50 protein-coding genes (1 of these 50 running past the window's edge) are annotated in these 57,671 nt (G+C 32.2%); 25 read left to right on the top strand and 25 right to left on the bottom strand.

From position 1 onward, the window contains the following. Both recJ and V8G69_RS13070 read right to left on the bottom strand, forming a co-directional pair. A protein-coding gene (gene recJ, locus V8G69_RS13075) for a single-stranded-DNA-specific exonuclease RecJ (RefSeq protein WP_394882470.1) crosses the window boundary here: on the bottom strand, window positions 1–1,638 show its 5' portion. It extends 69 nt beyond the left edge of the window; 1,638 of the gene's 1,707 nt are visible here — the first part of the coding sequence; its start codon is at window positions 1,636–1,638; its stop codon lies beyond the left edge, outside the window. A 33-nt stretch (window positions 1,639–1,671) separates the two neighbouring features. Beyond that, complete coding sequence (locus V8G69_RS13070) at window positions 1,672–2,094, bottom strand: OsmC family protein (protein ID WP_394882469.1); 423 nt, start codon at window positions 2,092–2,094, stop codon at window positions 1,672–1,674. A 175-nt stretch (window positions 2,095–2,269) separates the two neighbouring features. Here V8G69_RS13070 and V8G69_RS13065 point away from each other — a divergent pair, with 175 nt between their 5' ends. Both V8G69_RS13065 and V8G69_RS13060 read left to right on the top strand, forming a co-directional pair. Next, window positions 2,270–2,935 carry a peptidoglycan recognition family protein gene (locus V8G69_RS13065; protein ID WP_394882468.1) on the top strand — a complete coding sequence of 222 codons (666 nt, stop codon included), beginning with the start codon at window positions 2,270–2,272 and terminating at the stop codon, window positions 2,933–2,935. A 1-nt stretch (window position 2,936) separates the two neighbouring features. Next, complete coding sequence (locus tag V8G69_RS13060; RefSeq protein ID WP_394882466.1) at window positions 2,937–4,400, top strand: M14 metallopeptidase family protein; 1,464 nt, start codon at window positions 2,937–2,939, stop codon at window positions 4,398–4,400. Between the two features lie 6 nt (window positions 4,401–4,406). On the opposite strand, the gene V8G69_RS13055 is transcribed toward V8G69_RS13060, so the two are convergent. Both V8G69_RS13055 and V8G69_RS13050 read right to left on the bottom strand, forming a co-directional pair. Next, window positions 4,407–5,672 carry a D-alanyl-D-alanine carboxypeptidase gene (locus V8G69_RS13055; protein WP_394882465.1) on the bottom strand — a complete coding sequence of 422 codons (1,266 nt, stop codon included), beginning with the start codon at window positions 5,670–5,672 and terminating at the stop codon, window positions 4,407–4,409. Between the two features lie 9 nt (window positions 5,673–5,681). Beyond that, window positions 5,682–6,431 carry a DeoR/GlpR family DNA-binding transcription regulator gene (locus V8G69_RS13050; protein ID WP_394882463.1) on the bottom strand — a complete coding sequence of 250 codons (750 nt, stop codon included), beginning with the start codon at window positions 6,429–6,431 and terminating at the stop codon, window positions 5,682–5,684. A gap of 125 nt (window positions 6,432–6,556) precedes the next feature. Here V8G69_RS13050 and V8G69_RS13045 point away from each other — a divergent pair, with 125 nt between their 5' ends. From V8G69_RS13045 to V8G69_RS13030, 4 genes are all read left to right on the top strand, one after another. Continuing rightward, window positions 6,557–9,691 carry a SusC/RagA family TonB-linked outer membrane protein gene (locus V8G69_RS13045; RefSeq protein WP_394882462.1) on the top strand — a complete coding sequence of 1,045 codons (3,135 nt, stop codon included), beginning with the start codon at window positions 6,557–6,559 and terminating at the stop codon, window positions 9,689–9,691. An 11-nt stretch (window positions 9,692–9,702) separates the two neighbouring features. Further along, entirely contained in the window at window positions 9,703–11,187 is a 1,485-nt protein-coding gene (locus V8G69_RS13040; protein ID WP_394882461.1) for a SusD/RagB family nutrient-binding outer membrane lipoprotein, read from the top strand. A gap of 265 nt (window positions 11,188–11,452) precedes the next feature. Next, complete coding sequence (locus V8G69_RS13035) at window positions 11,453–14,500, top strand: SusC/RagA family TonB-linked outer membrane protein (protein ID WP_394882459.1); 3,048 nt, start codon at window positions 11,453–11,455, stop codon at window positions 14,498–14,500. Between the two features lie 10 nt (window positions 14,501–14,510). After that, entirely contained in the window at window positions 14,511–16,016 is a 1,506-nt protein-coding gene (locus V8G69_RS13030; RefSeq protein ID WP_394882458.1) for a SusD/RagB family nutrient-binding outer membrane lipoprotein, read from the top strand. 63 nt (window positions 16,017–16,079) lie between these two features. Here V8G69_RS13030 and V8G69_RS13025 read toward each other — a convergent pair whose 3' ends face one another. Further along, window positions 16,080–17,105 (bottom strand): aminotransferase class I/II-fold pyridoxal phosphate-dependent enzyme, encoded by a 1,026-nt coding sequence (locus V8G69_RS13025; protein WP_394882456.1) that lies wholly within the window; start codon window positions 17,103–17,105, stop codon window positions 16,080–16,082. After that, entirely contained in the window at window positions 17,106–18,122 is a 1,017-nt protein-coding gene (locus tag V8G69_RS13020; RefSeq protein WP_394882455.1) for a dipeptide epimerase, read from the bottom strand. A gap of 69 nt (window positions 18,123–18,191) precedes the next feature. On the opposite strand from V8G69_RS13020, the gene V8G69_RS13015 reads away from it, so the two are divergent. Further along, window positions 18,192–18,782: a carboxymuconolactone decarboxylase family protein gene (locus tag V8G69_RS13015; protein ID WP_394882454.1), complete on the top strand. Its 591-nt coding sequence runs from the start codon at window positions 18,192–18,194 to the stop codon at window positions 18,780–18,782. Between the two features lie 11 nt (window positions 18,783–18,793). Continuing rightward, on the top strand, window positions 18,794–19,573 hold the full coding sequence (locus V8G69_RS13010) for a toxin-antitoxin system YwqK family antitoxin (protein ID WP_394882453.1): 780 nt from the start codon (window positions 18,794–18,796) through the stop codon (window positions 19,571–19,573). Window positions 19,574–19,712: 139 nt separating this feature from the next. Here the strand turns inward: V8G69_RS13010 and V8G69_RS13005 are convergent, their stop codons facing one another. Genes V8G69_RS13005 through V8G69_RS12995 form a run of 3 tightly spaced genes read right to left on the bottom strand, consistent with a single transcriptional unit; the run spans window position 19,713 to window position 21,693 of the window. Then, on the bottom strand, window positions 19,713–20,282 hold the full coding sequence (locus V8G69_RS13005; protein ID WP_394882452.1) for a uracil-DNA glycosylase family protein: 570 nt from the start codon (window positions 20,280–20,282) through the stop codon (window positions 19,713–19,715). After that, window positions 20,279–20,953, bottom strand: a complete 675-nt coding sequence (gene rsmI / locus V8G69_RS13000; RefSeq protein ID WP_394882451.1) for a 16S rRNA (cytidine(1402)-2'-O)-methyltransferase — start codon at window positions 20,951–20,953, stop codon at window positions 20,279–20,281. Before rsmI ends, V8G69_RS13005 begins: the two co-directional genes overlap by 4 nt. Continuing rightward, the gene (locus V8G69_RS12995) at window positions 20,953–21,693 is read right to left on the bottom strand and encodes a hypothetical protein (protein WP_394882450.1); all 741 of its coding nucleotides are present in this window, start codon (window positions 21,691–21,693) and stop codon (window positions 20,953–20,955) included. Before V8G69_RS12995 ends, rsmI begins: the two co-directional genes overlap by 1 nt. A gap of 106 nt (window positions 21,694–21,799) precedes the next feature. Here V8G69_RS12995 and V8G69_RS12990 point away from each other — a divergent pair, with 106 nt between their 5' ends. The 7 genes from V8G69_RS12990 (at window position 21,800) to V8G69_RS12960 (ending at window position 29,302) form a co-directional block, all read left to right on the top strand. Next, window positions 21,800–22,447: a thymidine kinase gene (locus tag V8G69_RS12990; protein ID WP_394882448.1), complete on the top strand. Its 648-nt coding sequence runs from the start codon at window positions 21,800–21,802 to the stop codon at window positions 22,445–22,447. Further along, complete coding sequence (gene alr, locus V8G69_RS12985) at window positions 22,440–23,546, top strand: alanine racemase (protein WP_394882447.1); 1,107 nt, start codon at window positions 22,440–22,442, stop codon at window positions 23,544–23,546. The genes V8G69_RS12990 and alr overlap by 8 nt, the downstream gene beginning before the upstream one ends. Before the next feature lie 70 nt (window positions 23,547–23,616). Then, entirely contained in the window at window positions 23,617–24,021 is a 405-nt protein-coding gene (gene mscL / locus V8G69_RS12980) for a large conductance mechanosensitive channel protein MscL (protein WP_394882446.1), read from the top strand. Between the two features lie 134 nt (window positions 24,022–24,155). Continuing rightward, complete coding sequence (locus V8G69_RS12975) at window positions 24,156–25,145, top strand: aspartate-semialdehyde dehydrogenase (RefSeq protein WP_394882445.1); 990 nt, start codon at window positions 24,156–24,158, stop codon at window positions 25,143–25,145. Between the two features lie 90 nt (window positions 25,146–25,235). Further along, a complete protein-coding gene (locus V8G69_RS12970) occupies window positions 25,236–26,003 on the top strand; it encodes a glycosyltransferase family 32 protein (RefSeq protein ID WP_394882444.1) in 768 nt (255 codons plus the stop codon). A 242-nt stretch (window positions 26,004–26,245) separates the two neighbouring features. Continuing rightward, window positions 26,246–28,318, top strand: coding sequence for a prolyl oligopeptidase family protein (locus V8G69_RS12965; protein ID WP_394882443.1), 2,073 nt, complete (start codon window positions 26,246–26,248; stop codon window positions 28,316–28,318). Window positions 28,319–28,384: 66 nt separating this feature from the next. Next, the gene (locus V8G69_RS12960; protein ID WP_394882582.1) at window positions 28,385–29,302 is read left to right on the top strand and encodes an ABC transporter ATP-binding protein; all 918 of its coding nucleotides are present in this window, start codon (window positions 28,385–28,387) and stop codon (window positions 29,300–29,302) included. A gap of 13 nt (window positions 29,303–29,315) precedes the next feature. On the opposite strand, the gene V8G69_RS12955 is transcribed toward V8G69_RS12960, so the two are convergent. From V8G69_RS12955 to pdxA, 9 genes are all read right to left on the bottom strand, one after another. Next, window positions 29,316–29,777 carry a 3-oxoacyl-ACP synthase gene (locus tag V8G69_RS12955; protein ID WP_394882442.1) on the bottom strand — a complete coding sequence of 154 codons (462 nt, stop codon included), beginning with the start codon at window positions 29,775–29,777 and terminating at the stop codon, window positions 29,316–29,318. Window position 29,778: 1 nt separating this feature from the next. After that, window positions 29,779–30,465 carry a monofunctional biosynthetic peptidoglycan transglycosylase gene (gene mtgA, locus V8G69_RS12950; RefSeq protein ID WP_394882441.1) on the bottom strand — a complete coding sequence of 229 codons (687 nt, stop codon included), beginning with the start codon at window positions 30,463–30,465 and terminating at the stop codon, window positions 29,779–29,781. A 1-nt stretch (window position 30,466) separates the two neighbouring features. Continuing rightward, window positions 30,467–31,582 (bottom strand): NAD(P)/FAD-dependent oxidoreductase, encoded by a 1,116-nt coding sequence (locus V8G69_RS12945; RefSeq protein WP_394882440.1) that lies wholly within the window; start codon window positions 31,580–31,582, stop codon window positions 30,467–30,469. A gap of 166 nt (window positions 31,583–31,748) precedes the next feature. Continuing rightward, window positions 31,749–33,101, bottom strand: a complete 1,353-nt coding sequence (gene accC / locus V8G69_RS12940; RefSeq protein ID WP_394882439.1) for an acetyl-CoA carboxylase biotin carboxylase subunit — start codon at window positions 33,099–33,101, stop codon at window positions 31,749–31,751. Window positions 33,102–33,187: 86 nt separating this feature from the next. Further along, window positions 33,188–33,676 (bottom strand): acetyl-CoA carboxylase biotin carboxyl carrier protein, encoded by a 489-nt coding sequence (gene accB / locus V8G69_RS12935; RefSeq protein WP_394882438.1) that lies wholly within the window; start codon window positions 33,674–33,676, stop codon window positions 33,188–33,190. Between the two features lie 18 nt (window positions 33,677–33,694). Continuing rightward, window positions 33,695–34,696 (bottom strand): beta-ketoacyl-ACP synthase III, encoded by a 1,002-nt coding sequence (locus V8G69_RS12930; RefSeq protein ID WP_394882437.1) that lies wholly within the window; start codon window positions 34,694–34,696, stop codon window positions 33,695–33,697. A gap of 179 nt (window positions 34,697–34,875) precedes the next feature. Further along, window positions 34,876–35,079 carry a 50S ribosomal protein L32 gene (gene rpmF / locus V8G69_RS12925; RefSeq protein WP_331629904.1) on the bottom strand — a complete coding sequence of 68 codons (204 nt, stop codon included), beginning with the start codon at window positions 35,077–35,079 and terminating at the stop codon, window positions 34,876–34,878. A gap of 9 nt (window positions 35,080–35,088) precedes the next feature. Continuing rightward, window positions 35,089–35,628: a YceD family protein gene (locus tag V8G69_RS12920; protein WP_394882436.1), complete on the bottom strand. Its 540-nt coding sequence runs from the start codon at window positions 35,626–35,628 to the stop codon at window positions 35,089–35,091. Window positions 35,629–35,702: 74 nt separating this feature from the next. Further along, the gene (gene pdxA, locus V8G69_RS12915) at window positions 35,703–36,749 is read right to left on the bottom strand and encodes a 4-hydroxythreonine-4-phosphate dehydrogenase PdxA (RefSeq protein ID WP_394882435.1); all 1,047 of its coding nucleotides are present in this window, start codon (window positions 36,747–36,749) and stop codon (window positions 35,703–35,705) included. 65 nt (window positions 36,750–36,814) lie between these two features. Here pdxA and V8G69_RS12910 point away from each other — a divergent pair, with 65 nt between their 5' ends. Then, entirely contained in the window at window positions 36,815–37,405 is a 591-nt protein-coding gene (locus tag V8G69_RS12910) for a riboflavin synthase (protein ID WP_394882434.1), read from the top strand. On the opposite strand, the gene V8G69_RS12905 is transcribed toward V8G69_RS12910, so the two are convergent. From V8G69_RS12905 to V8G69_RS12890, 4 genes are all read right to left on the bottom strand, one after another. Continuing rightward, a complete protein-coding gene (locus V8G69_RS12905) occupies window positions 37,406–37,597 on the bottom strand; it encodes a PID-CTERM protein-sorting domain-containing protein (RefSeq protein WP_394882433.1) in 192 nt (63 codons plus the stop codon). It lies immediately after the preceding gene. Window positions 37,598–37,928: 331 nt separating this feature from the next. Next, window positions 37,929–39,371, bottom strand: coding sequence for an SLC13 family permease (locus tag V8G69_RS12900; RefSeq protein WP_394882432.1), 1,443 nt, complete (start codon window positions 39,369–39,371; stop codon window positions 37,929–37,931). Between the two features lie 75 nt (window positions 39,372–39,446). After that, window positions 39,447–40,982, bottom strand: a complete 1,536-nt coding sequence (locus V8G69_RS12895; RefSeq protein WP_394882431.1) for a GMC oxidoreductase — start codon at window positions 40,980–40,982, stop codon at window positions 39,447–39,449. 4 nt (window positions 40,983–40,986) lie between these two features. Further along, the gene (locus V8G69_RS12890; RefSeq protein ID WP_394882430.1) at window positions 40,987–41,385 is read right to left on the bottom strand and encodes a hypothetical protein; all 399 of its coding nucleotides are present in this window, start codon (window positions 41,383–41,385) and stop codon (window positions 40,987–40,989) included. 424 nt (window positions 41,386–41,809) lie between these two features. On the opposite strand from V8G69_RS12890, the gene V8G69_RS12885 reads away from it, so the two are divergent. From V8G69_RS12885 to V8G69_RS12860, 6 genes are all read left to right on the top strand, one after another. Beyond that, on the top strand, window positions 41,810–43,033 hold the full coding sequence (locus V8G69_RS12885) for a site-specific integrase (protein WP_394882429.1): 1,224 nt from the start codon (window positions 41,810–41,812) through the stop codon (window positions 43,031–43,033). Between the two features lie 237 nt (window positions 43,034–43,270). After that, the gene (locus V8G69_RS12880) at window positions 43,271–44,899 is read left to right on the top strand and encodes a vitamin K epoxide reductase family protein (RefSeq protein WP_394882428.1); all 1,629 of its coding nucleotides are present in this window, start codon (window positions 43,271–43,273) and stop codon (window positions 44,897–44,899) included. A gap of 592 nt (window positions 44,900–45,491) precedes the next feature. Continuing rightward, complete coding sequence (locus V8G69_RS12875; RefSeq protein ID WP_394882427.1) at window positions 45,492–45,644, top strand: hypothetical protein; 153 nt, start codon at window positions 45,492–45,494, stop codon at window positions 45,642–45,644. Between the two features lie 290 nt (window positions 45,645–45,934). After that, window positions 45,935–48,121, top strand: coding sequence for a peptidase domain-containing ABC transporter (locus V8G69_RS12870; RefSeq protein ID WP_394882426.1), 2,187 nt, complete (start codon window positions 45,935–45,937; stop codon window positions 48,119–48,121). 132 nt (window positions 48,122–48,253) lie between these two features. Further along, entirely contained in the window at window positions 48,254–48,430 is a 177-nt protein-coding gene (locus V8G69_RS12865) for a hypothetical protein (protein ID WP_394882425.1), read from the top strand. A 450-nt stretch (window positions 48,431–48,880) separates the two neighbouring features. Next, the gene (locus tag V8G69_RS12860; protein WP_394882424.1) at window positions 48,881–50,173 is read left to right on the top strand and encodes an HlyD family secretion protein; all 1,293 of its coding nucleotides are present in this window, start codon (window positions 48,881–48,883) and stop codon (window positions 50,171–50,173) included. A gap of 928 nt (window positions 50,174–51,101) precedes the next feature. Here V8G69_RS12860 and V8G69_RS12855 read toward each other — a convergent pair. After that, a complete protein-coding gene (locus V8G69_RS12855; RefSeq protein WP_394882580.1) occupies window positions 51,102–52,199 on the bottom strand; it encodes a hypothetical protein in 1,098 nt (365 codons plus the stop codon). Between the two features lies 1 nt (window position 52,200). Next, a complete protein-coding gene (locus tag V8G69_RS12850; RefSeq protein WP_394882423.1) occupies window positions 52,201–52,986 on the bottom strand; it encodes an RNA polymerase sigma factor in 786 nt (261 codons plus the stop codon). Between the two features lie 415 nt (window positions 52,987–53,401). Here V8G69_RS12850 and V8G69_RS12845 point away from each other — a divergent pair, with 415 nt between their 5' ends. The 3 genes from V8G69_RS12845 (at window position 53,402) to V8G69_RS12835 (ending at window position 56,100) form a co-directional block, all read left to right on the top strand. Beyond that, window positions 53,402–53,743: a hypothetical protein gene (locus tag V8G69_RS12845; protein WP_394882422.1), complete on the top strand. Its 342-nt coding sequence runs from the start codon at window positions 53,402–53,404 to the stop codon at window positions 53,741–53,743. A 630-nt stretch (window positions 53,744–54,373) separates the two neighbouring features. Continuing rightward, window positions 54,374–55,237: a serine protease gene (locus V8G69_RS12840; RefSeq protein WP_394882421.1), complete on the top strand. Its 864-nt coding sequence runs from the start codon at window positions 54,374–54,376 to the stop codon at window positions 55,235–55,237. 158 nt (window positions 55,238–55,395) lie between these two features. Further along, a complete protein-coding gene (locus V8G69_RS12835; protein WP_394882420.1) occupies window positions 55,396–56,100 on the top strand; it encodes a hypothetical protein in 705 nt (234 codons plus the stop codon). 179 nt (window positions 56,101–56,279) lie between these two features. On the opposite strand, the gene V8G69_RS12830 is transcribed toward V8G69_RS12835, so the two are convergent. Then, entirely contained in the window at window positions 56,280–57,338 is a 1,059-nt protein-coding gene (locus V8G69_RS12830) for an IS110 family transposase (protein WP_394882419.1), read from the bottom strand. Between the last annotated feature and the right edge of the window lie 333 nt (window positions 57,339–57,671).

Genomic DNA, 57,671 nt, shown 5'->3' with positions numbered 1-57,671 from the left:
ATTTTCATCAATTGAGTAAACAGCTTTAAATTCTTTTTTGTTCGTGATTATATCTATTTTATCTCCCATTCCAAAGCCAATGGCAACCAAGCTATTTGCATTTGGTTGAGTAACTGTTATTCTTAAATGGGTCTTGTCATCACCAACACATTTGCCATAACCGGTATCTTTCAAATTTTCAGTCATAAAAACCGGAGTCATATTCCCAGGTCCAAAAGGGGCAAATTGTTTAATAATTCTATAAAACTTTGGTGTAATATCATTTAAATCAATATTACTATCAATCTTAATTTCTGGTATTAATAGAGATCTGTCAATGGTTTTTGAAACCTCATCTTCAAATGCTTGTTTAAAAGCCTCATAATTTTCTTCTTTAAGCGTTAATCCGGCAGCATATTTATGACCCCCAAATTGTTCGATATATTCGCTGCAAGCTTCTAAAACATTATAAATATCAAAATCCCTAACAGAGCGTGCTGAAGCTGCCAATTTATCTCCACTTTTTGTAAATACTAAAGTGGGTCTGTAATATGTTTCGGTAAGTCTAGAAGCAACAATTCCAATAACGCCTTTATGCCAATCTTCTTGATAAACAACCGTTGTAAACTTATTTTGCTCTCCATTTTTTTCAATTTGAATAAGTGCTTCTTCAGTAATACGTTTATCCTCTTCTTTTCTGTCTGAATTATAATTGTCAATTTCACTGGCATGCTGAAGTGCTTTGTCATATTCTGTCTCTACCAATAAAGTCACTGCAAAATTACCATGCTGCATTCTGCCAGCTGCATTAATTCTTGGTGCAACTATAAAAACTACGTCAGTAATAGTAAGTTCTGTTTTATTAACACACTCAAGAATGGCTTTTATTCCTGGTCTGGGACTACTGTTTATAACCTGCAAACCAAAATATGCCAATACCCTGTTTTCTCCAGTAATGGGAACAATGTCTGCGCCAATAGCAGTAGCTACCAAATCCAGATACTCCACTAAATCTTCAATTGATTTTCCTTCGTTAGATGCAAGTGCTTGGATTAGTTTAAAGCCTACTCCACAACCACATAATTCATCATAAGGATAATGGCATTCGTCCTGTTTAGGATCTAAAACTGCAACAGCATCTGGAACTTCACTTCCAGGTCTGTGGTGGTCACAAATAATAAAATCTATACCTAATTCTTTAGCATAAGCAACTTTATCAACCGATTTGATTCCACAATCTAAGGCTATAATAAGTGTAAAATCGTTTTCTAAAGCAAAATTTATTCCTTTATAAGAAATTCCATAGCCTTCATCATAACGGTTTGGAATATATGTTAAGACAAGCTCAGATCTTGTTTTTAAATATGAAGACATTAAAGCTACCGCAGTTGTTCCATCAACATCATAATCACCATAAACCAAAATATTTTCTTGATTAGCTATTGCCTTTTCAATACGCGCAACTGCTTTATCCATATCTTTCATTAAGAACGGATTATGCAAATCGTCTAAACTAGGCCTGAAAAACTTTTTAGCTTCCCCATAGGTTTCTATGCCTCTTTCTAAAAGCAACGTTGCAACAATAGAATCTACTTGAAGTGCTTTTTGCAAAGCTTCAACTTTTAACGAATCTGGTTTAGGTTTAAGTGTCCAGCGCATTTAAATAATTAATGTTTGAATACTGCTTTAGGATTATTGATTGTGAAAAAGGGTCTTAATATTTAATTCTGCAAACTGACGAAACATCTCCATAACTCCACAGTACTTTTCTACTGATAAATCAACCGCTTTTTGAAGTTTTTCTTCTTTCAGTTCCTTTCCAAAAAAATGAAACTCCATGGTTACCTTATCGTAAAACTTTGGGTGTTCTTCAGTAAGATTGGCGTCTATTTCAATTTTAAAATCATCAACTTTTAACTTCATCTTTTTTATTAAAGACGCAACATCTAAGCCTGAACATCCTGCAAGTGCAGACAACATCAAAGCTTTTGGTCTGTACCCTTCTCCATGTCCATCATTTTCTGGCCCAGCATCTATAAATAAATTATGCCCTGATGGATTAGTGCTTTCAAACTTCATGTTGCCTTTCCAGATTGTTGTAATATGAATTGACATTTCTATTATTTTTTAATTTTTACTTATCAAAAATACTATATATATACTTAAAACAAACATCATACAAGTTTACATTTGTACAATTTTAACAGATGTTTTATAATTATAAATTTATATCTTTAAATTTCGTTTAGCTTTCTCAATATAAGTATTAATAAAAGTCAAATTCTTCTATATGAAATATTTTACTATTTGCTTAAGTCTGTTTCTATTGTTTTCGTGTGGTACTTCAAAAAAAATTGTTTCAAAACCTGTTGTTTTTGATGACCAAAGAAAACAGTTAACCTTAGAATATCTTGATAATCGTTACGGTTTAAAACAAGAGTCACCAACTATTACTCCAAAAATGATTGTATTACATTGGACGGCTATTCCAACTTTTGAAAAAACATTTGAGGCTTTCAATAGTTCAACTATACCTAATCAGAGGCCAGATATTAAATCTGTAAGCGGATTAAACGTGTCGTCTCAATTTGTAGTAGATCAAGACGGAACTATTTATAGTTTGATGCCAGAAACAACCATGGCAAGACATGTTATTGGTTTAAATTATTGTGCCATTGGTGTTGAAAATGTTGGTGGAACAAAGGATATGCCTTTAACAAAAAGGCAAATAAAGGCTAATATTTGGTTGGTAAAATACCTTGCTAAAAAATACAATATTGAATATTTAATTGGTCATTATGAATACACAAATTTTGAAGGAACAGATTTATGGTTAGAAAAAGACTCCAATTACAGAACAGAAAAAACTGATCCGGGTGAAGATTTTATGATAGCCGTAAAAAAAGGAGTTAAAGGACTTCACTTAAAATATGCACCTAAAAAATTCAGTATTTAACATGAAACACATTTTAGTATTTTTAGTATTGTTAATTACAACATCTGTTGTTGGCCAAGACAATGATATTACCTCTAATTTATACGAAACTTACAACAAGTATAAAGAGCCTACAATAAGCAAAAGGCGCATAAAACATAAAGATTTACAGCCACTAATTGCAAAACTTAAAAGCAATTCAAAATATACCGTTAAAAAAGTAGGTCGGTCTATTGAAGGTAGAGATTTAACCTTAATTAGTATTGGTTCGGGGAAAACCAATGTGTTTTTATGGTCTCAAATGCATGGAGATGAACCTACTGCAACACAAGCTATTTTTGATATTTTTAATTTCTTTAATAGTCCAGATTTTTTAGAAGAAAAGGAAGCTATTTTAAGCAATGTAACGCTTCACTTTTTGCCTATGCTAAATCCTGATGGCGCTGAAAAATTTACACGTAGAAATGCTTTGGGAGTTGATATGAATAGAGATGCTGTAAGTTTACAATCGCCAGAAAGTCAAACTTTAAAACGTATAAGAGATAGCCTCAATGCTGATTTTGGATTTAACTTACATGATCAAAGTACCTATTATAACGCAGAGCACACAGATAAACCTGCAACTATTTCATATTTAGCACCTGCATACAATTACGAAAAAGATATAAATGAAGTACGCGCAAATGCTATGAAAGTTATTGTTTTCATGAATAGTATCATTCAAAAATATGCACCTGGTCAAGTAGGTAGATATGATGATGCTTTTGAGCCAAGAGCTTTTGGCGATAACATTCAAAAATGGGGAACAAGTGCCATTTTAATTGAATCTGGAGGATATAAAAATGACAAAGAGAAACAGGAAATCAGACGCTTGAATTACGTTTCAATTCTGTCTGCTATTTACAGTATTGCCAAAGAAAATTATAAAAGTATTACCATTGATGACTATGAAAAAATCCCTGAAAATGATCGAAAATTATTTGATTTAAAAATCATTGGGGCAACGTACAATTTATTAAACCATGATTATAAAATCGACCTTGGTATTAATCTTTTAGAAATGGATAATGATACCCATTCTAGCTATTACAATATAGCAAAAGTTATGGACCAAGGTGATTTATCGACCTATTATGGCTATAACACTTTTGATGCCAGTGGTTATAAAATTGTTGAAGGGAAAGTGTATCCAAAAACATTCAAGTCTGTTGATGACATTTCAAATATTGATGTTTTTGAGCTTTTAAAATCCGGCTATACTTATTTGCAAATAGATGAATTGCCTAAAAATAAAAAAGACACATCTATACCAATAAATTTAATCAAAACAGGCTATAAGGTGCCTAAGCTTGTATTAATGCCTGGAGCTAATTCTACATTTCTGTTACAAAAAGGAAATACTATTGAATTTGCCGTTATTAATGGTTTCCCTATTAATTTAAAAACAAAAGAAAGTCATTTTAAAAATGCCTTGATTTATAAATAATCGGGTTTAGTAATTATCACGAAGTAGTTCAAAAACAGATTGCATTCTCTTTTTTACTTCATTGGTAGGTGTTTTATAATGATTATTCATGAAACTAAAAATTAATGTTTCTCCTGAATTTGTTACTAAGTAACCGCTAAGTGAATAATTATTGCCAACAGTTCCTGATTTAGCATGAATATACGGATTTGAAACACCTGAATAATATTTTTTTAATGTGCCAGATTCACCTCCAACTGGGAACAAATTATATAAGCGTTCTTTAGGAATTTCGTCATACAACTTTGACAGTACTTGGACAAAAGATGTTGGTGTAAATAAATTATATCTACTTAATCCAGAACCATCTACCCAACGAGGTTTTTGCTTTAAATCCTTAAGTTGATTGTTTAAAACATAGTCTCTCATTTTACTTGAACTCAAAGTATCAGACAAAGTTGAAGATGCCATAATTAATATTTGTTCCGCTAAAAAATTATCACTTACTAGCATCATTCTTTTATACAGTGTATCTGATGGAACACTGTATGCAATATGTTCCATCTTTTCTCCAGAATAATTAGACAAGACAACTTTATTTGGTAATATGTCATTCCATAATTTAGACACTAACATGGTATCAATTACCATAGGAACTTCTATAGTATCTCTTTCCTTTGTATTATAATAAAAAGAGTTTTCGTTATAACTTCTATGTTTTTCATTTTCAGAAAATTGAATATCTTCTTTTAAAATACTTGGAGTACTTTGTAAACTATCATTATTACTTATTGTAACAACATTTCCATACATTGGAAAACTGGTTCGTTCTGGACTAAAATACGTGTAGTAATCTTCCCAAGCCCAACCTGGTCCAAATTTGTCATCCGATAAATTATTCAAAACCAAATTTACTTTTTTATAATTTTTGGCCATTTTTAAAGCGGTGCTGTCATTAAAAAAAGTGTGCAAAAAAGCAGGGTTTCCAGTTCCTAAAATAGTAATAGTGTCGTTTTGAATTGTGTACTTAAATGCTGGGATTTGTTCTGGTAATGTGTGTAAAGCTGTATATAGTGTAAATATCTTAGTGTTGCTAGCTGGAGTAAAATACTTGTCAGCGTTATATTTAAATACGGTGTCGTGAGTTTTAGGATTGTAAACCAATAGTCCGGTAAATTGATTGTTGTAAAAACTATCATTGAAACTTTTGGTTATATTTTTAGAAATATAGGCTGATTTACAACTAAATAAAGCAGAGATAAAAAGAGTTAATAAAAGTAATTTTCTAAACATTATTTAAAGTTAAATGATAGTTATGTCAATGGCCTTTAATTCGTTAAAAATTTTATTACCAGGGTCAATATCAGAAACAATAACATCAATTTTTTCAATAGGAACAACAGTATATCTTTTAGCTGTCATTATTTTAGTACTAATACACATAACTACCACATAATTAGATGCGTGTATCATGCTATCCTTAATTCGAGATACTTCCCAGTCGGGTTCTGTTAATCCTTTTGTAATATCTATACCTTCTGTACCCATAAAGCAAATATCAGCGCTTATATGATAAATTGAATTTACCAAATCTACACCAACAGTTACTTGAGCCGCTTTATTTAATTTTCCTCCAATAAAAATAACTTCTATTAAAGGATGATGAGATAGTTCTGCCGCAATAGGCAAGCTATAAGTATAAACTGTCGCATTAATTTCTGGAGGAATAATTTTGGCCAATTCTAAATTAGTTGAGCTTCCGCTCATAATAATGACTTGACCATCACGAATTAGTTTTACAGCTTTTTGTGCAATCTTCTTTTTTTCTTCAATATCAGCAACGCTTCTTTCATCATAAGATAATGCTCTGTTCTCTTTTAATAAAGCTCCTCCGTGTACTTTATATATTAAATTCTTAGACTCAAGTTCTTTTAAATCTCTTCGTATAGTATCTTCTGAAACCAGCAATTCTTCGCTTAATTTAATAGATAAAACCGTTTTATTTAGTTTTAACTTATCTAAAATTATTTGATGTCTCTCATGTTTTAACATATTCCTTAAATAATATTTTATAAATATGCGATAAACAAATTAATTTTGCAAAAAAAATGCATAAACACGCTAAAAACTGCATTATTTTACTATTTTTGGATATCTAACAATTCAAATTCAACCATATGAAAAAAAAAACTACCCTTTCTTTTCTTGTTTTTTTTACAGCTGCTTTTAGTTTATTGTTTTCGCAAAACATAACTGTAAGCGGTACTGTTACTGACGCTTCAAGCGTTCCGTTACCAGGTGTAAATATTCAAGTTAAAGGATCCAAAATTGGAACTTCAACAGATTTTGATGGAAATTATAAAATTTCAGCAAGTCAAGGTGATGTATTAATTTTTTCCTTCTTAGGCTTTAAAACTAAAGAAGTAACTGTAGAAGGTGCTTCTTTAAATTTGAGTTTAGAAGAAGATGCAAGTAAACTGGACGAAGTAGTTGTTACTGCTTTTGGAATTCAAAGAGAAACTAGAGAGCTAGGTTACTCTGTAACTCAAGTTAAAACAGAAGATATTAATCTTTCTGGACAATCAAATGCTATTGCAGGTTTACAGGGTCGAGTAGCTGGTGTACAAATCAGTCAGACTTCTGGTTCATCTGGTGGAGGTATAGATATCTTGATTAGAGGTGTGACCTCTATGAACCCCGACAGAGACAATCAACCTCTTATTATTGTTGATGGTTTAGCTTTAAATAATGACACATTCTCAGGGAGTGTTCTTCCTAGTGCAGGATCAAACTCGCCAAGTAGCTCAGAGCAGTTCTCATTTTCAAATAGAGCTGCTGATATTAACCCAGAAGATATTGAAAGCTTCAACGTGTTAAAAGGTGCCGCCGCAACTGCATTATATGGTGTAAGAGCTGCAAATGGAGCAATCATAATAACGACTAAAAAAGGTAAAAGTGGTAAAGCTAAAGTAGGAATAACTGCTTCTACCTCTTTTAGAAACATAAACAAAACGCCTGAGTTACAAACAACCTATCGTGAAGGATTTGGTGGTTTGCCAAGAGCGTTATATACCCCAGAAACTGAAAGCGGTTTTACGCGATTAGGTGGAACTGTTTTTTATGCTTGGGGACCAAAATTTTCTGATGACTCAGCTACTTTAGCAGATGGAACAGTAGTTGACTTAACTGGGGACAAATTTTATAGTCCATATGATTTATTTAGAACTGGCATTAACACACAAGTTAACTTTAACATAAGTGGAGCCAATGAAAAATTAGATTATTTCTTTTCTGTAGGTAATGATAGTGAAGAAGGTGTGTTACCGAATACAGATTATGATAAAACAACTCTTAGATTTAAGAGTGGTTATAAAGCAACTGATAATTTTAATATAAACACGTCGATTGCTTATACCAATGCTGGAGGTAACAGAGCAAACGGTGGTGATAAATCTGTATTTAGTTCATTATCTTATTATGCTGGTACATTCCCAATTAATGATTATCAAAACGCTGATGGTTCTCAACGTAACTATTCTTTTGGAGTTATTGACAATCCAAGATATTTCTTAGAAAAAAGTCCTTTAAAGGATGATGTAAACAGATGGGTTGGAAATATAACTTTAAATTGGGCTCCAAAAGACTGGATCAATGTTACCTATGCCGCACAAGTTGATAATTATTCTGATAAAAGAAATCGTTTTGTTGCACCAGATTTAGATACTGGTACCCAAGTTGGAGGATTTATTGTAAATCAAAATATCAACTTTTTGGCTTTAGAGTCAAACTTATTAGTGGCTTTAACTAAAGATTGGTCTGACGATTTAAAAACAACCTTAACTTTAGGAAACCAAGTATCCGATTCAAAACGTGATTACTCATTTATAAGAGGAGAAACCTTAAACGTTCCTGGTATTAACGAATTAGCTAATACCATAAATACATTTGCCGGTAATGATATTACACAATTAAGAAATGTTGGTGTTTTTGGTGAATTAAAAATTGATTATAAAAACAAATTATTTTTAACTGTTACTGGTAGAAATGACTGGATTTCAACACTTCCAAAAGATAATCGTTCTTTCTTTTATCCATCTGTAAGTTTAGCTTATGATGTTCATGATTTGTTTGATAAAGACAGTAACTTCTTTACATTTGGTAAATTAAGAGCATCTTGGGCAGAAGTTGGAAAAGGACCTCTTTTTGGACAAGTAGGGCACTATTTTATTGTTGATGGCAATTTCCCTTTTGGTGGTGCTGGTGGTTATAGATCAAGTACCGCACTAGGAGATACCAACATAAAACCAGAAAGAAACCGTTCTACCGAAATTGGTGCTGATTTACGTTTCTTTAAAAACAGAGTACGTTTAGATTATGCATATTATAAAACAAGAGTAAAAGATCAAATATTTACTCAAGGTACTGCTTATTCAACAGGTTTATCTGGAATTGTAAGAAACGCAGGAGATTTTGAAACATTTGGCCATGAACTTTTAATATCAGCAGATATCATTAAAAATGAAAACTTTACTTGGGAAACCACTTTAAACTGGTCTACTAATGAAGGTAAAGTATTATCATTGCCAGATGATATTGAAAGTTTAATCTTTGCAGATTCTGGTTTTGCCGGAGTTACCTCTGAAATTAGAGATGGTGATAAAATGGGAACCTTATATGGCTATAAATGGCGTTATGAAAATGGACAACGTTACATTGATGCTAATGGTTACCCAGTTATAGATACTTCAGAAAAAGTAAAAGTAGGAAATGCATTCCCTGACTTTATTGCGTCTATAGGCAACAATTTTACCTATAAAAACTTCAGCTTTAATTTCTTGCTTGAGTGGAAAAAAGGAGGCGACTTGTACGACGCTGGAAGACGAAACTCTATTAGAAATGGTATTTTAAAATCTGTTGAATTAAGAGATGAAATGGTAGTTTTAGATGGTGTTATGGACGATGGTAGTGGCGGTTTTGTACCAAACACAACTGAAGCTTTGATTGATGCTAACTATTATAGAAATTCAAATCGATACAACAGAGCAGCAGAAATTTTGGTTCAGGATGCTTCTTGGGTTAAACTACGTAACATTGGTCTTTCTTACAACTTTAAAGGGAACATCCTAAAAACGTTACATGTAGATAATTTATCTGTGTCTGCAAGTGCTCAAAACATCTTGATATGGACACCATGGGATGGATATGATCCTGAAGGAAACCAATACAGCGCAGGTAGTAATGTCTATGGGTTTACTGGTTTAAGTACACCAATAAGCGAGAGTTATTCATTCAGTGTTAAATTAGGATTTTAAAAAAACATAAAATGATGAAAAAATATATAGCAAAAACAATAATTATAGGATTGCTTATCATTGGCTTTACTGGATGTAGTGATAGTTACTTTGACGTAAATACACCATCTGGAACGGCGCAACCAGAGCAATTAAGAATGAGAGATTTACTGGCTCCAGTAATATACCGTACTATGGCTGGGCAGTATTCGGCTGAACAAACTTTTGGTAATTACACCCAATACTTTGTTGGACAAGGTGGAACAGCTTCTGGCGAAACAACAGCAGCTGGCCTTTGGTCAAATATCTATTTATATGCTTTGCCAAACTTAATAACACTTAAAGAAAAAGCTGCTGAAGAAGGAGCCATTCATTATGCAGCTGTAGCAGATATTTTAACAGCTATCAATCTTGGTATTGCAACTGACACATGGGATAATATTCCTTATTCCGAAGCTTCTATGGGAGAAGATGGTTTACTCTTCCCTTCCTTTGATAATCAAGAATCTATTTATAATAAAATCTTCTCTTTATTAGATAGCGCAATTACAGCTTTAGAAACTACTGACACGTCTGGCGTTGAACCTGGTAGTGAAGATTTAATTTATGGAGGCAATACAGATAAATGGTTACGGGCAGCATACACTTTAAAAGCGCGCTATCAATTACATTTAGTTAATAAAGGCGTTACTTCTGCAAGCGATGTTTTATCAACAATTGCTAATGGATTTACTTCAAATAGCGATGATTTCGAAATGTCATATGATGACAAGAACATCAATCCATTGTATTCTCAAGAAATTTTAGCAAGAAATACGGGTAACTTTCACAATGATATAGCAAGTCAATTTGTAAGCTCTATGAACGGTGATTATTATCCATTTGAAAGTGGCGTGGTGGAAATCGACCCAAGATTACCTATTCATGCAAAAAATGGAGGCGATGCGGAATGGAAAGGTTTTGTAAGCGGCGGTGGTGGTTTAGCACCTGATGGAACTAGTGGAAATGTTCAATTTGTTGAAGAAGGATACTATACAAGTATTGACTCTCCAATACTATTAATTAGTTATGCTGAAGCGTTATTTATTAAAGCTGAAGCTGCATTTTTAGCTAATGGAGGAACCACTACAAGTGTTGGCTCAAATACAACAGCATATACAGCCTATATGGATGGAATAGCTGCTAGTATGGATAAATTTGGAGTTGATGGATCTGATTATATGGCAGACACTTCAATTAATGTTGGAGAAGGCTCTTTAATGTTACATCATATTATGAAAGAAAAATATATTCATAATTTCATGAACACTGAAACTTTTGTAGATTTTAGACGTTATGATTTTTCTGATTCGGTATTTACTGGGTTAACCATTAGAGAAGAAGCAGATTCTGAAGGTACATATGCTGGTGAGTGGTTTACAAGAGCAACTTATCCTTCTACCGAATTAACAAGAAATGCTACTGTTACAAATGCAAATCAAAAAACTCCTGTAACTCCAGTTTGGTGGCAACAATAATATAAGTTTCTTTTCAAAATATTTTAAAAAACCTTTCTTAATTAAATTAAGAGAGGTTTTTGCTATTTCATTAATACATGTTCTATTAACAAAATATTATAATCCTATATAATTTGTTCGTTTTTAACTAAAATCCTGAATGATTTTATCTCAATAGTAAAAAAACAAAAAAAATTTTCAAAAAAATTGCAAAAAAAAGCATAAAACTGCAAAAAACTGCATATTTTTATTATTTTTGAGTATAAAACAACTCAAATTCCTTTTTATGAAAAACAAAACCATTCTCTCTTTTCTTGTTTTTTTTACAACTGCATTTAGTTTATTGTTTTCTCAAAACATAACTATTAGTGGTACTGTTTCTGACATTTCAAGCATTCCGTTGCCTGGTGTTAATATACAAGTAAAAGGCACAAACAACGGAACCTCAACTGATTTTGATGGGAAATATCAAATTTCTGCAAATCAAGGTGATGTATTAATCTTTTCTTTTTTAGGTTTTAAAACTAAAGAAGTTACAGTAAGTGGCACTTCGATAAACGTAAGCTTAGAAGAAGATGCAAGTAAATTAGACGAAATAGTAGTAACTGCTATGGGTATTAAAAAAGAAAAAAAATCTCTTGGGTATTCAGTCCAATCTATAAAAGCTGAAGGCTTAACCGATGGTAATCAAACGAGTTTAGTTAATGGTTTACAAGGAAAAATATCTGGAGTAACCGTTGTGAATTCTGGTGGAGCTCCTGGTTCATCTGCTGTTATTTTAATTCGAGGAGGTTCATCAATTACTGGTAACAACCAGCCTTTAATGATTGTAGATGGTCTTCCAATTGACAACTCTACTAGTTCAAGTTTAGAAGTAGCAAGCACCAATAGGGCTACTGATATCAATCCTGAAGATATTGAAAGTATCTCTGTTTTAAAAGGACCAGCGGCGGCAGCATTATATGGTATTCAGGCTGCTGGAGGTGCAGTAGTAATAACAACTAAAAGAGGAAAATCTGGTGTAAGTGAAGTTACCTATTCTGGTTCATTATCAATTGATAATGTTTTAGGAACTCCAGATATTCAAACTCTTTATGGTCAAGGAAATCAAATTACTGGGGCAACGGGAACAACAATTGATACTGAATCAGCTTTCTCTTGGGGAAATACTATTTCTGGCTCAAAATTTAACAATCTAAAAGATTTTTATACAACTGCCATTACTTCAAATCATACGGTAAGTTATTCTGGTGGTAATGATAAGAGTAGTTTATATTTTTCTATAGGAGATATCTCTCAAGACGGTGTTATTAAAAGCACTAGTTATGATAAAACATCCTTTAAAATTAATACAACTTCTAAAATTACTGATAACCTAACATTAGGAATTACTGGAAATTATATCACTACAAAAACAAGTAGCACAAAACAAGGTAATGCCTCTGGAGGTAGTTTTTTAAGTTTATTGTCATATCCTGCCAATGTTGATGCCAAAGATTATTTAAATGAAGATGGTTCTCAAAAAAGTTTTTTTGTAGACCAACAATTTGACAACCCATACTGGAGTGAAAAACACAGTCCCAATAAAGACAATGTACAACGCTTAATAGGAGCAATAAATTTAAATTACAACTTTTTAAACGATTTTAATCTTAACTATAAGTTGGGAATAGATAATTACACCCAATTCAATAAAAAGATAACTGGTGATGGCTCGCTTATTGAAAACAGAGAAGATGGTTATATTAGTCAGTATGAGAGTGATAGTAAGAGATTGAATTCAAACTTATTATTGACTTATCAAAAAAATATAACAGAAGATTTTTCTGTAAATGCATTATTAGGAAACTCTGTAGAAGAGTTTGATGCTAGAACAGTATATACTTATGGAGATGGTTTTCAAGCACCAGGAATATATAGTATAGGAAACGTTTTAAAAGAAAATCAAAGTATTTCCGAATTGATTACTAGAAAACGCATTGTAGGTGTTTTTGGAGAATTAAAATTAGGATGGCAAAATGCACTATTCTTAACTGCTACAGGAAGAAATGACTGGAGTTCTACATTGCCTAAAGATAAGAGATCGTTCTTTTATCCATCAATAGGTTTATCTGCTGTTATCACCGATTTGTTTAAAAATGCTGGCAATGATATTACATCTTCAAATGGTTTAACTTATTTGCAACTTAGATCTACTTGGGCTAAAGTTGGTAAAGATGCTCCAATAGGTGCACTAGAAAGCTCTTTAGGCACCAATATAAATGGCTTAGCAAGTTCAGCATATACCTATAATGGTGTAAATGTGGGAAATCCGCTTTTAGAACCAGAATTTACAAAAAGTTTTGAGATAGGTTTTGACATGCGTTTATTTGAAAGCAGAGTAGGTTTAGATTTCACGTACTATAAAAGTAAATCAGAAAACCAAATATTAAGAGATATAAGGGTTCCTCCAACAACAGGTACTTTTTATGCGACATTAAATGGTGGTTCTATCACAACTAGTGGTTTAGAAGCTTTACTTTCTATTAAAGTCTTACCTCCATCTTCTGCTTTTACTTGGAATGTTGATTTAAATTTTGGTGCAAACACTAGTAAAGTTAATGAATTACCCGGCTTCCTTAATGAAGTTTATTTATCTGATTCTTGGACATTCAACTCAACTGCCGCAGGTGCAGCTATTTTAGATGGTTCTCTATTTGGTTTAAGAGGTTATAGGCCACAAAAAAATGATAATGGAGAAGTTGTCATTAACTCTAATGGCCTACCAACTTTGGTACAAGAAACATACGATAATGTAGACCGTATGCCAGATTGGACTTTAGGAATCACCAATACTTTTAAGTATAAAGATTTTCGTTTGTCCTTTTTGTTAGATCTTGTACAAGGATTTGATGTATATAATGCAACTGAATCTGCATTAGTTTACTATGGTGTTAGCAAACAAACACTTAATAGAAATGAAACTATAGTTTTACCAGGTGTGGATTCAAATGGAGCTGCCAATACCGTTGCTGTTGCAATGGATCAAGCTTTTTATCAAAATTATTATTATAAAAATTCTGAGAATTTTATTGAAGACGGTTCATTTGCTCGATTAAGATATGTAACCTTTGCGTACAATTTCCCAAAAACATTACTTGATAAAATGTCATTATCTTCATTAGAACTATCAGTTACTGGAAGAAATTTATTTACTATAACAAATTATAGTAGCGTTGATCCCGAGGTAAATACTTTTGGTGCTGGAATTGCTGGTGCAGGATCGATGTCTATAGATAATTTAGGAACACCTAACACAAAAGGTGTTGATTTTGGTTTAAAAGTTAGATTCTAAAAATAAAAATATGAAACTATATAAATATATAATATTATTTACAATAGCCTTAGCTACTTCGTGTAGCGATGACTATTTTGATGTAAACAGTTCTGAAACTAAACCTACAACAACGTCACTACCTCCTCAGTTTAGAATACAAGGCGCAATAGAAAACACTACAGGTACAGCGTTGTATAGAGGTGCTCGAGAAATTTTAGCAGTTACTCAATATGGTGCTTGGAGCACAGCTGCATATTATTCAGATTCTTGGACTTCTGCTGGTACTTCGTTTGTAACAGGTCGTTATTTTCTTTGGCAAAATGCCTATGTATACGCATTGCCAAACACAGCAGACCTTATTGTTTTAGGTAAAAAATATAATGCCCCTAACTATGTGGCTGTGGGTAAAATTTTACGAGCCTTTATTTTTGGGTTAACTACGGATCAATATGGAGATATTGTTATAAACGACACCTATGATGGAGAATCTACAATGAATATTACTCCTAAATTTAATACACAAAAAGAAGCGTATCAAACAATCCTTAACTATTTAGACGAAGCCATTGCTGAATTAGATGAGCCTAGTGATATTGGGTTAAATGATGAAGGCGGAGATGTTCTTTATGGTGGTGACCATGAAAAATGGAAAAAATTTGCATATGCCCTTAAAGCTAGATACTTAAACCACTTAAGTAAAAAAGCAAGTGGTGACATGGCTTATGATACAGATGCTATTTTAACAGCATGTAATTTAGCTATTAATTCTAATACTGTGAATGCTCAACAAAATTTTTCTGGTGGAACTGCTGAAAACGAAAGACAACCATTTGCAGTTGGTGGTTATGGATCATCAAGATTTAAGTACTTTTCAACCTTTTTTGTTAACATGTTGAAAAACCCTTTAAATTTATCTGTTCCTGTTGAAGATCCAAGATTAACATTAATAGTTCCTCAAGCTGTAAATGGCGGATATGTTGGACTACCTGTTGGGCAAGGTTTAAATGGTGTTTCTGGTGCTAATTATTCTACAGGGAATGGTGGCTTTTATACAGTTCCAACATCACCTACTTATATGATGGTTTATAGCGAGGTTAAATTTATTGAAGCTGAAGCTGAATTTAGAAGTGGTGACTTGCCGGGTGCTTATGCTTCTTTTAAAGAAGGGGTTCAAGCCGATCTTGAAAAAGTTGGAGTAGATGCTACAGCATCTGCTGCATATTTAGCATTATTAGACACTGAAGTTGGCTCAACTAATATTAGTTTATCACATATTATGGTTCAAAAATATATTTCTAATGTATTGAACCCAGAAACATGGGTTGATATGAGAAGAATGGATTATAGTTCAGATATTTACCCTGGCTTACAACGTCCGGTTAATGTAAACCTAGACATCTTCCCAAATGATGATGATTGGATTCAAGCAGTTCCATATGAATACAATGAAGAAGATAGAAATTATGAGAATATGCCTAACAATGATCCTTATGTTAGAATGACAACTCCTGTTTGGTGGAATACACCTAGTTAAACATAAAATTCAAAAAAGTAATTTAAAAAACCCGCTTAAAATTTAAGCGGGTTTTTTTATTTATCAATATATTTTTAATACTTGCTTGAGGTTTTCTAAATCTTCCTTAGTATGATTAGCAGTAATAACAATTCTATTCATTAAACCTTTATAATTTGGATACTTAAAGTTTGTTATGATGATATTGTTGTTGAATAAATCCTTGTAAAAGTTTTTATCATTACAGTAAATAATAGGATAATTTTTGTTGAAAGTAAATGACGAATTAAGATTTAAATCTTTAAACAAAAATTCTAAATTTTCTTTAAGTTTTTGTTGTTGAACCTTAATTAAATCTTGAGATAGCAAATAAGCTTCTAAATAAGCTGCATTAGCACATGAAGACGAAATAAAAAGCTCTTCTTTTTTTATTGAGTCAATAAATTTTTTGTCTGAAGCTATAATTCCTCCAGACAAACCTAGCGCTTTACCCAACGATGATATCATTATTTTTCTTACTAATTTCTCATTTGGAATTGTATTGAAAATACCTTTCCCATTTTTTCCAACAATACCCAAGCTATGGGATTCATCAACAACAAGCGTTATTCTTTTTTTTGAGGAAATATCATTTAAAAAATCAAATGATGTAGGCTTAACTTCTAAAGCCAAAACAGAATCTGCTGTAATAACTATATTTTCCTCAAGATTATTAAGTAAGCTAGGGTTTAATTTATCATCTATAAATAGAGGCAAACTATTGTTATGCAAAATTGCCGGATGTGTTTTTGGATAATGATAAAACACATAGTCAGATTTTGATAAATATTCTAAAATTAATCTTCCTGCTAATGTCCCAGACGAAGTTGTTACAGAATCTTCTGTTCCTATTTGTTTGGCAAAAAAATCTTCAACTCTGTTAAAAACAGATAATTTAATATTAGAATTTCTTGAGCTTCCATAAAATGATCCCCATTTAAGAAGACATTGAGTCAAAGTGCTTTGAAAATCTCGATTTGTAGGAAGCCCTAAATAGGCAGTCCCACCAAAATACAAATAATCTTTTCCTTCTACTTGTATGGTTCTATCGGGAAAACGTTCTACAATCATTTATAGTCCAATTAAAGAAACTCCCGTTCCGTTTAAAGAACTATATTCCGTTTTTCCATATGTAATGGTAACACCTTTAGCAATATCTTCAGCTAACAAAAGTGCTCCATCCATATCAACATAATTCAATAAAGGAAGCAAATGTGCGATTGCAGAAATACCAACCGATGATTCTGTCATACATCCTACCATTCTTTTCATTCCCAAATCTTTTGCATGGATTAACATCCTTCTTGCCGAAGTTAAACCTCCACATTTAACTAACTTAACATTTATCCCATGGAAATGGTTATGGCATTTAGCAACATCTGCTTCAACTTGACAGCTTTCGTCAGCAATAACAGGTAATACAGATTTTAGAAATACTTCTCGATGTGCATCCCAGTTGTCTGCTTTCATGGGTTGTTCTAAAAATTCAACACCAAGTTTTTTTAAAGCAATCGCATTTTTAATGGTTTCATCAACGGTCCATCCACAATTGGCATCAATTCTAAAAATGGCATCCGTATGTTTACGTAGTTCAGTAACAATTTTAATGTCTTCTTTTGTCCCGAGTTTAATCTTATATATCGGCCATGGCAACTCTTTCATTTTAGAAACCATTTTTTCAATAGTATCTATTCCAATGGTATAATCGGTTAAAGGGTTATTTGAAATGTCATAATTCCAAAGTTCATAAAGCTTCTTCCCTTTTTTCTTTGCATATAAATCGTTATAAGCCAAATCCAAAGCACATAAAGCAAACATGTTATGTTTTAAATGCGAATACATAATATCCCAAAACTCTTCTGGAGTCTCTTTTTTAGTGCCTTCTATTATATTTTTAAGAGGCGCAATAGCATCCATCATTTTTTGAACCGTGATCCCATAATATGGGTTGGAAGTTGCTTCACCAAACCCGGAAAATTCTCCGTCTTTTAGCTCCACAATTAAATTGGGTTGTACATTATATGACTCTCTAGAAATTGTAAAAGTATGCTTTAATTTAAGTTCGAACGGCCTTAGAATAACCTCCATAAAATCTCATTTTATTAAGGCTGAAAGTTAATAAAATTATACCTTTGATTATAACAAAAACATATATTTATGGCTCTAGTTACACCACTTTCTGCAGACCATGATTTGGAAACAAAAACACTAGCAGAGTTTTTTAATGAAACTCTTGGATTTTGTCCAAATTCGGTTCTTACCATGCAAAGAAGACCCGCAATAAGTAAGGCTTTTATCAACCTAAACAAAGCTGTAATGGCTAATGAAGGCAATGTGTCATCTGCCTTAAAACGCATGATTGCTTGGGTAAGCAGTAATGCTTCCGGTTGTAGATACTGTCAAGCACATGCCATAAGAGCTGCAGAACGTTATGGTGCCGAACAAGAACAGCTTGATAACATTTGGGAATACAGAACACATCCTGCATTTAACGAAGCTGAACGTGCCGCTTTAGATTTTAGTTTAGCTGCTTCACAAATACCAAATGCTGTAGATGAAGAAATAAAGGAAAGACTTTATAAATATTGGGATGAAGGAGACATTGTTGAAATGCTTGGGGTTATCTCTTTGTTTGGATATTTAAACAGATGGAATGATTCTATGGGAACCACTATTGAAGAAGGTGCTGTTGAAAGTGGAACTCAATATTTGGGGAAACATGGTTGGGAAAAAGGAAAGCACATTTAAAACAAACAATAATGAAATCATTTTTTAAAACGGTATCAATCATTTTGCTTTCTTCTACTTTTTGTTTTCTTCTAAATTGTAAAAAAGAAAAAACTGAATTAAAATACAGATTTGTTGAAAGAAATTCTTACTTCATAGATTCATATAATGGAATTAGTGTTTATCGGGACAATAAAACAAGCAAACCCATGAGCGGTAACATTGTGGTTGGTGATAAATTAAGAAAATGGGAAGAGTTTAAATTAAATAATGGCGTTTTAAATGGAGAATATATTGTTTTTCATGAGAACGGGAAAATGTTTTCAAACACATCATATTCAAATGGTAAAATAAACGGAGAAGATAAAAAATACTATTTGTCTGGAGCACTTAAAAATGTTGATTTGTATAAAAATGGCGTTAAATACGGAAAAAGTAAAGAGTACTTTGAAAGTGGTCAGATAAGATATGAATCAAAAATTGAAAATGAAGAAGTTATTGAATCTACTTCGTATGATATTATTGGAAATATAATATCTCAAATGTTTATAAAAGAAGGCAAAACAATTACTCAAAACATAAAAAACGGTAAAGTCTTCTCAGAACAAATATCTTCGAATTACGACAACTTTGAAGCCATGAAATTTTATAATGAAGATGGAAGTTTAAAAGTTTTTCTGCGAATGCTAAATCAAGATGACAAACATTATTTAATAGAACTCAATGAACATGGTGATGAAATAAAAAGAATAGATATTAAAGCAAATCCACAAGAGTTTTTTAAATATCAACAGTATTTTGTGGGTATGTAGTGTTGCTTTGGGGATATAAGAATTCCTAACATTTTTTGCTATTATTGTTCCTTTTTAAAACCAATTAATTGAAAATCATATTTAAAAAAAAAAACATTTTAGACTCTGTGACGGTTCAAGGGAGTTCTGTATTTCCAAATTACATTAACTCTCCAACTCTATTTTTCAACTTTGGCAACACTTCAACCTCAAACCATGGATTTTTTGTAAGCCAAAACCGGTTTCTTGGTGATGGATGAGGCAATGGCAAATAATTAGGCAAATAGGTTCTATAATTTTTAACTGTCTCTGTTAAGGTTTTTTTAGCTTGTTCACCCAAATAATAATTTTGTGCATACATGCCAATTAAAATCGTCAACTCAATATTTGGCATTTTTTCAAGCAATAAACTGTGCCATTGTGACGCACACTCAGGTCTTGGGGGTAAATCCCCAGAATCTCCCTTTCCTGGGTAGCAAAACCCCATAGGAATCAAGGCTATTTTGGTCTCATCATAAAACACTTCATCTGTAACACCCAACCACTTTCGTAATTGTTTACCACTGGGATCATTCCATGGAATGCCTGTTTTATGCACACTCGTTCCGGGTGCTTGACCCACAATAACTATTTTACTTTGGGAATGTGCCGACACAATAGGTCTTGGTCCCAATGGTAAATTCTTTTCACAAATAGTGCATTGTCTTATGTTGTGCAATAAGTCTTTCATTGTTTTTTTCCACCAACCACAACAACAATTTCTCCTTTTGGTGGCTTATTTGTGTAATATTCTAAAACCTCTTTGGCGGTTCCGCGAATGGTTTCTTCATACAGCTTGGTAAGTTCACGAGAAACAGAAACATCTCTATCTTCTCCAAAATACTCACAAAAATTGGCCAAAGTCTTTAAAAGTTTATGCGGTGATTCGTAAAAAATAATAGTTCTGGTTTCTTCAGCTAATAACAATAATCGTGTTTGTCTGCCCTTTTTTACTGGTAAAAACCCTTCAAATACAAACTTGTCATTTGGCAAGCCAGAATTTACCAATGCTGGCACAAATGCAGTAGCTCCAGGCAAACAATCTACTTCAATGTTATTTTCAATACAAGCACGGGTTAATAAAAATCCTGGATCTGAAATAGCTGGTGTTCCGGCATCACTTATCAATGCAACATTAATCCCGCTTTTTAATTTTTTAATGAGATTTTCAATGGTTTTGTGCTCGTTGTGCATATGGTGAGATTGCATATGGGTTGTAATCTCAAAATGCTTTAGTAATTTTCCTGAGGTACGTGTATCTTCGGCAAGAATTAAATCAACCTCTTTTAAAACCTCAACAGCTCTAAAAGTCATATCTTTTAAATTACCAATAGGTGTTGGTACAATATAGAGTTTACCCATTAATTGAATTTAGCTTCTATAATTTCCATAAAACGTTCCTCATAAACTTCTTTGCCTATCCAATTATTATAGTCTGGTTTTACAATACTTTGAATAAGTTTACTGGCTTCTATAAAACTTCCCGAAGTATTAATTTGAGACAGCACTCTATCATAATCTTCTGCTTTTCCTTCAAATAAATGTTTTATAAAGGCAAGTTTATCATTTAAACCAATATTCAGAGTTTTAGCTTTAAGTCTGTCGTTTAAAGATTTTTTATCGTCAGAAATTCCGTTTTGGGTTTTAGAAACTGGTTCAAAAACAGGCATGTTTTTAAAATCGGCTGTAATATGTTCAAAATCATTTTTATGAAATTGTTTTGTAGAAACTGGGTCTTCAAAATCATCATCATCATCCGTTTCTATAGGCATGAGTTTTACCATATCTTTAATAGTTTTCATACCTGGTTCCATAATATCATCATCTTCTACTTCATCAAGATTTATATATATTTTATCTTCAACCTCAATGGTATCACTTATGGTATTATTAAATGCACTGTCAAGCATTCCGAAGAAAGATGAGTTACTGCCAATAGATGGGTTATCGTCATCAATGTTTTCTTCTGCAAACTTTAATACAGATAGTTTTTCATAAAGAGCCTGTACTTCTAAATGCATTTTTATAACATCTTCCCTCCCTTTTAATTTGAGAATTCTGTGTGCTATACTCATCAATTCAGATTCTAGCTTCTTCTTCATTATTTTAATTTTTTAGATTTCTATTATTCGGGCTTTTATTTTTAATAAATTTACGCCACCTTTATGCAAACGATAAGTTAGTTTGTTTTAGTGTTAAAATTACAAAATGTTTCTTGAAAATACCGTAAATCATAAAGAACAATTTGGGTGGATTGAAGTTATCTGTGGCTCTATGTTTTCTGGAAAAACAGAAGAATTAATCAGAAGACTTAAACGCGCGCAATTTGCTAGGCAAAAAGTTGAAATTTTTAAGCCTACTATTGATGTGCGTTATGATGAAACTAAAGTGGTTTCTCATGATGCCAATGAAATACGTTCTACGCCAGTTCCTGCTGCTGCCAATATTCCTATTTTGGCAGATGGTTGTGACGTTATAGGCATTGATGAAGCTCAATTTTTCGATGATGAAATTATACGTGTTTGTAACGATTTGGCAAATAAAGGAGTTCGCGTTATTGTTGCTGGTTTGGATATGGATTTTAAAGGAAATCCGTTTGGGCCAATGCCAAGTTTAATGGCTACTGCAGAGTATGTTACCAAAGTACACGCCGTTTGTACAAGAACAGGAAATTTGGCGCAATACAGTTATAGAAAATCTAAAAACGACAACCTAGTTCTTTTAGGTGAAGTTGAAGAATATGAGCCGTTAAGTAGAGGTGCTTTTTATAAAGCCATGATGCGCGATAAAGTTAGAAATATGAAGGTTAACGATCCTGAAGAAGTCCCTTCAAAACCAAAAAACACGGATGCCTAAAGCTCAGGAAACCATTCTGGAAATTGATTTAAAAGCTCTTAAACATAATTTTGAGTATTTAAAATCAAAAACTAAAAACGGCACTAAAATTTTAGGCGTTGTTAAAGCATTTGCTTATGGTAATGATGCTAATGAAATTGCCTGTTATTTACAAGATTTAAACATTGATTATTTTGCAGTTGCTTATGTACAAGAAGGTATTTCATTAAGAAATGCAGGTGTTTCAAAACCTATTTTAGTACTTCATCCGCAAGCTGTAAATTTTAAACTTTTAATAAAATATTGCCTTGAACCAAACATTTACAATGCAAAAATTTTAAATGATTTTATTAAAATAGCTGAAGACGAAAACCAAGAAAATTATCCTGTTCATATAAAGTTTAATACAGGTTTAAACCGACTGGGTTTTAATGAAAATGATATTGATGATTTGGTGTCTAAACTCAAACAAACTTCTTCAATAAAAGTAACATCTATCTTTTCACATTTAGCTGCTAGTGAAGATTTAAATGAAAAAGACTTTACATTAAACCAAATACAGTCATTTAAAAATATTTCAGAAAACATCATTCCAAAATTAGGGTATAAACCTTTGCTTCATTTGTGCAATACCTCGGGGATATTAAACTATCCTGAAGCACATTTTGATATGGTTCGCACGGGTATTGGATTATATGGCTTTGGAAATTCAGAAAAAGAAAACAAACACTTCAAACCAATAGGAATTTTAAAAACCATTATATCTCAAATTCATATTATTGAAAAAGGTAGTTCTGTTGGTTACAACAGGGCTTTTAAAAGTGACAAACAAATAAAAACAGCAACATTACCAATTGGTCATGCAGATGGTATTGGCAGACAATATGGTAATGGAAAGGGATTTGTAATTATAAATGGCCAAAAAGCACCCATTATAGGAAATGTTTGTATGGACATGGTTATGGTTAATATAACCAATATTGACTGTAAAGAAGGTGATGAAGTCATTGTTTTTGATCAAAAAAACACAGCAGAACAATTAGCAGAAACTGCCAGCACTATTTCCTACGAACTCATAACTGGTATTTCACAACGTGTAAAACGTGTCTATTTAAAATAATTTAACAATACGATTTAACATTTAACTATTTTAACTATTTTAGATTTTCACTAACTAAAAATTTATTATTATGTTAAAAGAGTTTAAGGATTTTGCAATGAAAGGCAACCTTGTTGACATTGCAGTCGCATTCGTTATGGGTGCTGCATTTAATAAAATTGTTGCATCGTTTACTGGTGGAATTGTTTCACCTTTAGTGGGATTAATTTTTAAATCAGACTTTAAAGGATTAAAATGGATTATTACCGAAGGTGTTGCTGATGAAGCAGGGAACGTAACTGGAGAAGTAGCTGTTTTGTATGGTGATTTTATTACTAACCTTATTGACTTTATAATTGTAGCGTTTGTAATGTTTATGCTGATAAAAGGCATAAGCAAAATGAAAAAGAAAGAAGCAGCTACAGCACCAGCACCTCCTGCTGGACCAACACAAGAAGATTTACTTACTGAAATAAGAGATTTACTTAAAAAATAACTATTTGTTAAATATATAACAACTTGTTATTTGTTGTTAAAAAGCCTTCGTTTTTTAAAAATGGAGCTTTTTTTAATCTTTAAAATGGAATTAATACCTAATTTTGCCTACCGAATTATTAAAAATAAATACTCATGAAAGTAGCTGTTGTTGGTGCCACAGGTATGGTTGGCGAAGTGATGCTTAAAGTTCTTGCAGAACGAAATTTTCCTATTACTGAATTGTTACTTGTAGCTTCAGAACGCTCTGTAGGTAAAAAGTTAACATTTAAAAATAAAGAATATACGGTTATTGGATTAGCTGAAGCTGTTGCCGCTAAACCTCAAATAGCTATTTTTTCAGCTGGTGGAGACACTTCTTTAGAATGGGCGCCTAAATTTGCTGAAGTAGGCACAACTGTTGTTGATAATTCTTCAGCTTGGAGAATGGACCCAACTAAAAAATTAGTGGTTCCGGAAATCAATGCGCATGAGCTAACAAAAGACGATAAAATTATTGCAAACCCTAACTGTTCTACTATTCAAATGGTGTTGGCATTATCTCAACTTCATAAAAAATATAAAATGAAACGCGTTGTAGTTTCAACCTATCAATCAGTTTCTGGTACAGGCGTAAAAGCTGTAAGGCAATTGGAAAACGAAATTGCTGGTATCGAAGGAGAGATGGCATATCCTTATCCAATTAGCAGAAACGTATTGCCTCATTGCGATGTGTTTTTAGAAAATGGTTATACAAAAGAAGAAATGAAATTGGCCAGAGAGCCTCAAAAAATATTTAATGACAAATCGTTTTCTGTAACAGCCACAGCGGTTCGTGTTCCTACAGCTGGCGGACATTCAGAATCTGTAAACGTTCAATTTGAAAATGATTTTGATTTGGCAGATGTTAGACAAATAATCAGTGAGACACCAGGCGTAATTCTACAAGATAATACGGCTATAAATTCTTATCCAATGCCAATTTTGGCTCATAACAAAGATGAAGTTTTTGTTGGTAGACTTAGAAGAGATGAATCCCAACCAAACACATTAAACATGTGGATTGTTGCTGACAATTTACGCAAAGGAGCTGCAACAAATGCTATTCAAATTGGTGAATACTTAGTGGAAAACAATTTAATATAGTTCTTTGCTAAACGGCATTATTAAGCTTCTGTAGTATACAGAAGCTTTTTTATTATATTTATTTTTTTAAATAGCTGAAACGATGCGTCTATGATTCCAAAAATAATTCATTTTTGTTGGTTAAGTGATAAAGAATACCCTGATATTATTAAAAAATGTATTGAATCTTGGAAAAATAAATTAACAGACTATGAATTTATTTTATGGGATACCAAAAAGTTTGATATAGATTCAACTCTTTGGACAAAACAGGCATTTGAAAACAAAAAATACGCATTTGTTTCAGATTATATAAGATTATATGCCGTATATAATTATGGAGGTATTTACTTGGATACTGATGCCGAGGTTTTAAAGAATTTTAATGACCTCCTTAAATTGCCTTATTTTATTGGCACCCAATGGAATGATCTTATTGAATCTGCCATCTTTGGTGCTGAAAAACAATCTGATTGGGTTCTAGATTGTTTAAATTATTACGACAATCGCTCTTTTATAAATAAGGATGGTAGTTTGGATATGATTGTTTTACCTATAATAATGCAATCCCAAATAGAGAAAAACAAAAAGATAATAAAACTAAAATTAAATGAAGTACATGATATTTACAAACTGGTTGAAGACAAAAATTTATTTTATTTGTATCCCAATGAATATTTTAGTCCTAAAAACTATCTAACAGGTAAAACATTTAAATCAAAAAAAACATATACAATTCATCATTATAATAATTCATGGAAGTCATTTCAATCTATTCAAAAATTAAAATTAATAAGACTCCTTGGACCAGATAAAGCTGAAAAAATTATTAGTATATTCAAAATAAGAAAGCTAATTGCATTATTAAAAAAACTTTGAGAAAACTATAGTACAACTTTATTTAGAAATAATATTTAATTTATAATAATCCTGGTTGAAAGAGTTTTATATAAATCCTTCTTCATATTAAACATAATTAAACTTTTACTTTAAAATGCAAAAGCTTTTTTTTGATTATTTTTGAACAAATCATCTATCATTAAAAAAATTTACATTAGCATTTTACAGTTATTTCTCTTATAGCTTGTAAAAAAGAACCCTCAGAAAAAAAAGTAATAGCTGTGAATTATCCTGAAACTAAAACCGTTGACACTGTTAACACGTATTTTGGTGTTGAAGTTAAAGACCCATATCGTTGGTTAGAAGACGACAGAAGTCCAGAAACAGAAGCTTGGGTGAAATCTCAAAACAAAACTACTTTTAACTATTTAGACCAAATTCCTTTTAGAAAAGAACTTAAAGAACGTCTTACAAGTTTGTGGAATTACGAAAAAATAAGTTCTCCTTTTAAAGAAGGAAACTATACCTATTTTTCGAAAAATGATGGGTTACAAAACCAAGATGTTTACTACAGAAAATCAGACGATAGCAAAGAAGAGATGTTTTTAGATCCAAACACATTTTCTAAAGACGGAACCATTTCTCTTGGTGGTTTAAGCTTTTCTAAAGATGGAAGTATTTTGGCTTATTCAATTTCTGAAGGTGGAAGTGATTGGCGCAAAGCAATAATCATGAATGTTGAAACCAAAGAGATAATAGAAGACACATTAATCGATTTGAAATTCAGTCCTATTTCATGGTATAAAAATGAAGGCTTTTACTATTCAAGCTACGACAAACCAAAAGGAAGCGAATTATCAGCAAAAACCGATCAACATAAAGTATACTATCATAAATTAGGAACTCCTCAAAAAGAAGACGTAATAATTTTTGGGGGCAAACCTGAAGAAAAACACCGCTACATATACGGACAAGTAACCGAAGACGATAAATATTTAGTGTTAACTCCGCGTGTATCCACATCAGGAAACAAATTTTATATAAAAGATTTATCTGTGCCAAATAGTAAACTAATAACTGTTTTAGATGATACAGACAGTGATACTTCTGTAATTGAAAACGAAGGAAGTAAGTTGTTTTTGGTTACCAATTTAAATGCACCAAACAAGCGCATAGTAAGTGTGGACGCATCAAACCCAACTCCAGAAAATTGGGTAGACGTTATTCCTGAAACAGAATATGTTTTAAACCCAACAACAGGTGGTGGCTTTTTCTTTGCAAATTATATGGTTGATGCCATTTCAAAAGTAAAACAATACAACTATCAAGGTGAATTAATCAGAGAAATTAAATTACCGGGACTAGGAACAGCCAGTGGTTTTAGTGGTAAAAAAGAAGACCCAGTTTTATACTATTCTTTTACTAATTATTTCACGTCTGGAAGTATATATACTCTAAACCCAAATACCGGAGAAACTGCTCCTTACTTGAAACCTAGCATAGACTTTAACAGTGATAATTACGAAAGTAAACAAGTGTTTTATGCTTCAAAAGACGGCACTAAAATACCTATGATAATTACCTATAAAAAAGGGATAGAATTGAATGGCAAAAACCCAACTATTTTATATGGTTATGGTGGATTCAATATCAGCTTAACGCCTACATTTAGCATTACCAACGCGGTTTGGATGGAACAAGGCGGTGTATTGGCAGTACCTAATCTACGTGGAGGCGGAGAATATGGAAGAGCATGGCATGATGCGGGCACTCAAATGAAAAAGCAAAACGTGTTTGCCGATTTTATTGCTGCTGGTGAATATTTAATTCAAAACAAGTATACATCCTATGATTATTTAGCTTTAAGAGGTGGATCAAATGGTGGTTTACTAGTTGGGGCAACTATGACCCAACGTCCTGATTTGGCTAAAGTAGCACTGCCTGCAGTAGGCGTTTTAGACATGTTACGTTATCATACCTTTACAGCTGGTGCTGGTTGGGCTTATGACTATGGAACTTCTGAACAAAGCAAAGAAATGTTTGAATATCTAAAAGGCTATTCGCCTGTTCATAATGTAAAAGAAGGAGTAAGTTATCCAGCCACTTTAGTTACAACTGGTGATCATGATGACCGTGTGGTACCTGCGCACAGTTTTAAGTTTGCGGCTGAATTACAAAGCAAACAAACGGGCACAAACCCAACACTGATTAGAATTGAAACGGATGCTGGCCATGGTGCTGGGACTCCTGTAAGCAAAACCATAGAACAGTATGCAGATATTTTTGGATTTACACTTTATAATATGGGATTTGAAGTACTGCCAAGTAAAACAAATGAAAAAGTTAAAGGATAGTTAACCCTTTAAAGAATTTAAAAATCGCTTGGAAATCAAGCGATTTTTTTATGGTATTTTTGCATGATGCTACAAGTAAAAAACATTTCTTTTGGTTACAAAAATAAACTCGTTTTAAACAACATTAGTTTTAATGTTAAGAAAGGAGAACATCTGTCTATCATTGGAGAAAGCGGTTCCGGTAAAAGCACTCTTTTGAAACTGCTGTATGGAACTTATGACTTATTGGAAGGGAATATTTTTTGGAATAGCGAAAAAATTCTAGGACCAAAATATAATCTTATAGTTGGCCCAGAATTTATGAAATATGTGTCTCAAGAATTTGACTTAATGCCTTTTACATCAGTTTCAGAAAACATTGGCGCTTTTTTATCAAATTTTTTTCCGGAAGAAAAACAAGAACGAATTTCTGAGCTTTTAGAGGTTGTAGAACTAAAACAGTATGCACAAACCAAAGTAAAAGAACTGAGTGGCGGACAAAAACAACGTGTGGCTTTAGCCAGAGCCATTGCCAAACAACCTGAAATATTGTTGTTAGATGAGCCTTTTAGTCACATCGATAATTTTAAAAAACAATCTTTACGTAGAAGTTTGTTTAAATATTTGAAGGCAAAAAAAATTACTTGCATTGTTGCCACTCACGACAAAGATGATGTGTTGTCTTACTCAGATAAAATGATAGTGTTGGATGGTGCAAAAATAATAGCCAACAATTCGCCAAAAGAGTTATTCAGTCATCCAGAAAACAAACTTATTGCTTCTTTTTTTGGGGAATTTAACGAGCTAGAAAATCACGGAATAGTATACGCAAATCAATTAAAAGTAGTTAAAAATTCTAGCTTAAAAGCAGTTGTAAAACAATCATATTATAATGGTAATTGTTATTTAATTGAAGCTGTAATGAATGAAAAAACCATTTTTATAGAGCATGATTCTCATTTAAAAAGCGGATTAAAAATTTGTGTTTCTATCCACAAAGATTAATTAAAAAAGCGTTTTACAGTACACTTTCAATTCTGATTTTTTCATCCCTAAAAACAATTTCATCTCCAACGCTTTTTGAAGCCAACAATTGCCCAATAGGTGTATCTGTTGCAATAGCATAAAATTGTTTGTCTTCAACGGTAATATTTCCAGCACTAATAGCAATAAAATAATTAGCCTTTGAAGTATAAACAACGCTTCCTAATCTAACAGTTTCAGTGCGTTTCGTAATGTCTACTTTCTTTAATATGTCTTTGATTTTTTGGATTTCGTTAAGTTGATTACCTGCCTTTTCCATATCAATCTGCAACATGGCACGACCAGTTTCGTGCTTATCTCCTGAAGAGTTTTTTGTTTCAGAATTTAACGCTTCCTGAATATCATTTATACTACTTTTTATGGTAAGCAATCTGTTTTCTATAAAATCAAAGCATTGATTGTATAGAAGCTTTTTCACGTCTAGGTTATTTGTCATTCTAATGGTTATAGTCTAAAGGACCAAAGAAATTCATCTGGCGAACAATCCAGTTTTTTCTTCCTTGGATATAATTTGTAGCTGGATTTGCTCTGTATTTTAAAGGATTTGGTAAAATAGCTGCAATAGCTGCTGCTTCATTTCTATTAAGTTTTATGGCTGGTTTTTTAAACCAAAATTTAGATGCTTCTTCAACACCGTAAATACCATTACCCATTTCAATACTATTTAAATAGACTTCCATGATACGCTCTTTAGACCAGAATAACTCAATTAAAAACGTGAAATACGTTTCCAACCCTTTGCGAAACCAACTACGTTGTGGCCATAAAAAAACGTTTTTGGCTGTTTGCTGACTAATAGAACTTGCGCCTCTTACTCGTTTTCCTTTTTTATTATAGTCAATCGCTTTTTCAATGGCTTTCATGTCGAACCCATTATGATTTAAAAAGTTTTGATCTTCGCTACAAATTACGGCTAACTGTAAATTTTTTGAAATTTCTTCAATAGGAACCCAATCGTGTTTTAAAGTTACTTTTTTGCCATCCTGAAGTTGTTCAACATTTCTAATAAGCATCAAAGGTGTAATGGGTACAGGAACCCACTTGTACAAAATAACAATGGCGATTGAAAACACAAATAACCAAAAGATTAATTTATATACGAATTTGAATAATTTCTTTATCATATTAATCAATTAACTGTGCTAAATCATTCCCTATTGTAGATCCTATTGCTATTCCCATGCCACCAAGTCTTACGCCACAAAACACATGATTGCTTAATTGTTTTACAATGGCCTTTTTTTGATTTCCAACTCCCATAATACCACTCCATCTATGCTCTATTTCAAATGGTGTGTTTGGCAAAATAATATTTTTTAAAATAGTTTCTAAGTTGCTTTGTATTAGGATGGTTTGCGATAATGCAGTGGTTTCTTCGCCTTTAAAATCTAAATGTCTGCCTCCACCAAATAGAATTCTGTCATTTATATTTCTAAAATAAAAATACCCTTTGTTTAGATGAAACGTGCCCTTGATGTGCAAGTCTTTAATTGGTTTGGTTATTAAAACCTGCGCTCTTGCTGGTTTTACAGGTTCACTTATTAATTCGGAAGCAAAACCATTGGTTGCTATAAGAAGCTTTGAAGTTAAAAATTCAAAAATATTGGTTTTTACTAAAACAGAATTATTGGATTCGTCATAATCTTCAACCACAATATTGTTAAGTATTTTAATTCCTTTTGATTGCGCTTTTTGTAATAATGTTTCCATCATTAATCCTGTATCAATTTGCCCTTCAAACTGATTGAAGATGTAACCTTGCTTAATGTTTTTGTAGTTAAAACTATTCTCTTTTAAGCTAAAAACATCGTCTTTAAAAATAGGGTTTAGTAATGAGTTTATTTGTTCTCTCTTTGATAAGCAGATTTCATAGAGACCTTCATCTTCTTCAGGAAACAGCTCGTAGCCACCATATTGCAAATAATTTATGGCTTCGTCTCCTAAATTTTTTCTTAAAAGCTGTAATCCTTCAACTCTTTTTGAAACAATTTCCAAAACTTCTTCTTCAGAATGCGTTGTTAAATCATCTAATATTTCGCTTAAGCTACCAAAACAAGCAAATCCGGCATTTTTTGTACTGGCTCCTTGCGGCAAAGTGCCTTTTTCAAGAATTAATATATTGGCATTAGGAAACCTTTCTTTTAAACTCAGTGCACAAGATAGCCCTACAATACCACTACCAACTATAGTATAATCTATGTTGGTAAACCATGATTTTATTTCCCAATATGATAAATTCACCGAGTAAATTTTAAGTACCGAAATGTACTAAATTTTTTGTGTCGTGGATAGTAGTGAGATTCTTTTTTGTAAACTAAAAAAGTTATGAAATCGTTCAGCCTTTTATAAAAATATAAATAGGAACACTATAAAAAAACTCCGAAAAATTTTCGGAGTTTTTTATACTTTATTCTTCTATTTGTTTTTCTATAACAAAGTCTTCCATAAACTTAGTGGTGTAGTTACCTGCTAAATAATCTGGATGATCCATAAGTTGTAGGTGGAAAGGAATGGTGGTTTTCACACCTTCTATAACAAACTCCTCTAAGGCTCGTTTCATTTTATTAATAGCCTCTTCTCTGGTTTGCGCCGTTGTAATTAACTTGGCTATCATTGAATCGTAATTTGGAGGAATAGTGTATCCTGCATATACATGTGTATCTAAACGAACACCATGACCTCCTGGCGCATGTAGTGTTGTTATTTTTCCTGGTGATGGTCTGAATCCGTTAAATGGGTCTTCAGCATTAATTCTACATTCAATAGCGTGTAATTTTGGAGTATAGTTTTTACCAGAAATTGGCACTCCTGCAGCTACTAAAATTTGTTCACGAATTAAATCAAAATCTATTACCTGTTCGGTAATCGGATGCTCAACCTGAATACGAGTATTCATTTCCATGAAATAAAAATTTCTATGTTTGTCAACTAGAAATTCTATAGTTCCTGCACCTTCATATTTAATATATTCTGCTGCTTTAACCGCTGCTTCTCCCATTTTAGTGCGTAATTCAGTTGTCATAAATGGAGAAGGAACTTCTTCTGTTAATTTTTGATGACGCCGTTGAATTGAGCAATCTCTTTCTGATAAATGACAAGCTTTTCCAGTAGAATCGCCTACAACTTGAATCTCTATGTGTCTTGGCTCTTCAATGAGTTTTTCCATGTACATTCCGTCATTTCCAAATGCTGCTTTTGCTTCCTGACGAGCAGAATCCCATGCTTCTCTTAATTTTTCTGGTTTCCAAACAGCACGCATGCCTTTTCCACCACCACCTGCTGTTGCTTTAAGCATCACTGGATATCCAACTTCTAATGCTAGTTTTTCACAAGACTCAAAGTTCTCTATAATGCCTTCGCTTCCTGGGACACATGGAACTCCTGCTGCTTTCATTGTAGCTTTTGCTGAAGCTTTATCTCCCATTCTATCAATCATTTCAGGAGAAGCACCTATAAATTTTATACCGTGCTCACCACAAATTTTAGAGAATTTGGAGTTTTCTGATAAGAATCCATATCCTGGATGAATAGCATCAGCATTTGTAATTTCTGCTGCCGCTATGATATTTGACATTTTTAAATACGATTCTGAGCTTGAAGGAGGGCCAATGCAAACAGCTTCATCAGCAAATTTAACATGCAAGCTTTCTGCATCAGCTGTAGAATAAACAGCTACGGTTTTAATGCCCATTTCTTTACAGGTTCTAATAACACGTAGTGCTATTTCTCCTCTATTGGCAATTAGTATTTTTTTAAACATAACTTTTAGTATTAAAAATTTCAAATTCCAATCACCAAATTCCATTTACTGGATTTTGAGTTTTGAGTATTGGAATTTTTAATGGGTTATGACGGATCTACTAAAAATAATGGTTGATCAAATTCTACCGGAGAAGAGTCATCAACTAAAATTTTAACAATTTTTCCAGAAACTTCAGATTCTATTTCATTGAAAAGTTTCATGGCTTCAATAATACATAATACATCTCCTTCAGAAATGGTTTGCCCAACCTCAACAAATAATGGTTTATCTGGAGATGGTTTTCTATAAAATGTTCCAATGATTGGTGATTTTATTGTAATGTATTTTGAATTATCGTCTGCCTTAATAGCTGGTTGCGCTACAGTTTGACCTTCAAATTGAGGTTTAGATTCTGGCATTTGCGCTACCATTTGTGGCATATGTGTTGCTACTGGAGCATATTGTATTGCTGTGGTTTCTGGATCTGACCCAGTTTTGATAGTGATTTTAATATCCTCCATCTCAAGTTTAACCTCACTTGCCCCTGATTTAGCTACAAACTTGATTAAGTTTTGAATATCCTTTAAATCCATAATTTTGTTGTTTGTTAGTTATTTTTTTGAATTATATGCCCATTTTAAGTAAATGGATCCCCAATTAAATCCACCTCCGAAGGCGGCAAAAATTAAATTATCCCCTTTTTTTAGTTGTGACTCATAGTCATTTAATAATAATGGTAACGTAGCTGATGTAGTATTTCCATACTTATGTATGTTCATCATTACCTTTTGTTCCTCCAACTCTATTCTTTTAGCTGTAGCATCAACAATACGCTTGTTAGCTTGGTGCGCTACCAACCAACTTACATCATCTTTGGTTAGATTATTTTTTTCTAAAATTTTTACAGTAGCATCAGCCATATTGAAAACAGCATTTTTAAAAACAGTTTGCCCTTCTTGAAAAGCAAATTGTTTATTGTTTTCTATAGCTTCAGTTGTAATCGGATATGAAGATCCTCCATAAGTGGCCTGTAAAAACTCTCTACCTGTTCCATCGCTTCTTAAATATTCGTCTTGAAGCCCTAAGCTTTCTGTATTAGGTTCAAATAATACAGCTCCAGCTCCATCTCCAAATATAATACATGTTGCCCTATCTGTATAATTAATCATTGAAGACATTTTATCTGCTCCTATTAAAAGCACATTTTTATATCTTCCTGATTCAATATATCTAGCTGCAACAGACATTCCAAATAAAAAGCTTGAACAAGCAGCATCTAAATCAAATGAAAAGGCATTAACCGCTCCTATATTTGAAGCAGTAAAAGCAGCTGTTGATGCCGCTTTCATGTCTGGTGTTGCAGTGGCAACAATAATTAGTTCAATATCTTTAGGGTCTATTCCTTTTTTATTAATAAGGTCTTGGGCGGCTTTAATAGCCAAATAAGAAGTTCCTTTTCCGACGTCTTTAAGAATTCGACGCTCCTTTATTCCTGTTCTAGAGGTAATCCACTCATCATTTGTGTCTACCATGGTTTCAAGAATTTGATTGGTTAACACATATTCAGGTACATATGCACCTACAGCTGTAATTGCTGCTGAAATTTTACTCATAACTTTATAGTTAATTTGACCAAAAAATCACAAAAATTGACCAAAAAATTCAAAAATTTGTTTAAAATACTAAATTTTGATCTAATATCGTGCAAATTAAGGTGTTTTTGGCTGATACAAAAACTTATCATAAAAAAAACGCTCACATGTGAGCGCTTTATTATTAAAGTTCGATTTTTTTAAGCTACATTTTCTACCGCTTCAGTATTGTCAATTAAAACTTGACCTCTGTAATATAATTTACCTTCATGCCAGTGAGCTCTATGATATAAGTGAGCTTCTCCGGTTGTAGGACAAGTAGCAATCTGTGGCGCAGTTGCTTTATAATGAGTTCTTCTTTTATCTCTTCTTGTTTTAGAGATTTTTCTCTTAGGATGTGCCATTTTCTATATTTATTTATCCGTTAATAGTTTCTTTAATGTATTCCAACGAGGATCAATTTCCTTATCTTCTTTTTGTTCGTCGTCAAGCTTTGGGCTTAACTCTTTTAATTTTTCAAGTATGTCTGAACTTAATGTTCCATCTTCAACTCCTGGGTGAATGCGTTTAATTGGTACTGCAAGTACAATCAATTCATAAATATATTGTTGAATATTAATTTCATAAGCTCCATGGGGAAGAATTAAAATATCGATGTTTTCATCATTATATTCTTCTCCAAAATTTACCACTAAATCAAATTCATTTTCTATGTTTTGATCAAACGGTTCATTAGTTATGTCACAATTAATATTAACTGTTCCAGAAATTTTAAAATTTAACTCCAGCAAAGTTGTGTTTTTCAATAAAGAAACATCAACGTTTACATGAGCATCATTAAAATCTTCATACTCAAAATATTCAAAGAACGCTTTCTCAATTTTATAGTCGTAATGATGAGTTCCTATTTTTAACCCTATAAAAGGAATTGTAAACTCTTTTAATGGCTTCATTATCACTTCTAATTTGAGCCTGCAAATATATAAATTTTTAATTTATGCTACAGCACTTATGAACATTTTTTTGTTTATAATTTTTTTTCGGTTTGTTTTAGTGAATTTGATGTAAGCTGTTCATAATCAAATCGGTTCTTAAAAATTTGCAAAGCGGTGAAAACCGCTTCCTTAAATGAGTTCTCATCTGCAACGCTTTTTCCCGCAATTTCAAAGGCAGTTCCGTGATCTGGTGAGGTTCTAATTTTATTTAAACCTGCGGTAAAATTCACTCCTTGTCCGAAAGATAAAGTTTTAAAAGGTATCAATCCTTGGTCATGGTAAGATGCGATTATGGCATCAAAATTCTTGTAATTATTGGAGCCAAAAAAACTATCGGCAGCATATGGACCATAAATCAGCTTGCCTGAGTCTTTAATTTTTGCAAGTGTAGGTCGCATAATTTCATCGTCTTCATTTCCTATAACACCATTATCTCCAGTATGTGGATTAATTCCTAACACAGCAATTTTTGGTCTGTTTATTTTAAAATCTTTAAGTAGTGATTCATAAATAGTGTTTATTTTTTTTTCAATAAGCTCTGCTGAAATTTTTATGGCTATATCTTTAACCGGCACATGATCTGTTAGCAATCCAACTCTTAGCCTTTCTGTCACCATAAACATTAAACTTTCTCCTTCTAGTTCTTGTGCAAGATAGTCTGTATGCCCAGGAAAATTAAATTCTTTTGATTGAATATTATGTTTATTTATTGGAGCAGTAACCAATACATCAATAGCATTATTCTTTAAGGCTTTGGTTGCTTCTTGTAAAGATTTTATGGCGTAAGCACCTATTTTAAAATCTTCTTTGCCGAATTCAATTTTAACAGGTTCATTCCAGCAATTTAAAACGTTGACTCTACCAAATACGATTTGGTTTAAATTATTTATATCGTTAAAATTAATTTCAGATTTAAAATGGTTTTTTAAAAATCCCATAACTTTTGATGAAGCAAAAATTACAGGTGTACAAAACTCTAAAATTCTAGAATCTTCGAAGGTCTTTAATACTATTTCTCCGCCAATTCCATTTAAATCTCCTATTGATATTCCTACAATTATATTTTCTGTCTTCTTCATTAAGAATGATAACTTTTGTTTGTAAATTTGTTAATGCAAATTTAACCAAATAAACAGATAATAATATGTTTACCGGAATAATTGAAGATATGGGAGTTGTAACAAATTTGAAGAAGGATTTAAACAATCTTCATATCTCAATAAAAAGCAATATTACTTCAGAATTAAAAATTGATCAAAGCATTGCGCATAATGGTGTTTGTTTAACCATTGTTGATATTGAAAAGGATGTATATACAGTAATCGCTATTCAAGAAACCTTAGAAAAATCAAATTTAGGAACTTTAAAAATTTCTGATAAAGTTAATTTAGAACGTGCTATGAAACTTGGAGATAGACTTGATGGACATATCGTTCAAGGGCACGTAGATCAAACTGCTATATGTACAAAAGTTGAAGAAACCAACGGAAGTTGGTTGTTTACGTTTCAATATGATTCAACCCTAAACAATATCACCATAGAAAAAGGTTCTGTTACAGTAAACGGAACTAGTTTAACGGTAGTTAATTCAAAAAAAGATAGTTTTAGTGTTGCCATTATACCCTATACATATAATCATACCAATTTTTCAACCTTTAAAGAAGGGACAATTATAAATTTAGAATTTGATGTTTTAGGAAAGTATGTAGCTAAGCTAATTGAGTTGAAAAAGTAATTATTTATTCCTTAAAAGTTTCTTAATCCCATAAAAAACAGCAAAACAAGCGCCCAGTAACACACCTCCATCAATAGGTGCATCCCCAACTGGTGGTGTTATAGGTGGTGGTGGCACTTTTTGAGCCATACATACAAAACTTATTAATATAAATAAGATTGAAACAATAAGTCTTTTATTTTGTATATTCATTAGAGCGCTAATTTATTTAAAAAAAAATCAAAAAAATCAAAAAAATCAAAAAAATAAGATTTTTCTTTCGAAAAAAAACGTTGAAAGTTATTTTTTGCCGATAAAAAGCGTGTTTGGTTAACTACTTGCTTCTTTTAAACGAAATACTGCTAATAAAATTATGTGTTAATAAATTAAAATTTTACCTCAAATTTATCTTTACCGCTCAAATATAGAGAAAAGTAAATAAATTGTTTGTTTTAGTTTATTTCTTGTTTTTCAAAATTTTATAAACAAAGAATGGAAGTTAAATCAATCATTATTTTTCATCAATACTATAATTTTAAAAAACTTAAGTAAGATCCCAAAAAATAGGTAGTAATATATATATAAATAAAGTCAATAGAATTATTGACATGATATTCATCCAAAATCCTTTTGTAACCATATCTTCCATCTTTAAGTATCCTGAACCAAATACTACCGCGTTTGGAGGTGTTGCAACTGGAAGCATAAAAGCACAAGAAGCCGCCATAGTTGCCCCAACTAATAATAAATAAGGATGAACTCCTACTGCAGAAGCTAATGAAACTAGTACAGGTAAAAGCATAGCCGTTGTTGCTAAATTTGAAGTTATTTCAGTTAAAAAATTAACTGAAGTAATTAATATTAACAGCAAAACAAATAACGGAACTGAGCCCAATAAAGCCATTCTTTCACCAATCCAAATGGCTAACCCACTTGATTCAAAACCTAGAGCTAAAGCCATTCCTCCTCCAAATAATAATACAATTCCCCAAGGCAACTTAACGGCGTCCTCCCAATTAATAATTTTTGTTCCTTTTTTATTAGCAGGAAGTATAAATAATAGTATTGCAAAAAAAACAGCAATTATCGTATCATCAATTCCTGGTATAAAACGCTTAATGAGAAATGATCTAGTAATCCAAGCAAATGCTGTACAAACAAAAACAGTGAACACTATTTTCTCTTCTTTTGAAATCTTTCCTAGGCCTTTCAATTGTTTTTTTATTTCTTGCCTGCCACCAGGAAATTCTTTTTGCTCAAATTTAAAGGCAAATCTGGTTAGGTAATACCAACACATAAACAATAAAACAACAGAAATAGGAAACCCAAAAATAAACCATTGGAAAAAAGAAATTTCAACATGATAAACTTCTTTTATAACTCCAGCAAAGACCAAATTTGGTGGCGTTCCAATTAGTGTAGACATACCTCCTATTGATGCACTATAAGCAATTGAAAGCATTAAAGCTTTTCCAAAAATTAAGTTTTCGTTTTCAATAGTTTGTGGATTGTCTTTTAATTGTGTAATTATGGCCATTCCTACTGGTAAAATCATAACTGCTGTAGCCGTATTAGAAATCCACATTGATAAAAAAGCTGTAGCAATCATAAAGCCCAATATGATGTTAGTTACATTGGTACCTACAACTTTTATGATGGTTAACGCAATACGTCTATGTAATTTCCATTTCTCAATAGCAATCGCTAAAATAAAACCGCCAACATAAAGAAACACATATTTATGACCATAGGAAGCTGTAGTTTCGTTTAAACCCATTCCGCCTGATAATGGAAAAAGAACCATTGGCAGTAAAGCTGTAGCTGCAATTGGAATGGCCTCTGATATCCACCAAATCGCAATCCAACTTGCGGAAGCCAAAATAGCATTTGCGGCATCATTTAATCCTTGTGGATGATAAAAAAGAATAATTAAGACGAAGGATAATGGCCCAAAAAACAATCCAACTTTTTGTTTTGTTACATTCATATATTGATATGACTAAATTAGTCTCTTTTAAAATTAACTCAAGATAGTTTATACCAATCTAAACAAAAAATAATTTTAAATCAGTTTTTTTATATAATCTGATAACCTAAGTGATAATGCTACCAAGGTAAGAGTAGGGTTTGGAGCTCCCGATGTAGGAAAACATGCTGCTCCTGCTATAAATAAGTTTGTAATACCGTGAACTTTACAATTAACATCAACAACACCTTTCTTTGGATCAATAGACATCCTGGTGGTTCCCATATGGTGCCATCCACCATTAACGGTATCATCAAGTAAAGAGTTATTTGTTTCATCTCTTAAAAATTCATTCAGCTTTATTCTTCCAATATTAAAAACCCCCATCTGTTGCCCTAAAATTTGATACATCCTTCTTATGCTATATTTCTCAAGAGACGTCAATTCCCAATTCAGACTTGCTCTAGGTACACCTAATTCATCCCTTTCTTTAACAATAGTAACTCTTGAATTTGGATTTGGAGCTTGTTCAATTCTAGTATTAAGCTGGTAAGAATATGTTATATTACCTTTTTCTTTAAGCGCTTTTTCTTCTGCATTATTTAAATCATTCATCATTACTTCTAAACTATTTCTGGGGTCACCATCTTTCCAGGTATGAAGTTTTGGTTTTAGATATTTAGCTACACTTAGAGGTTGCAAAGAAATAGTACCATTTAAAATCTCTTCTTTAAATTGAACTTCTTCAGTAAAAGCTAATTCAGCACTTGCCTTTGTCACACCATATTCCCAAGAATACAAATCTGTTTTGAAAGGTTTTTCTAGCCACAACTCAGCAGAAGCGACTTCTAAATGTTCTTGAAAATATCTACCAACCAAATCATTTTCATTACCTAATCCCTTTGGAGTTTGTGAATTAGACGATAAAAGCATTCTTGCATTTTGAATGGTTCCACACGCCATAATAAAATGTTTGGCTTTAACAGTGTGTATTTTTCCAAAATGGTTTTTGACTATTACTTCATTCACAACAGATAAATTGCTTTCTGTCTTGACATCCACTGCATTTGCATAAGTATATAGATGAATTTTTTTAGCCTCTATAATAGTTTCCTTATATAACCTGCCAAAACGTGCTTTACTATATTGCCACATCTTGTTCCAAATAACCTTTTTATTTAAAGGGAATGGTATTAAATTAGGTAAGTTTTTATTCCAATAACTGAAATCGTAATTATAAGGTCCTAATTCGAGTACTTTATTTGCTTTTTCATAAAATGGATCAAGATCTTGTTTGTTTATTGGCCAACCGCTATTTTCAATCCAATGTCTTTCTTTAAAATCAATCTCATCTAGTGGTGAGCACATTCCGCCCCAATGCCCTGTTGTTCCTCCAAAATAATGAAGTCTGCCAGATTTTAGCGGGTAATATTTTTGTCCAGTTGTTTTACCCTCATATAGATTCTGAACCTCATCATCATATTCAAACCCTCCGCCCTCAAGCAATATTACTTTATAAGGTGTTTTTAACCAATCTAAAGCAATACTAATCCCTGCTGCTCCAGCGCCTATAATACAAATATCTCCTTCAATAATTGAGTTATTAGCTAATTCCCTAGCATCTATATGCATATAATTATTTTTCTTTGCCTAATGAAAATAAAGCGCACTGATATGCTTCGGTTTTGGATAAAATCCACCCAGAAACCATAACGGTATCGCCTTTTTTATAATCATCAATAATTTTTCTTTGTAGTATTTCTTCTGTTATGTTTTCTTGTTCAAAAGAATTATCATTGGAAATGAGTTTTAATAATTTTAATTCACTAAATATCTCAATCTGTTTCTCTCTATAAATTTTCCCCAAAGCTATTACGGCTTCACTATTACAGATAGACAATAAAAATTTAGGCTCTTGTAATAATTTTTTACCTCTAAGTCTCCTATAATTGTTAACTACAGGCACAAGAGTTGTTAATAGTATAGCAGCAATACAAGCTAATCCCATTGAAAGAATGAATTTTCTTCTTTTCATTGCTTAAATTTATACTCTACAGACAACATCTTATATGAGTTATGTGGCTTTTAAAAACATTGTTAAACTTAATAAATTTTCATAAGTTAATCATCAAAATAAAATGCTAAGAAAAAGAGAAAATATAAAAAATATTGAAGTATTAAGTAAATTTGATGTCTTGTTGTTCTATCTATGTCCAATCTTCATAAAACAAAAAAACCTCTCAACATCTTGAAAGGCTTGATTTTACTAGTGGTCCCACCTGGGCTCGAACCAGGGACCACCTGATTATGAGCAGATAATAATACAGCTAAATCCATATGAATAAAATTTTAACATATTGATTTTCAATATTTTAATTAATTTTAATGTCAACTGATATCATTTAATATCAAAGAAATGTTTGCAAATTGTTTGCAAATTTTTTACCTAACTTAGGGTTATGAATACACTTATAACCTTAATGTTAGACCAACGAAGAATGAAAAAAGATGGTAAATATCCTATCATTTTTCGACTTACCCATAACAGAAAAACAACTTCAATTTCTACAGGATTCTCTGTTTTAGAAACCGAATGGGATGAAAAGAAAAGAGAAGTTAAGTCAAATTATAAAAAAGTCGAATCCGTTCGATTATTAAATATAATACTTTTAAAGGAAAATGCCCGAATAAATGAAATACTCAATAAGCTTTATGACAAAGGAGAGTTGCAATACATATCTATAAATCAAGTAAAACAGTTTATAACAAGAAAAGTAAACTACAGTTCCTTTTTAGAATATGGCAATCACTTAGTAAAAGAACTAATATCTGTTCGGCGTTTCGGAACTGCCCGAACCTATGAATTCACATTAAAAATCATGCAAACCTTTACACAGAAAATCGATATAAAATTCAATGAGGTTAACTATGATTTTCTTAAAAGGTTTGAGAAATTCCATTTATCAAAAGAAGACAATAATTTAAATGGTTTAGCATTTTATATGAGAACAATTCGAGCCATCTATAACAAAGGTATTAAAGATGGTTGCATTGATAAAGAAGCTTATCCTTTTTCTGAATACAAAATTAGAGTAACTCCGACCAAAAAAAGAGCATTAGACATTACTCACATTAAAAAAATTTTGGATTTACAACTCCCTGTAGGACATGAATTATTCCATACAAGGAATTACTTTTTAATATCCTACATGCTCTATGGTATGCCCTTTATGGATATGGCCTTTTTAAAAGTAGGAGATATAAAAAACGGCAGAGTTATTTATCAGCGAAAAAAAACCCTAAAAAATTACGACATTAAAATTTCTGATACATTATATAAAATTCTAAAGTTTTATAATAAACATAAATTGAAACAAGATTTTATATTCCCAATTATCATGAGAGAAAAACCAGAACAGCAATATCAAGATGTAATTAGATTGAGAACAATGTACAATGATAAGTTAAAAAAGATTGCTCATATATGCAATATTGAACAAAGCTTATCTTCATACGTTTCTCGACATAGCTTTGCAACAAACGCAATGTTACAAAATATACCTTTACAAGCAATTTCAGCAATGCTAGGTCATAGCAAATTGAATACTACTCAAATCTATTTAAAGTCATTACCTAACAAGATATTAGATGAATATAATGAAAGGCTGAGCGTTTCTTTATGAGTTGATAATTCTTTTTGTTTAGTCTGAAAATCAGCAATTAATAAATATAAAATTCCTTTTTATCCATTAAGGCATTTTGTTAAATTTATTTTTTACGGTTTTACCACAACACTCTTTGTATTATTATTCCTAGATTTATTATCTCATAACGGTACTGTTCAGTAATCATATTGTTCTTGTTTGTTTATTGTTTATTATTAAGTCCGCTTAAAGAACAACTTTAAAAGAGTTTGAATAATGAAAGATCAATTATTTAATGTATTAAATGAATACCTAAAAAGTTCAGATATCTTTATTAATGATTCTGAATTAGAATTTCAAATATTAAGCCACCCATCCTATCCGAGTTTGCACGCTTTAACAGGTGTGTTGGACCATTTTAACATCTGCAACCTTGCGTTAGAAGTATCACCAAATGCAGAGATACTAAAACAACTTCCAAAAACATTTATTTCTTTAGTTAATGGCGAGATTAATAAAGATTTTGCTGTTATTACACAACAAAATGATACAATTAAAATAACCCATGGCAATAAAAGAAAAATTTCAATTACAGTAGAGGAATTTCTACCTATTTGGAGTGGAGTTATTGTGGTTGTTGAAAAGGAAGATTTCAATGTACAGGCCAAAACAATTAACACAAAAAATATTTCAAAAGGACTATATGTTTTATGTGGCATTTTATTTTTAAGTGCATTCATTTCTGTTAAACCATCTTTGTTTCAATTACTTCATTTTACATTATCCTTAATCGGTCTTTATGTTAGTTTTTTAATTGTTAAGCATGAATTAGGTTTTATGTCTAGAGCAATAGATAAATTTTGCACAGCAAATGAGTTTACCAGCTGTGATGCTGTTTTGAATTCCAAAGGAGCTACCATTTTAAAACATTTTAAATTAAGCGATGTGTGCCTTGTTTATTTTACAAGCTTGGCATTAGCCTGGGTGCTTATAGTAAATAGCAATACAAGTGATTCTGCTATCATATTCCTGTCCTTAACAACAGTTCCAGTGACATTCTATTCTATTTACTATCAATATAATGTTATAAAAAAGTGGTGCCCTTTATGTTTAAGTATTGTGGTTGTATTGTGGCTGCAATGTAGCACCCTACTTGTTAACAAAAATACATTTGAAAATATAGAGTTCAAAATAAATGATGGACTGGTTCTTTTTTTTAGTTTGATAATTATAACAACATTATGGCTGATTATAAAACCGCTTCTTAAAAAGGAACAAGAGTTAAACAAATTACAAATACAACATTATAAGTTTAAAAGAAACTTTGATTTATTCAATGCCGTTTATCATAAAAACGAGATAATAAATACATCATCCATTCATAATAAGGAAATTGTCTTGGGGAGTAAGAAAGCTCCTTTGCATATAGTTTTAGTGACCAATCCAAAATGTCATTATTGTAAATCTGCACATACCGACATAGAAAATATTTTGAATAAACATCCGGATTCTATTAAAGTAGTTATAAGATTTAGTATAAGCACAAAGGACAAAGATGATGTGGTTTATAAAGTTATAAATCGACTCTTTGAAATATATAATACAGAATCAGAATTCAAATGTCTTGAAGCTTTACATGATGTATATAAAAATGAGGCCAATTTAGATAAATGGTTACTTATATGGAATGAGGCTAGAAATTATGTTTTTGATGACGTATTGGAAAGCCAGAAAGCATGGTGCCTTAGAAATACCATAAATTTTACGCCTGCCCTATATATTAATGGAAGGCCGTTTCCGAAAGAATATGAAAGAAGTGACATTTCATATTTTATAGAAGATTTAATAGAACAAGCAGAAAATGAAAAAGCAACCATGTTAAAACCAGTGGGAGCTACAAATTAATACCAATGCTAATACTTTTCCGCTAATGCGGAAAAGTACAGCAAAGTAAACAATATCTTCTCGCGAAAGATGGACACAAACCTTGAGTGTCCTTAAATGTTCAAGGCAAATATATTATATAAAATTTTTAATTATGAAAAATTTGCAAAAATTAGGTAAAGCTTTAAATAAAGCGGAACAAAAATTAATTAATGGAGGGGAAATAATAGGTGATCCTTTTGTATGTCGAGACAGCAGTGATTGTTTAAATTATGATTGCTGTTGGGAAGGTCATTGTATGTCACCTTCATCTTGGCAATGTATGTCAGTGTGATACTATTGATTTTAATTAAGGTTATTATTGATATAATATCAATAACAACCTATAATGTATGACAATTTTTATTTGTTTTATTCCCCAAATTGAGTCTAAAAATTGTGCTCAACTTGTATTAAAATCATCTCTAAGTCTACGAAAGACTATTCACATATCCTTATGTCTATTAAAACAACCAGAAGAGGCAAAGTAAAAAAATCTTTTCGCGAAAGATGGACACAAACCTTGAGTGTCCTTAAATGTTCAAGGCAAATATATTATTTAAATTATTTAATTATGAAAAATTTGCAAAAATTAGGAAAAGCTTTAAATAAAGCTGAACAAAAGGGAATTATTGGAGGTATTGATCCAAAACGTTGTGTTTATGATTCTGATTGTGAATATGATGACATATGTAACAGTCAGACTGGACAATGTACAGTTTGGTAGAATAATAATTTTTTAGAAAAAACATATAATGAATCTTCTTATATGTTTTTTCTTTGAGATATTATAAAATTTTCACACTACAAACAGCCACAGGTAAAAGATTGTAGTACAACCTGTATAAAAATTGTTGATAAACCCTTGAAAGCTAATTTATACCCAACAATTCAGGTAACCTTAAATGATAATGGAAGACATTCCTTTATCAACCCATAATAATGGTTTTTATGACAAAACCTTAATCTGAACCATGCTAAGAGGTTAGTGCACTCTTGGTTTTATTTGAACTCTATTTGAAAAAATTCCCACATTATACCCAAACAGAATCCAAAGATTGCGGACCAACTTGTATTAAAATTATTTCCAAACATTACGGAAAAATTATTAATACACAACAGCTCCGTGCACTTAGCGAAACTACAAGAGAAGGCAGTAGCCTATTAGGGCTAAGTGAAGCTGTTGAAGGGCTAGGGTTTCGCTCTTTAGGCATTAAACTTTCCTTTGAAAAATTACAAGAAGCACCTCTGCCGTGTATACTCCATTGGAATAAAAATCATTATGTTGTTTTGTACAAAATACGAAAAGGGAATCTTTATATTTCTGATCCAGCCCATGGGTTAATTAGTTATACTAAAGATGAATTTTTAAAACATTGGATTGGAAATAATGCAAATGAATTTACTGAAGAAGGTATTGCACTCATGGTTGAGCCAACACCTCTATTCTATGAATCTGTTTTTGAAGAAGATCAAAAATTTGGTTTTGGTTTTATTTTTAAATACTTACTAAAGTATAAACAGTTTGTTATTCAACTTATTATAGGGCTTTTAGCGGGTAGTTTATTACAGCTCATTCTTCCGTTTTTAACTCAAAGTATTGTGGATGTTGGAATAAAAAACCAAGATATAAACTTTATTTATCTTATTTTAATTGCACAACTATTCTTGTTTATAGGAAGAGCCGCTTTAGAGATTATTAGAGGTTGGATTTTATTGCATTTAAGTACACGTATTAATATATCCCTGATTTCTGACTTCTTTATCAAACTTATGAAATTACCGATTTCATTTTTTGATGTTAGAATGACAGGAGATTTATTACAGCGAATTAATGATCATAAACGTATAGAACGAATCCTAACAACATCATCTTTAACGGTGTTATTTTCACTGTTCAATCTTATCGTTTTTAGTTTTGTTTTGGGTTATTATAGTATGCAAATTTTTGGTGTTTTTATTGTTGGAAGTATTCTCTATTTCTCTTGGGTTTTGTTTTTCTTTAAAAGGCGAAAAGAACTTGATTATAAACGTTTTTCAGAGATAAGCACAGAACAAAGTAAAGTTATTGAACTTATTAATGGGATGCAAGAAATAAAACTCCATAATGCCGAACGCCGGATGCGCTGGAATTGGGAATATGTACAAGCACGTTTATTTAAAGTTGCCACAAAAAGTCTTGCGTTAGAACAAACACAAAGTGTGGGGTCTAATTTGATTAATGAACTAAAGAATATGTTCATAACCGTATTGTCTGCAAAGCTAGTGATTGATGGCGATATTACTTTGGGTATGATGCTCGCTATTAGCTATATTATTGGGCAATTGAATGCGCCTATCTCTCAGCTTATTAGTTTTATGAGGGATGTGCAAGATGCTAAAATTTCATTAAACCGCTTGGGAGAGATCCATAATAAAGATAACGAAGAAAGACCTGAAGATAATAATGTCACTATAATTCCTGAGCATGCCAATATTCATCTTAAAAACATTTCGTTTCGTTATACTGGTGGATTAGAATTTGTATTAAAAGAGTTATCGTTAACTATCCCTGCCAATAAAACCACTGCTATTGTTGGGGTTTCTGGTAGTGGTAAAACAACTTTAATGAAATTATTGCTTCATTTTTATACAGTTGATAAGGGTGAAATACTCATAAATAATTTCAATTTAAATAATATTTCTCAAAAAATATGGAGAAACCATTGCGGAGTAGTCATGCAAGAAGGCTATATATTTAATGATACTATTGCCAGCAATATTGCAGTAGGTGAAGATTTTATTGACAAAAAAAAATTAAGCCATGCTATTAAAGTTGCAAATATAGCCGATTATATCGACGGATTACCTTTAGGCTTTAATACGAAAATTGGTAATGAAGGTATTGGGTTAAGTACAGGTCAAAAACAAAGATTGCTTATTGCTCGAGCTGTCTATAAAGATCCTAAGTTCTTGTTTTTTGATGAAGCCACCTCCGCTCTTGATGCTAATAATGAAAAAGTTATCATGGAAAATCTAAATGATTTTTTTGCAAATAAAACAGTTGTTGTAATTGCACACAGATTAAGCACTGTGCAAAATGCGCACCAAATTGTGGTATTAGATAAAGGGAAGATTGCTGAGATAGGTAATCACAGAGAATTAATAAAACAGAAGGGGAGCTATTATGATTTAGTAAAAAACCAGCTCAACCTTGGTAAATAATATACCCATAAAGTACAATATTAAAAGAAAGTACCTTATTATGAGTAAAAATATTCTTTTCGCGAAAGATAGACACAAAGCTTGAGTGTCTTTAAATGTTCAAGATAAATTTAATTTTTAAATATTTTAATTATGAAAAATTTATTAAATCTAGGCAAAGCCTTAAGTAAGGCTGAAAAAAAAGCTATTACTGGTGGTAAGTTTGTTTGTTGTCACTCTTATCCTCAATGCCCTAATTATAATGACACCGGTTGTCTTATTATTGGTGGCGTGTGTGAATATTACCCAGGAGAAGGGGTTTCTTGTTAACGAAATTTTAACAAGTTAAATTGTTTATTATAGAGGTGTGTAATTACCCACCTCTATATTCAATTTTTAATAAATTAGGTTAATGTGCTATAAAAGTTTAGTGTTTAGTCTATAAAAAATTGAGAAAGATAGACACAAACCTTGAGTGTCTATAAATGTTCAAGGCAAAATTAATTTATATACATTTTTATTATGAAGAATTTATTAAATCTTGGCAAAGCTTTAAGTAAAGCAGAACAAAAGGCAATTAACGGGGGGAATGACTTCTGCTGTGAATGGTGTTCAGATGGATCATGCAACGGATGGGTTAGTAGCCCAAGGGTTCCTTGTCCAATTGCGCCCCCATGTAATTAAATAAGTTGAAGGACATGAAAAAAATCCATGTCTGGTAATTACTTTTAGAGTAGGTTAATAAAAAAATCTACTCTAACTTTCAACAATAATAAAAAGATGCAAGAAAATAAGTTTGAAACTCAAATACGCAGCGAAGAAGTTCAAGATATACTTAGTAAAGTTCCTCATTGGATGATACGCTGGGGAAATGTTTTATTCTTAAGCTTAATAATAATGCTATTGGTAATATCTTGGTTTATAAAATATCCCGATGTAATAGTTTCTGAAGCACTTATTACTACTCAAATACCCCCCCAAAAAGTGTTTGCTAAAACTAATGGGAAATTTGACGTTATTATGGTAAAAGATAATGAGTTGGTTAATATTAATCAACCTCTTGCCATAATAGAAAATACGGCAAATTATAATGATGTCTTTAAGTTAGCCTCAATAGTTGATACTATTCCAGTAAATAATCAAATGTTTAACTTTCCGATTACTGATTTGCCATTTCTATTTTTAGGAGATATTGAAACTAGCTATGCTTTATTTGAAAACAATTATATACAGTACATTCTTAATAAGAAATTACAACCATTTACTAATGAAAATTTTGCTAATAAATTATCCATATATGAAATAAATGAGAGATTACAAAATTTAGAATCTCAAAAACAACTAAATCAATCTGAACTTCAGTTTAAGAAAAAGGCTTTGGAAAGAAATAAGGAACTTTTCGAAAAGGGAGTAATCTCTACTCAAGAGTATGAAAGTAAACAATTAGAGTTCTTACAATCTGAGCGTAATTTTAAAAACATAAATGTTTCCATTTCTCAATTGCAAGAATCAAAAAATAATGCTCTAAAAGCTTTAAGAGACACAGATATTAACAAGATAAAACAAGAAATGACATTATTAAAAAAAGTAATTCAATCGTTTAATCAACTTAAAAAAAGCATAAAAGAATGGGAAGCAATTTATGTTTTGAAATCTAAAATAAATGGAAGAGTGACTTTTTTAAACTATTGGAACAAAAATCAAGTAGTAAATCAAGATGCTTTAGTATTCTCTATTATTCCTAGTGAAAATTCAAGCTTTATTGCAAAATTAAAAATACCAACGTTAAACTCAGGGAAAATAAAGGTTGGACAATTAGCAAATATTAAGATAGATAATTATCCAGAGGCAGAGTTTGGTACTCTAAAAAGTAAAATAGTAAAAGTATCTATATTTCCTGATAAAGATGGTCTTTATTTAATTGATGCGTCTTTACCAAAAGAGCTAATAACGTCATACAATAAAAAAATAGAATTTAAACAAGAAATGAGTGGTTCAGCAGAAATCATTACTGAAGATCTTCACCTTATTGAACGTTTTTTCTATCAGATTAAGAATGTATTTAAAGACTAAATTACGATATAAACAAATGTTTTAATAGATTTAAAATATCATTTATTTTATAATAAATTTTGTTTTTGTATAAATGATTACTCAACATCTCTATAGCTGGGTTGTCTTCACTATTAATAGCTTTTATGGCAATATCTTACGGGATTTCAATTATGGATTGTGTCCTTTTTAATCAAAAGCACAAATCTTAATTTGGCTTCATTTAACGTTTGCTTCGCAAACTTAGATGTGAAGCAAGAGGGTAACACGCTCCGCGATGTTACTGGTTCATATTTTACTTAAAATCAGTTATTTACCAATTTTAGATGGTTGATTTTATTTCAGATTTGCGGCAAAACCTCTTGAAACCCCATTAAAATGGCATTTATTTGCGGCAAACCCATAGGATTTCATATGATTTAGTTAATATTGAACCGTTGTAGTGTTTGCCAAATACGTATTATTTGACTTTTACAGTAAATGGCTCCGTAGCCCTATAAACAGGCAATAATTTACAGTAAAAAGTATTAGAATAATTTGTATTGATAGGTATTGTCGGTTATTGGTGTTTTATTAGTTTAAAAAGGGTATCAATTCACTGTTTTTTAGTAAAAAAGCTTCGTAGCCCAATGAAATCAAGGAATTTTTTAGTAATAAATGAGATTTTCGGTTAAAATTCCCAAAAACATTGCATAGTATTAGCTCGATAGATGTTGGGGCTTTTAATTCGTAACAAGTATGATAAATCGTTTTCTGATTAAAAATTAAAGACCTGTTGTTCAGTGTTATCTCTGATTGGATAAAGAATTGTGGATTCATCATTTTATAAAAAACCAATTAGGTTTTTTTAAATAAGAGAGCCCACGCGTTGTATATGCCGTTAGCATTTAGTGAGTGCGATGATCCACCCCACCTTACGGGTGTACAAGCACCCTCATGACCAAATCGGTCAATCTACAATAAGTTCTATGCCCGCTTTCTCGGCCTTGTATTTTATCTTGGCCGTCAGCTCGTAATAGCTCCAGTTCCTGAGTACAAATCCATCTTCCTTTGCTATCCCGGTCTTGTCCTCCTGATTTAACAATATGAGCGTTCCAGCCTGATGCTTGGTGCAAAAATCGATGAGCCTCCTGCTGTACACATGCAAACGATGGTGTACATAGTTACTTTCCGACTTGCTGAGCCTGTCCACCGCTTTGAGTTTTCGTTTACGCCCTTTGCCTGATCTGGAATAGGTAGCTCCAATCTGCGCCCTTTTATGGGCTGCCTGTATGGCCAGCCTTCTATATAGAAACTCTTCCTTAGTGCCTATACAGAGCCTGTCCTTGCCAATTTTCACGACCAATGGGTATTCCAATGACAATGAGGCCTCCGCAATCACTTCTGCTTTAAGGATATGCCTTTCTTTCTCGATTTCAAATATCGGTAGCCAAAAGATCTTGCCGTCCTTTAATTGGATACGGGAGGTACACAGCTTGGTCTCTCCCTTTATCACCCGATCCAACAATATTTTTTTGTCTGTATGGTCATTCCCCAGATATGTCCGAAAGGGAACCTGGAACAAACGAAAGCAAAACGCCCTTTTCTCTTCATCATATGATATTCTGCTTATGCCCTCCAAACTAAATGGAAAGGCCATATCCCTCCTAAAGTTCTTTAGGGAACATTCACCTTTCCAGTATTTCGGGCTGTTTGTCCTAAAAGAAGTGATCAGGGTATTGTTCAAACTGGACAGTATATTGGTTGGGATCTCACCCTTAAAGCGATCCGATACCATGCGATAGGTGGTATTGATGCGGGAGCGTTGCAAAATGCCGTCTTCATCTTTTTTTTCATCAGCCAGTTTATACTTTATCCCTTCTGAGAGATAAAAGAAATCTTTGATCATCTCCTGTACATAGAGATGGGAAACGATTAGGTTGGCAGCCCTGAAACATCGATTTTGCCACTGGTAAAGTTTGTCCAAGGCCTCCTTTCGTTCTTCTTGGGTAGGGAGGTCGACCAATAACTGGATCTTTCGGGTGAGTTTGAGCGTTGGCTTTTCCATATCAAGCGGATTCCAGTTGCTGTTCATGTTTCTGCTGCATGAGTTTATAGGCTATCATAAATTCATGGTGCACTTCTTTTTGGGATAGGTTAAGTTCTTTGGCTATGGAGGTAAAGGAATATTTCATTTCACATCGAAGCATTAATACTTTTACCTGTTCCTTGGTCATAATATCTTGTCCTTTAATTTCATCAATAGACTTCTGTCTTGTTTCAAGCCTGTTTCCTTGATTAATGATCGTTCTGATGTCCTCAATAGCTCCTTTCACTTCGTTACTGGTCTCGGTAATGCTTGTTCCCATGACCTCGGCAATAGCTTTGTATTGAAAGCCATATTTCAAACAGATATCAATCAAATGCCTTCTCTCGGCATTCAATAGGGGCAGTACGCTTTTGATATGGTCGAAGTCTTTTTGTTCCGCTTCCTGATCTCGCAGCGTTTCCCCATCTTTTAAAGGATCGTACCCTACCATATAGTCTTGGTAATTGTCATAATCCTCAAACGAATTGACTTTCCTAAAGAACTTGTTTCTAGGTCTGGTATAGTAGGAAATACATTCCCTTTTCATCACAAACCTTAGGAAAAAGAAGATATGTTTGGGGGTTTCTATACTGTCCCTATGTTCCCATAATTTTAAAAAAGTATCCTGGACCAAGGATTCTATGACAAAATGATCCTTGAGCATGCGCTTGCCTACCCAAAAGATACTCCTGCTGTACTTGGCATGGATACGCTCCAAAGCAGCGGGATCACCCTTTTTTAATAGTTCGAAATGATGCTGTGACATAAGGGATCGCTTTTAAGTTGGTGATATCATCACCATGATTAAATCAGATTTAGATAAAGCGAATTCTTACATTGTGTAAAGAGAAGATAGCTTTGAGAAAAGTTGAAAGAAGGCACTTTTTATACAAACAAAAAAGGCGTGGATGCTCAACTTATAGTATAGGAGGTACTGGTATACCTTGCAACAATAAGAGAGCCCACGCCCCGGGTCGTGAGCAAATCTACTTATCATCTTGTTGCACAAAAATTACCAGTTTTCCTATACAAGATTCAAAGCAATTGCTTCTAATATTTATCTTTAAGAAGAATCGCAAAAATACTCCTTTCTATATGAAAGGAAAATCAAATGTAAATAAAATATTTTAACGACACAAACGTCGTTGATATATTTTTTTTTATTACCGTCATTTGAATATATGATTGATAAAAAAGATATTTTATATTATTCTACTTCTATTGAAATGGTTCTTAAAGAATTAAGAAAAGAGAAGGGTATGGATCAAGGTAAAATAAAAGGTTTGTCTCAATCAGATGTAAATATCGAATTTGCCCAAAAATATGAGATTATTATAAATATGGGGCGGATGGAGTCTAAACCCAACTTTGGAATTATCAAATTACTATATCTCTGTGATTATTTTGGTATTTCAACAGTTGATTTCTTTAAAAGGGTTTTGACTAAAGAAAAAAAGGAAATCATCGAATTCATAAAAGCGAAGGAAGAGGAGAAAAGAAATCGAAAAAGAACAAAAAAATAATTAAAGAAAAGCCAATCCAAAGAGATTGGTTTTTTTTGTTCTAAATACAAAATAAAAAAGGTGTTTAAGAGGTAAAGAATAATCGTTTTTAAAGTTATGGATTTAGAGGCTGGATTGAGCGGGGAGAATCCATCACTTTAAAAATGCAGCAAGCTCGCCCAAAGCGAGCGCGGTAGCTTATTTTTTCTGATTATGTTAATGCACCCTAGTGTTTATAAGCGTTTCCAAGGGTATTAACATAATTATTGTATTTTTTGCATGGAACATAAAATTGATCGTTTATTATAATCTACTGAAATACAGTAAATTATAAATAAATCAAATAACGCAATGAGCTTTAGCGCATTGCCCTCTTGCTATTCCCTTAGATTCGCAATGTCATTTACATAGAGCTTTTTTAAGACAATTGCTCTTTCCTTGATTACGTTATTCAGTTTTAATACTAAAATTGAATATTTAAAAAAATAAATTTTTAAGAAAATTCACATAATTCAGAAAGGAATTAACTAATTTTAATATTAGTTATATTAATATGCGGTGATGGTAAACAATAAAACTTATTATGTTTATCCGTAAACTGGAACCCATAAACAGTATATTATATAAGGATATAACGAGTTAGCATACATTATGAAAAACCTCCTAATTACTTTATTTCTTTTGAGCTCAATCAATCACACTTTTGCTCAAACTTCTTCGTTTTCTACAGACCAAGCAACTATAAAACAAAGAATAAAAAATATAAAAGAATGCACGGGTAAAATACTTGTGGATAATGTTAAATCTGGTACTGGATTCTATGTTTCAAGTGACGGTATTATATTAACTAATTGGCATGTGATTTTTAGTAAAAACACGAAAATTGATTCTATAGGTAGAATCCAAAGCAACTTTTCATTTGTTGACTATAAAAATGACACAATTCCATTAAATATAATTTTAAAGCTAAATAATGAATCTATTGTGAAAGAAGCAATAGCATGGGATTATTGTATTTTAAAACCTAAAACAAAAGTTAATTCAAATTTTCTCGAATTAGGTAATTTTTCAGATGCTTATGAAGGAGCAACAGTTTACACTTGCGGTTTTCCTCTTGACTTAAATGACCCTTTTTTTTCAACAGGAATAATTTCGACTTTATCCAAACAGACAATAGATAAAGAATCAAACTATACTAGAGAAATTGCATGGCTTGATATGACTACTAACAAAGGTAATTCAGGTGGGCCATTAATTTTACTTACTGAGAATCCCGAGAATGATAAGGTAATAGGTATTACTTCATTTATAACAACGCCCTTTTACAGTGTCTTAGAAAATTTAAATAATTATATAACAGAAACTGAAAAGCATGGTGGAGCTGAAATAATGGGAATTAATTTTCTTCAGTATATAAAATTAATAAATACAACTGCTAATTCAAATTCAGTTGGAATAAGTGGATGTATTTCAATTGAAAAAGCTAAAAATATAATAGGAAATCTAAATAAATAACGTATACTAACGTATAAAAAAAATTGCTGGTTTTAGCTAAACCAAAGTTAGTTGCTCGTTTGCTAGCTTCTGATTTTCCTTCGTAAAATCCTCGCACACAAACACGCAACTTTCCTTATACATAAACGTTGTAAGCAATTTAAAAAACCCGAGGAAATTTGGTAACATCATCAGATAGAGAATACATTTTAGCCAAACGAATAAAGCAGAAAAAAAACGGAATTGAAACTGACTTTCTAGAGCTTGCTAAATGGATTTCAGAAAAATACAAAGTAAATGTTATAAACATTACTCACGAAATAATGAATCACGACAACCGAATTAGAATCGGAATTGCAGTCGAAACTGAAAATGACGAAGTTAAATTCAAAGAAAGTGATGAACGGTGGGCAAATTACGATGAAAAAATTCAGGATGAAATTGCAGAAAAATATCTGGAGATTTGCAAAACTTTGGAAATCCCAAATGGAAAAAACATTCTTGGATTAACAAAAAAACTGAAACCACAATTAAAAGATGTTTTCGTTTCGGCTTCAGCATTTGAACCATTAGCCAAAGAAGAAGCAAATGGACTGATTCCAGAACCGAAGATAAAAGAATTGTTATCCAAACTGAACAATAACAAAGTTTGGACATTGTCAAGATGTTTTGGAAGTGCGACTTTATTTGTTTTTAAAGATGAACAAAAGGAGAAAATAGGTAAATCGGACTTCTTTGAAGAACTTGAAAAAAGATATTTTGAGTTGCTTAAAGAATATGACGAATTTGATTATTGGAAAAGAGACGAATTTAAAATCGGAATTGATTCAAAACAAAATTTTGACGAAAATTATGAAAGCAGTTGGTTCTATTATAACAGATAAAAAAACTGCTTACAACACCGGCTATAATTCAGCGTGGCGATGGTGCAAAAACCGAAAGTAAAACATATATTTAAGCTGATTTCTCTGCGGAATAGTCCTGCGGACGATTCCACGCCGAAATCATAGGTACTGTGTTAAAAACCAAATAAATTAACTAAAAATTATAGGAAGCACTTATGCTAAACCATAGTGCTATCCTGCGCAGCAAGAGCTTTTGGTTCTTGCTGTTTTTTCTTTTCAAATTCTGCGTCATAATATGTTTCATTTTTCCAGAGCGTGAACATTAAAATCAATAATTTCCTTTGGACTGCCACCAAAGCCACAAGAGGTTTTGCTTTCTGGGGCTTTAATCTTTTATAAAACTGTTTTAAGGTGGGATTGCACCGAACGCATGTCATTGAAGGCATATGGAGAACGGCCCTAATATGGCTGTTTCCTTTTTTGCTTATTTTGGTCTTACCCTTAAAATTACCAGACTCCCTTAAAACCACATCATAGCCAGCATAACTTGTAAGCTGTTTTCCGCTTGATATGGACTCAAAACCTAAAGTTTCACCAACAACTGTTGCTGCAGATATAAATGACACACCAGGAATACTTTCTAAATACGCAATGCGGCCTTTTAAAACCTTTGTCTTAGACACCAGTTCCCGCATTTCCTCTTCTATAGCCAATATCTGTGTGTTTATCAGGCGTAACCTTGTTAAATGCCGCTTGGAAGCTTTTGAACTGGAATAACTACTTGACCCGATAGCTCCTTGTCTGTTTATCTCTACGTTCCTGTCTTTTAAAAGGGAACTGCGCTCCCTGCCAAGTGCTTTTAACTCCTGTAATTCCTTGCTGGGAGGATTCCAAGGCCTTGGGTTCCGTTCCAGACCCAGCATGCTTAACATCCTACTGTCCAAGGCATCGGTCTTTAAGCGTTGGTCCAGACTTTGGGCATAGCGCTTTACCCTTCCCGACTGCATAACACAGACTTTGTAGCCTTGGCCATACAAGTAATTACAGATTGCCTGGTGGTAAACACCAGTTGCCTCCATGACGATTATAAATTCTACGCCTTCTACCAACACCTTCCTTAACCATCCCGACAGAACCTTAAATCCCCCTGGATCATTACCAATATCTGGATGGCCTATAAATTCCTTTTCTAGATTGGAATTTAACTGTCCTAAACTAATAGATAGATTCCCTTTAGAAACATCTATCCCTAAACATTGCTTTAGTTTTGTATCCATACCTGTTTATTTTAACAAGGCTAATTTCCTTTTGCATCTTTGCTCGCACTTGATTCGGTCTCTTGCCATAGGACCTAGGTACTGTCCAGATTCCAAGAAAATTATAGAAGGGAGGGATTTCTATGAAACGATATCACGATAAACCTGTGTATCTAGCCAAAACCTCTCTATCCCTTCTATTTTACTTGTTTTGTTAGTCAGAAATTTACTATTTTTAATACAATTAAATAACGTATCGTAAACATACGAGCCTAACCGTTAGCAGTTATTTAATTTAGTCAACCATGATTATGGAAGAAAATAAATCGAAACTCTCAAAATTCTGGAATAAAT

Source organism: Gaetbulibacter sp. M235 (assembly GCF_043876835.1).
In the GTDB taxonomy this organism is placed as follows: Bacteria; Bacteroidota; Bacteroidia; order Flavobacteriales; family Flavobacteriaceae; genus Yeosuana.
Note: the sequence above shows the minus strand (reverse complement) of the source record. Positions and strands in the feature narration are given on the sequence as shown.

Coding starts and splice junctions, on each gene's coding strand:
- V8G69_RS13070 (WP_394882469.1), bottom strand. CDS start 2,094: ATGTCAATTCATATTACAACAATCTGGAAAGGCAACATGAAGTTTGAA.
- V8G69_RS13065 (WP_394882468.1), top strand. CDS start 2,270: ATGAAATATTTTACTATTTGCTTAAGTCTGTTTCTATTGTTTTCGTGT.
- V8G69_RS13060 (WP_394882466.1), top strand. CDS start 2,937: ATGAAACACATTTTAGTATTTTTAGTATTGTTAATTACAACATCTGTT.
- V8G69_RS13055 (WP_394882465.1), bottom strand. CDS start 5,672: ATGTTTAGAAAATTACTTTTATTAACTCTTTTTATCTCTGCTTTATTT.
- V8G69_RS13050 (WP_394882463.1), bottom strand. CDS start 6,431: ATGTTAAAACATGAGAGACATCAAATAATTTTAGATAAGTTAAAACTA.
- V8G69_RS13045 (WP_394882462.1), top strand. CDS start 6,557: ATGAAAAAAAAAACTACCCTTTCTTTTCTTGTTTTTTTTACAGCTGCT.
- V8G69_RS13040 (WP_394882461.1), top strand. CDS start 9,703: ATGATGAAAAAATATATAGCAAAAACAATAATTATAGGATTGCTTATC.
- V8G69_RS13035 (WP_394882459.1), top strand. CDS start 11,453: ATGAAAAACAAAACCATTCTCTCTTTTCTTGTTTTTTTTACAACTGCA.
- V8G69_RS13030 (WP_394882458.1), top strand. CDS start 14,511: ATGAAACTATATAAATATATAATATTATTTACAATAGCCTTAGCTACT.
- V8G69_RS13025 (WP_394882456.1), bottom strand. CDS start 17,105: ATGATTGTAGAACGTTTTCCCGATAGAACCATACAAGTAGAAGGAAAA.
- V8G69_RS13020 (WP_394882455.1), bottom strand. CDS start 18,122: ATGGAGGTTATTCTAAGGCCGTTCGAACTTAAATTAAAGCATACTTTT.
- V8G69_RS13015 (WP_394882454.1), top strand. CDS start 18,192: ATGGCTCTAGTTACACCACTTTCTGCAGACCATGATTTGGAAACAAAA.
- V8G69_RS13010 (WP_394882453.1), top strand. CDS start 18,794: ATGAAATCATTTTTTAAAACGGTATCAATCATTTTGCTTTCTTCTACT.
- V8G69_RS13005 (WP_394882452.1), bottom strand. CDS start 20,282: ATGAAAGACTTATTGCACAACATAAGACAATGCACTATTTGTGAAAAG.
- rsmI (WP_394882451.1), bottom strand. CDS start 20,953: ATGGGTAAACTCTATATTGTACCAACACCTATTGGTAATTTAAAAGAT.
- V8G69_RS12995 (WP_394882450.1), bottom strand. CDS start 21,693: ATGAAGAAGAAGCTAGAATCTGAATTGATGAGTATAGCACACAGAATT.
- V8G69_RS12990 (WP_394882448.1), top strand. CDS start 21,800: ATGTTTCTTGAAAATACCGTAAATCATAAAGAACAATTTGGGTGGATT.
- alr (WP_394882447.1), top strand. CDS start 22,440: ATGCCTAAAGCTCAGGAAACCATTCTGGAAATTGATTTAAAAGCTCTT.
- mscL (WP_394882446.1), top strand. CDS start 23,617: ATGTTAAAAGAGTTTAAGGATTTTGCAATGAAAGGCAACCTTGTTGAC.
- V8G69_RS12975 (WP_394882445.1), top strand. CDS start 24,156: ATGAAAGTAGCTGTTGTTGGTGCCACAGGTATGGTTGGCGAAGTGATG.
- V8G69_RS12970 (WP_394882444.1), top strand. CDS start 25,236: ATGATTCCAAAAATAATTCATTTTTGTTGGTTAAGTGATAAAGAATAC.
- V8G69_RS12960 (WP_394882582.1), top strand. CDS start 28,385: ATGCTACAAGTAAAAAACATTTCTTTTGGTTACAAAAATAAACTCGTT.
- V8G69_RS12955 (WP_394882442.1), bottom strand. CDS start 29,777: ATGACAAATAACCTAGACGTGAAAAAGCTTCTATACAATCAATGCTTT.
- mtgA (WP_394882441.1), bottom strand. CDS start 30,465: ATGATAAAGAAATTATTCAAATTCGTATATAAATTAATCTTTTGGTTA.
- accC (WP_394882439.1), bottom strand. CDS start 33,101: ATGTTTAAAAAAATACTAATTGCCAATAGAGGAGAAATAGCACTACGT.
- accB (WP_394882438.1), bottom strand. CDS start 33,676: ATGGATTTAAAGGATATTCAAAACTTAATCAAGTTTGTAGCTAAATCA.
- V8G69_RS12930 (WP_394882437.1), bottom strand. CDS start 34,696: ATGAGTAAAATTTCAGCAGCAATTACAGCTGTAGGTGCATATGTACCT.
- rpmF (WP_331629904.1), bottom strand. CDS start 35,079: ATGGCACATCCTAAGAGAAAAATCTCTAAAACAAGAAGAGATAAAAGA.
- V8G69_RS12920 (WP_394882436.1), bottom strand. CDS start 35,628: ATGAAGCCATTAAAAGAGTTTACAATTCCTTTTATAGGGTTAAAAATA.
- pdxA (WP_394882435.1), bottom strand. CDS start 36,749: ATGAAGAAGACAGAAAATATAATTGTAGGAATATCAATAGGAGATTTA.
- V8G69_RS12910 (WP_394882434.1), top strand. CDS start 36,815: ATGTTTACCGGAATAATTGAAGATATGGGAGTTGTAACAAATTTGAAG.
- V8G69_RS12905 (WP_394882433.1), bottom strand. CDS start 37,597: ATGAATATACAAAATAAAAGACTTATTGTTTCAATCTTATTTATATTA.
- V8G69_RS12900 (WP_394882432.1), bottom strand. CDS start 39,371: ATGAATGTAACAAAACAAAAAGTTGGATTGTTTTTTGGGCCATTATCC.
- V8G69_RS12895 (WP_394882431.1), bottom strand. CDS start 40,982: ATGCATATAGATGCTAGGGAATTAGCTAATAACTCAATTATTGAAGGA.
- V8G69_RS12890 (WP_394882430.1), bottom strand. CDS start 41,385: ATGAAAAGAAGAAAATTCATTCTTTCAATGGGATTAGCTTGTATTGCT.
- V8G69_RS12885 (WP_394882429.1), top strand. CDS start 41,810: ATGAATACACTTATAACCTTAATGTTAGACCAACGAAGAATGAAAAAA.
- V8G69_RS12880 (WP_394882428.1), top strand. CDS start 43,271: ATGAAAGATCAATTATTTAATGTATTAAATGAATACCTAAAAAGTTCA.
- V8G69_RS12875 (WP_394882427.1), top strand. CDS start 45,492: ATGAAAAATTTGCAAAAATTAGGAAAAGCTTTAAATAAAGCTGAACAA.
- V8G69_RS12865 (WP_394882425.1), top strand. CDS start 48,254: ATGAAAAATTTATTAAATCTAGGCAAAGCCTTAAGTAAGGCTGAAAAA.
- V8G69_RS12860 (WP_394882424.1), top strand. CDS start 48,881: ATGCAAGAAAATAAGTTTGAAACTCAAATACGCAGCGAAGAAGTTCAA.
- V8G69_RS12855 (WP_394882580.1), bottom strand. CDS start 52,199: ATGGAAAAGCCAACGCTCAAACTCACCCGAAAGATCCAGTTATTGGTC.
- V8G69_RS12850 (WP_394882423.1), bottom strand. CDS start 52,986: ATGTCACAGCATCATTTCGAACTATTAAAAAAGGGTGATCCCGCTGCT.
- V8G69_RS12845 (WP_394882422.1), top strand. CDS start 53,402: ATGATTGATAAAAAAGATATTTTATATTATTCTACTTCTATTGAAATG.
- V8G69_RS12840 (WP_394882421.1), top strand. CDS start 54,374: ATGAAAAACCTCCTAATTACTTTATTTCTTTTGAGCTCAATCAATCAC.
- V8G69_RS12830 (WP_394882419.1), bottom strand. CDS start 57,338: ATGGATACAAAACTAAAGCAATGTTTAGGGATAGATGTTTCTAAAGGG.